The following is a 57,671-nucleotide window of genomic DNA, read 5'->3' as shown; positions in this document are numbered from 1 at the left end:
CTATCAATACCGTACCCGTATCATCAATATTTCTTGATTTAACAATACGAATATCAGTATTAGACTTCTTTGTTAATGACGAATTACTGTTGGTAATTTGCCTATCTCTGAATACATCAAACTGACCAAAAATCATTTTACTTGCCACATCATCAAAAAAATCATCACGATAAATCACCCAATATGGTAATTTTTCATCAAAAATATAGTTTTTAGGTTGTAATTTTTCTATATTTTCTATCAGAGAATGTACTTTAACAAAATTAGTTTTATCTACTTTTGAAATCAAAATATTGATTGTTTCAATCAATACACCTTTAAATCCTTTTTCGCCAATATCTAAAATTTTTAATATGGAATATTGACTCAATAATTGCCGTGTTAAAGCATATTCAGGTGTATTGAGTAGATTTTTGGGCATAACAAATGACACATAATCTGCCATTGTTAGAGCTTTTTCTAAAAAAAACTCTGCTAGATTGGTCGCTTGCTTGTTGTAGTTACTGGTTAAATAAGTGGTAATTGTTTGAGTGCTTAACTTGATAAAAGGAGGATTACCAATAATTAAATCTATAGTTTTATCAGTTGTAAAATCCATAAAGTCTTGACAAACAAACTCAATAGACACATTACTTGGTAAGTATTTTTTATCATACAAAACCTTTAACACATCTATCATTTCACTATCAATATCAATCACAATCAGATTGATTTTTTTGACATTTTGTTGACATCCTCCCCGCCCTAAAGGACGGGGATTCCTACTAGTGCCCATTGCAAGCAATGGGCTACTCTCGGTGGGTTCTTGTTGCTGACTTCTAATGAAGTTCACTTCACAAGCTCTACGGGCATGTCCTGCCCTGACATTTTATTACGCGTGGACGATAGCTCGCCCACGCCCCAATACATTTAACGCTCCAACCACATCGGCATTTTCTGTATAGCCACATTCTACACACTCAAAATTAGCCTGTGTTTGGCGATTTTCTTTTGCTACATGACCACAACAAGGGCAAGTTCGACTGGTATTTTGCGGTGGCACTGCCACTAAAAATCCACCTTGCCATTGCGTTTTGTAATCCAACTGACGGCGAAACTCAAACCAAGATTGATCTAATATCGCTTGGTTCAAGCCTGATTTTGCAGCAACATTTTTGCCTGGTGCTTCCGCCGTACCTTTGGCTGATTTTGACATATTTGACACCTGCAAATCTTCAATATAGATCATGGCGTGGTTTTTGCTGATTTTGCTTGAAGTCTGATGCAAGAAGTCTTTGCGACAATTGGCAATTTTATGGTGCAGTTTGGCGATTTTCGCCTTTAATTTCTGCCAGTTTTGACTAAATTTAACCTTATTCTTAAGTTGGCGTTGGAGTTTTGCCAATTTGCCTTTGTAGGTTTTAAAGGCGTTTAATGGTTCAAAAAATTCACCGCTTGAAAGCGTGGCAAAACGTGCAACGCCCATATCAATACCGATTTCACCGCCTTTATGTGTCGGGATTTCGTACTCAAATTCAGTTTGAATACTGACAAAATAGTGACCGCACTTTTGGCTGACGGTAACATTTTTGATTTCACCAACGATACCTCGGCTGTTGCGATAGCGAACCCAGCCAATCTTTGGCAGATACAAGCGGTTATTTTGTTGCTCTAATTTGCAACCTTGTGGAAAGCGAAAACTCTCTTTTAAACCTTTTTTCTTAAATTTTGGGAACTCTGCTCGCTGTTGAAAGAAATTTTTAAACGCACTTTCTAGGTCTTTTAAAGACTGTTGAAGCACTTGAGAATGGCATTCTTTTAGCCAAACTAATTCTTTTTTCCATTGTGGAAGCAAGTTGGCGATTTTGGTGTAACTGAACTTAAAGCTGTTATCTTGCTCGTATTGTTCATTTTGCCAAGCCAATGCCCGATTGAACACAAAACGAGAGCAACCACAGAACTGTTTAATTCTGCGGATTTGGTTGCCGTTTGGCATTATCTTGAACTTAAAGGCTTTGCGTAGTTGCATTGACAAGGTTTAGAATGTAAATTTTCAACATTTTACACTTGGTCTATGCAAAAAGAAACAGAAATTAGACATGGTAGACATTGTGTTTTTAATATGCATGTTCACTTAGTCTTTGTAACAAAATATCGCCGTGATGTTTTTACGAAAGCTATTTTAGACGAACTCAAATTGATTTTTGAAAGCGTCTGCAATGATTTTAAAGCAAAATTAGTTGAATTTGACGGCGAAGACGATCACGTTCATTTACTTGTGGAATACCCGCCGAAAGTGGCTGTATCTACACTTGTGAACAGTTTAAAAGGCGTATCAAGCCGAATGATTAGGAAGAAAAACTATCCGAATATTCGCAAAAAACTTTGGGGTAATCAGCTTTGGTCTCCGTCTTATTTTGCAGGGAGTTGTGGTGGCGCTCCAATTTCCATTATTCGCCAATACATTGAGCAACAACAAACACCTGATTAGTTAGGTTTGAAACGGCTTACGCCGTTTGTGCCTTATATCTCCGCCCTGAAGGACGGAGTTTTACGGCACATAATCTGATAAAAAAGCGTGGTTGAATATGCTTAACCATCGATACACTTTGCACGATTAAACTATTACGGTTTAAATCTTTGTCGTTTTTCTTATGATTAGCAACACTCATACCTTGACAAGGTGGCGTTGCAATCACAACATCAACCCTATCATTACCCAATTTGTGCCATTTATCCATTTCTTGATAAATAGCTTGCTTGGTTGTTTGGTCTTGAATATCGCCTTGAATATAGCCTGTTTCAAAACGGCATTTTTGATTAATTTTTTGGATGTTTAATCGTCTAAACTCAATTTCATTGGTTGCAATACAAGCAAAACCAGCTTGTTTAAAGCCAAAACAGCCAACTCCTGCGGATGAAAATAGGCTAATATAAGTTAATTGCTGACCTATCATGAAGAATTCCTAAGATAAATTTATAACTAAACAATTTTATTGTATTTTCAAATTCAATTAAATTTGATATAAGCGAATATTTCGAATTTTTAGTCTAAAAACATATTTACTCTCTCATTTCACTTATCATAGGTGCGGTGGAAAAATAATATTTCTAAAATTCACCGTTTTTAACCGCACTTTTATATTTTGGCCTGCTATGTTTTAGCCTACCGCAGGGGGTAAATAGCCAAGTTGGATGAAGAACGGAATCAGCATAATAATCACGCCTGCAATGAGTGCGATGATTAGTGCGCTGTTGCCGCCAATTACGCGGTATGGCAGGTTAGGGTGTTGCTTACGCGCTTTCCAAGCTAAGCCGATAGGGAGTAGCATTCCGTAGAAAGCGAAGAGCAAGCCTGCGTAACCGAGAGCGATGATAAAGCCGTTTGGATAGAAAAGGGCGAATAAAATTGGCGGCACAAAGGTAATGAGTGCGAGCCAAGTACGGTTTGCAGGCAAGCGAACGCGTTTGAGTAGGTCATTGGCGCATTCAAAGATACCCATCGCGACCCCTAAGAATGACGTGATCAGAGCAAGAACGGAGAATAAACGCACCATTTCGCCTAAAATACTGCTGCCAGTAATTTGGGTTGTGGCGGTGACCAATCCGTTCAAGGTTGGATCTTGTTTTAAAATCGCAGTAAATTCCCCTTGGCTTAAAACGCCGTGGGTGGCGAGTTGCCATAGTAAATAAGCAATCAGAGGAATGGCGGTGCCGATATAAATCGCGATACGAATTTTGCGAATATCTGCGTCTAAATAAGTGTTAATACTCGCCATAATCACGTGGAAGCCGAAAGCGGTGAAGAAAATTGGAATGGCTGAAATTACCATTAAATTATCCAAAGGCACTGCGGTGAGATTCGCCAATTGCGCTTTTGGCAACATCATGACTAACACGGCGATGAAGACGATGATTTTTCCGATAAATAATAAACGAGTGAGCCCATCGACAGATTGGATGCCGACAACAACAAAAGCGCCGAGAATAACGGTAAAAATGAGAATGCTGATTTTTAAGGTGGTATCGGGGCTGCCTAATTCAGGCATAATCCCTGCCAGCAATGAGCCGCCGCCAGTGATATAAGCGGAAAGTAATGCATAAAGCAAAATCAGTAAACTGAGGGTGGCAGAAATGCGCCCGCCCATACCAAAATATTGTTCTGCCAAACTGGCGACGCCCACATCTTGGCGCGGCGCGGTTTGATACACTTCCATAAACAGCAAGCCTGTGTAGGCAAGTAGCGCCCAAAGTGCGATTAATAATAATGCAGTTGCAGCAAAGCCCATTCCCGCAGAGGTTAATGGCATCGCAAGCATGCCTGCGCCAATCGTTGTACCAGCGATCATCAGTGCGCTGCCTAAGATTTTATTTTTCATTGTAGCTATTGAGATAAAAAGTGGAAAAGGTTTTTAATTCTAACCAAAGTTTAGTAGAGAAGATAGGGGCAATTTAAAGTGCGGTCTAAAAAATGCAAATTTTATTGTGATCATAGGCATATTTTATTGGAAAATCATTATAGAGAAATTAAAAATAATGGATTTTTTGACCGCACTTATCAGGTAAAAAACAATAGAAAAGGCGACCGATGTCGCCCTTATTTTTACTCGTATTTGAACTAGATTTTACAAGCACCGCCTGCACAACCATCGTCCATATCGGTTTGTTCGTCGTCTGCACCGTCACGGGTATTTTGGTAGTAAAGGGTTTTTAAACCAAATTTATAGGCGGTGAGCAAGTCTTTAAGCAACACTTTCATTGGCACTTTACCGTCTTCAAAACGCTGTGGATCGTAGTTAGTATTGGCTGAAATAGCTTGGTCAACGAATTTTTGCATAATCCCCACAAGGTGCAAATAGCCGTCCATATTTGGCATATCCCATAACAATTCATAGTTTTCGCCTAAGGTTTCGTAATCAGGCACAACCTGTTTTAAGATACCGTCTTTTGATGCTTTCACACTAATATGCCCGCGCGGTGGTTCAATACCGTTAGTGGCGTTAGAAATTTGTGAAGAGGTTTCTGACGGCATTAACGCGGTTAATGTTGAGTTACGCAAACCGTGGGTTTTGATTTCTTCGCGTAAGGTTTCCCAATCATAATGCAAAGGTTCGCTAGTGATACTATCAATATCTTGTTTATAGTGATCGATAGGCAAAATACCTTGCGCATAACGGGTTTCAGCAAATAATTCACACGGACCTAATTCTTTTGCCAAATTCATTGAGGCTTTCAATAAATAATATTGAATGGCTTCAAAGGTGCGGTGAGTGAGATTATTGGCACTGCCATTTGAATAACGCACATTATTTTTCGCTAGGTAATAAGCATAGTTGATCACGCCAATCCCTAATGAACGGCGACCTAATGAGCTACGGCGAGCAGCTGCAACAGGGTAGTCTTGGTAATCAAGCAGAGCATCTAAGGCACGGACTGCAAGATCGGCAAGATCTTCTAGTTCATCAAGGTTTTCAATTTTGCCTAAGTTAAATGCTGATAAAGTACAAAGCGCAATTTCACCATTTTCATCGTGGAAATGTTGTAATGGCTTGGTTGGCAAGGCAATTTCTAAACATAAGTTTGATTGACGCACTGGCGCAACAAGCGGATTAAACGGTGAATGCGTATTACAGTGATCCACATTCTGAACATAGATACGCCCTGTTGACGCACGTTCTTGCATTAACAATGAGAATAAATCCACGGCTTTAACGGTGCGTTTGCGAATATCGGGATCTTGCTCATATTGGAGATAAAGCTGCTCAAATTTATCTTGATCCGCAAAGAAAGCTTCGTAGAGCCCCGGCACATCTGATGGACTAAATAATGTAATATTTCCGCCTTTGATTAAGCGTTGATACATCAATTTGTTTAACTGAACACCGTAATCCATATGACGGACACGGTTATCTTCCACGCCGCGGTTATTTTTTAGCACAAGCAAACTTTCCACTTCTAAATGCCAAAGTGGATAGTAAACCGTTGCCGCACCGCCACGCACACCGCCTTGAGAACAAGATTTTACCGCGGTTTGGAAATATTTATAGAATGGAATACAGCCTGTATGGAACGCTTCGCCACCACGAATTGGGCTACCCAAAGCACGAATTGCCCCTGCATTCACCCCAATACCTGCACGTTGCGATACATATTTTACAATCGCCGATGCGGTTGCATTGATTGAGTCTAAGCTATCGCCACACTCAATTAATACACAAGAGCTAAATTGGCGTGTTGGTGTTCGCACGCCAGCCATAATAGGGGTCGGTAGTGAGATTTTGAATGTTGAAGTCGCATCATAGAAACGGCGAATATAATCCAAACGGGTTTCTTTTGGATATTTTGAGAACAAACTCGCGGCAACTAATAAATACAAGAATTGCGCAGACTCATAAATTTCGCCTGTTACACGGTTTTGTACTAAATATTTTCCTTCAAGCTGTTTTACAGCGGCATAAGAGAAGGTCATATCACGCCAGTGGTCAAGGAAATGATCCATTTCATCCCATTCTTCACGGGTGTAATCCACTAAAAGTGATTGATCATATTTGCCCATTCTCACTAATTTTTTAACTTGTTCATACAAGCGAGGTGGCTCGAATTGACCATAGGCTTTTTTGCGTAAATGGAATATAGCCAAACGCGCAGCTAAATATTGATAGTCTGGCGCATCTTTGCTAATTAAATCTGCCGCAGCTTTAATGATGGTCTCGTGAATGTCTGACGTGCGGATGCCTTCATAAAACTGGATATGTGAACGCAATTCAACTTGCGAAACTGAGACATTTTCCAAGCCTTCCGCCGCCCAGGTGATCACGCGGTGGATCTTATCTAAATCAATGGGCTCAAGTTTCCCGTCACGCTTTGTGACCATCAATGATTTATTCATATTTCTGCCTATGTATTCCTTAATTAAAACACTATATATAGGGATTATCCTAAAAACCGACACAAGATACGGTGAAATTAGCAAAAGATCAAGTGCAAATTTTTCATTCAGATTATTGACAGAAAATAACTAATTATCATTAAAGGAATTTTTGTTTGTATAAAAATTTTCCACTGCACGGCACATTAAAGTGCGGTCAAAATTTGATAAATTTTGTGATCTGTCTCGCATATTTTTATTTTCCTTATGGAGTGAAATAAAGAGGGTGCTATACTCGTTTCAGCAAAATAATGATTAAAGGATTAGCCATGAAATTAGAAGAACTTGCAAAACTTGCTGGCGTTTCTCGCACCACAGCAAGTTATGTTGTAAATGGAAAAGCGAAGAAATATCGCGTGAGCGATCGCACAATAGAGCGTGTGCAAGCGTTAATAAAAGAATATGATTTTAAACCCAATGCAATGGCGGCGGGCTTGCGAGCAGGGAAAACCCATACAATCGGTATGATCATTCCCGATTTTGAAAATGTTAGTTATGCGAAAATTGCCAATTTATTGGAAAATCGTTGCCGTGAAAAAGGCTATCAGCTGCTGCTCACCTGTTCAAACGACAACGCGAATAATGAAATGGATTGTGCCAAACATTTATTTCAACGTCAGGTTGATGCCTTAATTGTGTCCACCAGCTTGCCCGCCAATAGCCAGTTTTATCGTCAATATCCCACCGTTCCCGTGATTGGTTTTGACAGACGTATTGATTGTGAAAATATCCAAAATGTATTGACGAATGATGTTAGCGATGCGCGCCATCTCGCCCTAAATTTACTTGAACGAAAAGAGTATCAGCGGATTTTATTCTTTGGGGCATTGCCAGATTTAACCATGAGCCAACAACGTGAAGCAGGATTTAGAGAAGCGTTAAAAGATGAGATTGAAAAAGCCAGTTTTCTTTATTCGCCAGAGTTTAAAAAGGACATCGCGGCGGAACAGTTTGCCCATTGGTTGTCGCAAAATCCATTGCCCGATGCCATTTACACCACATCATTAACCTTGTTACAAGGTGTGTTGGAGGTATTATTACAACAACAAAAACGCATTCCCGAAGATCTCGTTTTTGCAACATTTGGCGAAAGTGAATTAGTGGAATTGCTTGCCAACCCCGTGGTATGTAGCGTGCAGGATCACAACGCCATTGTGCAAACTTTACTTGAATTAGCGATCCCGAGTAAAGACAAAAAAATTCCCGTCACTACTGAAAAAGTGATTCGGCGCATTCGCCATCATCATTGGTAAAATCCATTTGAGATAAAAACATCTAAGTGCGGTCAAAAATTTAGCAGTTTTTGACCGCACTTTGTTATTCTAAACGTGCTAACAAAGTGGCATCATCGAGTTTTTGGATTTTACGCATGCGCGAGATTAACAAAATCGCGGCAGCGGTGAGTGAAAGCACAAATCCCCACCAAAACCCCATTGCGCCTAAATGGGGGACGATGAAATCGGTCATTGCCAATGTGTAACCCACAGGCATACCAATCACCCAATAGCAGAAAATCGTGATGTATAAGATTGCTTTTGTGTCTTTATATCCGCGTAATACCCCGCCAGACACCACTTGGATCGTGTCAGAAAATTGATAGAGCGCGGCGATTAATAATAAATTGCTCGCAATAACGATAACATTGCTGTCTTTTACAAAGATAGCTGCAATGTTTTCACGGAATACCACGGTGATGAACGCGGTGATAATCGTAATATTTAAGCCCACAATAAGGGCAGCATAGGAGACTTTTTTCGCATTTTCGGGCGAACCTTCCCCTAAGCGTTGCCCAACTAAAATAGTCGCTGCCATACCCAAAGACATCGGTAACATAAAAATAAAGGAACTGGTATTTAAGGCGATTTGGTGGCTTGCGACCATATCGGAGCCGAGCGGCGATAAAAATAGTGAAGTCAGCGCAAACAATGCCACTTCACACCATAACGCCACGGCAATAGGAAAGCCTAAACGTAAGAGTTTTTTTAAGGTGGCAAGGTTGGGTTTTTCAATGATTTTTTCAAAAACTTTAAGATCTCGTTGGTTCGAGGCTTGTTTACTGTATCCGATCATCATTATGCACATTGCCCAGTTCACGATTGTTGTGGCGATCCCACAACCCACCGCGCCAAAAGCAGGAAGACCAAAGGCGCCATAAATGAAGGTGTAGTTCAGTGGAATATTTAAAAGCAGCCCGAAAAAGGTAATAACCATCGCAGGTTTGGTTTTGGCGATACCATCATTCAGGCAGCGGAAATTCACCAGCAATAAATAAGTGGGCAAGCCAAATAATAGGGCGTGTAAATAACCAATGGTGATTTCTGCGAGCTTAGACTCCATACCCATGTGATAAATAATGAAATCACTGTGATAAATTAATAAGCCAATAGGAATTGCCACTAGAATAACGATCCATATTCCTTGTCGAACTTGATGCGCAATGCGCTCCCGTTTGCCCGAACCATTGAGATAAGAAATCGTTGGCGGCAACGCAAGCAATAAACCATGGCCGAATAAAATCAGCGGAAACCAAATAGACGCGCCCACAGAAATGGCGGCCATATCCGCAGAACTTACCCGCCCAGCCATAATCGTATCCACTAAGCCCATTGAATTTTGCGCTAATTGCGCTAGCAAAATAGGAAACGCCAATTGGATTAAGCGTTTAGCTTGTTCGTGGTAAGTGGTGAAATTAAACAATTTTTTCATATTCGGTATTCAGGTATAATGCGGAAAATTTTTAGGAGAATAATTATGTTTACAGGTATCGTGCAAGGCATTGCACAAATTCACTCAATTATCGAAAAAGAGAATTTTAGAACACATACCGTGAAAATGCCACAGGATTTGCTGGTGGATTTAGAACTTGGGGCTTCTGTGGCGCATAATGGGGTGTGCTTAACGGTCACCCAAATTGATGGTGATCTGGTGAGCTTCGATTTAATGGTAGAAACATTGCGGGTCACGAATCTCGGGCATTTAAAGCCGGGGGATTTTGTGAATATTGAACGCGCAATGAAATATGGCGCAGAAATTGGCGGACATATTTTATCGGGGCATGTGTATTGTATGGCAACTGTCAGCAAACGCATACTCAGCGAAAATAACCTGCAAATTTGGTTTGAATTACCGACAGCTGATGTGATGAAGTATATTCTACATAAAGGCTTTATCGCCATTGATGGTATCAGTTTAACGATTGGTGAAGTCAAAGATCAGCAGTTTTGTGTGAATTTAATTCCAGAAACCATTGAGCGCACATTAATTGCGACACGCGAAGTCGGGGAGTTCGTGAATATTGAAATTGATCCGCAAACCCAAGCCATTGTGGATACGGTAGAGAATTATTTAGCGAGTAAAATAGCGTCAATCTAACTTTTCATCAGCCGATGAACTAGAAGATAAAGTACGGTCAAAAATCTCACAATTTTTAACCGCACTTTTATCTTTAATTTTTCATAGATTGAACAGGGGCAGGGATACGTCCGCCACGGTTGACAAATACTTCGCATGACCCTTCTTTGACAGGCATAATCGGCGCATAGCCGAGTAAACCGCCAAATTCAACGCTTTCTCCCACGTCTTTCCCCGTTACGGGAATAATGCGCACGGCGGTGGTTTTGCTGTTGATCATACCAATTGCGGCTTCATCAGCGATAATGCCAGAAATGGTATGTGCGGGCGTTTTTCCCGGCACTGCAATCATATCTAATCCCACCGAACAAACGGCTGTCATCGCTTCTAGTTTATCCAAGGTTAAGATTCCACTTTCTGCGGCGGCGATCATGCCTTCATCTTCTGAAACAGGAATAAATGCACCGCTTAAACCGCCTACTGCGCTTGATGCCATCATTCCCCCTTTTTTTACAGCATCATTTAACAATGCCAAAGCAGCTGTTGTGCCGTGAGTACCGCATACGCTTAAGCCCATTGCTTCTAAAATACGAGCGACAGAGTCCCCAATAGCTGGGGTTGGGGCAAGCGATAAGTCTAAAATACCAAAAGGAATGTTCAACATTTTTGAGGCTTCTTGCCCGATTAATTCGCCGACACGGGTGATTTTGAAAGCCGTTTTCTTTACCACTTCCGCCACTTCGGTGAGCGTGGTGGCGTTGGAATTTTCTAATGTTTCTTTTGCAACGCCAGGGCCAGAAACGCCTACATTAATAATTGCATCGGCTTCGCCTGAACCGTGAAATGCGCCAGCCATAAAAGGATTATCTTCCACAGCATTGCAGAAGACGACAATTTTGGCGCAGCCACAGCCTTCTGGCGTGATGTCAGCGGTGCGTTTAATGGTTTCCCCAGCGAGTTTTACCGCGTCCATATTAATGCCTGCACGGGTTGAGCCAATATTAATCGAACTACACACGATGTCTGTGGTTTTCATCGCTTCTGGAATGGAACGGATAAGCACTTCATCTGAGGGGGACATTCCTTTTTGTACCAACGCAGAAAAACCGCCAATGAAAGAGACACCAATGGCTTTTGCCGCGCGATCGAGGGTTTGCGCGATAGAAACGTAAGAATCCGCTTTGGTTGCCGCGGCAATTTGCGCGATGGGGGTAACAGAAATACGCTGATTGACAATAGGTACGCCGTATTTAGCGGAAAGAATTTGGGCTGTTTCGACCAGATCTTTGCCGATTGTGGTAATTTTGCGGTAAATATTTTGGTTTAATTCATTAATATCCGCGCTGATACAGTCGTGTAAATCGATACCGATGGTAATGGTGCGCACATCAAAATTTTGGTCGGCGACCATTTTAATGGTTTCTAAAATTTCATTAGATTGAATAGCCATTTTTACGCTCTCTAAATACGGTGCATTGCATTAAAAATTTGTTCATTTTGTAAACGAATATCAAGGGCAAGATTTTTACTTTCTTGTTGGAAAAGTGCGGCTAATTCGGGGAAAGATTTTGTACATTTTGCGGTATCCACCAGAATAATCATAGTGAAATACTCATCCATTAATTGTTGGCTAATGTTAAGAATATTAATTTGATTTTCGGCTAAAATTTTTGCCACATCATACACAATACCCACGCGATCTTTGCCGATCACTGAGATAACTGAGTTTGTCATATTTGCTTCCTTTTTCAGAATAAAAATAATCGAGATAAAAAAGAGTATAGCAGTTTTTTCTGGCGTTTTTCTATCAGAAATATCAGCCAATTAGCGTGAAAGTGCGGTCAAAATTTGACATATTTTTAACTCGACCTTAATCACATTTATGCGTATAATATGCGCCAGTTTTTTGTCTTGTGTTGGTTTTGTTGAAACGCGAGATAAAATTAAGCAAATTATATTAAACAATTATGACGGAGTAATTAATGTCTAGAAGATTAAGAAGAACCAAAATCGTATGTACTATGGGTCCTGCGACAGATAAAGGGAATAACCTTGAAAAAATCATTGCCGCTGGCGCAAACGTAGTGCGTATGAACTTCTCTCACGGTTCACCTGAAGATCATATCGCGCGTGCTGAAAAAGTGCGCGAAATTGCAAAAAAATTAGGTAAACACGTTGCAATCTTAGGTGACTTACAAGGCCCTAAAATCCGCGTTTCTACCTTTAAAGAAGGGAAAGTTTTCTTAACTGTTGGCGATAAATTTATTTTAGATGCAGAATTACCAAAAGGTGAGGGCGGTCAAGAATCTGTTGGTTTAGACTATAAAACATTGCCACAAGATGTTGTGCCTGGTGATATTTTATTGTTAGACGATGGTCGCGTACAATTAAAAGTATTAGCCACTGAAGGCGCTAAAGTTTTCACTGAAGTGGCTGTGGGCGGGCCTTTATCAAATAATAAAGGGATTAACAAATTAGGCGGTGGTTTATCTGCTGATGCATTAACTGAAAAAGATAAAGCCGATATTATTACGGCAGCACGTATTGGCGTTGATTATTTAGCGGTTTCATTCCCACGTTCAGGGGCGGATTTAAATTATGCGCGTGAATTAGCTGAAGCTGCAGGTTTAAATGCGAAAATCGTAGCTAAAGTTGAACGTGCTGAAGCCGTCGCAACTGATGAAGCAATGGATGATATCATCAAAGCATCAGATGTGATCATGGTGGCTCGTGGTGACTTAGGTGTGGAAATTGGTGATCCAGAATTAGTTGGTGTTCAGAAAAAATTAATCCGCCGTTCACGTCAGTTAAACCGTGTGGTTATCACTGCGACTCAAATGATGGAATCAATGATCAGCAATCCAATGCCAACTCGTGCAGAAGTGATGGACGTGGCAAATGCGGTATTAGACGGTACTGATGCGGTCATGCTTTCTGCTGAAACAGCGGCGGGGCAATATCCTGCTGAAACTGTTGCGGCAATGGCTAAAGTGGCACTCGGTGCAGAAAAAATGCCAAGCATTAACGTTTCTAAACACCGTATGGATGTTGAATTCACTACAATCGAAGAATCTGTTGCGATGTCTGCAATGTATGCCGCAAACCATATGAAAGGGGTAGCTGCAATTATTGCATTAACAAGCAGTGGCCGTACAGCGCGTTTAATGTCACGTATTAGCTCAGGTTTACCAATCTTTGCATTATCACGCAATGAAGGCACATTAAATCTTTGCTCATTATATCGTGGGGTAACACCAATTCTATTTGAAGGTGTGAATACTTCTTCAACAGAAACTGCACAAGCGGCTGTTCAATTATTGAAAGATAAAGGCTTCTTAGTTTCTGGTGATTTAGTGTTATTAACTCACGGTGATGTGAATAAAGGCTTTTCAAATACTTGCCGTACATTAGTGGTTGAGTAATTGATGAATCATAACTAATGAACGTTTGTGTTCATTATTGATTGAGTATAAAACGGTGGAGTGATAAAACTTCGCCGTTTTTATTTTCATCATAAAAAATAGTGCGTAAGAAATTAGTGATTTATGCCGCAGCAAAAGAAAAATCCTCGCTATATCATGACTAAATAAAGTCAAATATAGGAGGATAAATTTGTGAATGGTTAGTGATAAAATTGAATTAGATGTAATTCACTTCAACGATCTCGAATTCTACCTTGCCACCAGGGGTAACGATATTAACCTGATCGTCAACTTCTTTGCCGACTAAGCCGCGTGCAATCGGGGAATTGACCGAAATAAGCCCCGCTTTAATATCCGCTTCATCATCTCCAACAATGCGATAAGTCACTTCTTCTTCGGTATCCACGTTAAGCAATACCACCGTTGAACCGAAGATAACTTTGCCGTTATTAGGGATTTTGGTCACGTCAATAATTTGGCTGTTTGATAATTTCCCTTCAATTTCTTGAATACGCCCTTCACAGAAACCTTGTTGTTCCCGTGCAGCATGATATTCGGCATTTTCTTTTAAATCACCATGTTCACGCGCCTCTGCAATGGCTTTAATAATTTCTGGACGGCGAGTGTTTTTTAAAAAATCAAGTTCTTCGCGCAATTGTTCTGCGCCACGAACGGTCATTGGAATTTGTTTCATTTTCACCTTTCTCTTTTTTTAGTAAAAATAAAACCACGGCATTGGTCGCAATGTCGTAGTATTCATAAATTTTCGGATTATGAGCAAAAATAAATTTACTCAAAAGGGTTCGGGGTCTATTATTGTTCGTCTAAAAAAAAATAGCAATAACCAACCGCACTTTACTATGCTAAATACGATAAATCTCACTAAAAAATTTCTTTTCTCAACCCTTTTCATCAGTTCAGTTGCTTTTGCCCAAGTTGATGTGCAAGCGCTTAGCCAAGAATTGCCACAGGGGGCAAGCCTTGCTTTTGTGGCAAAAAATTTGAGTAATGATCAAATCGTTGCCGATTACAATCCCTCTACTTTTATGCTGCCCGCGAGCACCCAAAAAGTGTTTACCGCATTAGCATCTAAATTAGTGCTAGGAGATCAATTTCAATTTGAAACCAGTGTATTAACTAATGGAACGGTTCAAAATGGCGTCTTAAACGGTGATTTGATCGTGAAATTTACGGGCGATCCTGATCTTACTAGCGGACAGCTATATAATTTGCTTGCTCAAGTCAAAAAGCAAAATATTAATCAAATCAATGGCAATTTAATTTTGGATACATCCATTTTTGCGAGCCATGATCGAGGCATTGGTTGGATTTGGAATGATTTAACCATGTGTTTTAATGCACCACCTTCCGCCGCGAATATAGATGGTAACTGCTTTTCCGTGAATTTAGATGCCAATCAGCCTGTTGGTGCAGATGTAAAATTTAATATCCCTTCACAATTTCCTATTCAAGTTTTTGGTTCGGTGAAAGTGGTGGGCAGCGATGAAGCGCCTTATTGCCAGTTAGATGTTATTGTTCATGACAATAATCGTTATCAAATCAAAGGTTGTATGGCGCCTCAAAGTCAACCATTTGGCTTGAGTTTTGCCGTTCAAGATCCCGATGCTTATGCTGCAGCCATTGTGCAACGACAATTAAATCGATTAGGAATTCAGTTCAATGGGCAAGTACAAATTCCGCATCAACCACAGAACGGCACGGTTTTAGCGCAACATTTATCTAAACCTTTGCCCGATTTATTGAAAAAAATGATGAAAAAATCCGATAACCAAATTGCGGATAGCCTATTTAGAACAGTTGCTTACCATACTTATAATCGCCCCGCCTCTTTTCAACTTGGCGCAATGGCATTAAAACGTGTGTTATCAACCCAAGCGGGCGTTAAATTTGGGCATACTATTGTGGCTGATGGCTCTGGTTTATCTCGTCATAACTTAATTGATCCAAACACGATGCTACAAGCGTTGGAATATATAGCGAAAAATGAAAGTACCTTACATTTAATGGAAACCTTTCCGATAGCGGGTGTCGATGGCACCATCAGCGGGCGTGGTGGATTAATTCAACCTCCTTTGGTAAAAAATGTGTTAGCCAAAACGGGCTCTTTAAAAGGCGTGTATAATTTGGCAGGTTTTATGACGAATGCTCGTGGCGAAAAAGTAGCATTTGTTCAATTTATCAATGGCTATTCCACAGGCGAGCTAGAAAATAAAACAAAACGCGCCCCGTTAGTGAACTTTGAAAGTAAATTATATAATGCGATTTATGCGCAATAGTTACTGAAGTGGTAAAACAGCGAAAAAGTGCGGTCAAATTTCATAAAATTTAGCGCAATTGTTTAGCCGATAAATTACAGTTAAGAAATTAATACCCTAGACTACTTTTTAGCCTAGGGTATTTTATATTATCTAACAATAAGTGAATTATATTAATGAGATTTGCATATTTAAAGAAATTATCTAAAAATACCAAATTAAACTTATGAAAATGGATTAGCAAAGATTATAGCTAAAGAAAATGGATCTAAGTGAATATATTTAAGAATTGATTTAAATGGTGCCCGAGGCCAGACTTGAACTGGCACGCCCCGAAAGGCGAGGGATTTTAAATCCCTTGCGTCTACCGATTCCGCCACTCGGGCATATCCATAAAAAATGGAGAGGGAAACGAGGCTCGAACTCGCGACCCCGACCTTGGCAAGGTCGTGCTCTACCAACTGAGCTATTCCCGCATTTGAGTGATTGCTGCGTATTGCTAGCAACGGAGCGTATTCTACGGATTTCTATTTTGCTGTCAAACAGAAAATGCTAAAAAAAGTTTACTTGTCTAAAAACAAATCAATTTGATGATTTTCTATCTGCGCTTATGATTGAAATTCCCTAATTACAACACTTGCAATTTAGCGTATAATGCGCACGAATTTTACTGGCTTTTAAAGTGCGGTTAAAAATAACAAAATTTTGACCGCACTTTGATAAAAATAGGAAAGAAAATGACCTTATCAACCAAACAAAAACAATATTTAAAAGGCTTAGCCCATCATTTAAACCCTGTCGTGATGCTTGGTGGCAACGGATTAACGGAAGGTGTGCTGGCAGAAATTGATAATGCATTATCGCATCACGAATTAATTAAAGTGAAAGTAGCAGGCGCTGATCGCGACACCAAACAGTTAATTATTGATGCGATTGTGCGAGAAACAAAAGCGCAAGCAGTGCAAACCATTGGCCACATTGTCGTGTTATATCGCGAGAGCGAAGAGAAGAAAATTTCACTGCCACGCAAATAATTTTAAAACAGAAAGCTCACGTTTGCCGTGGGCTTTTTACATTTAAAATCAGAACAAAAATGCAACAAAACGAACAAACTCATACATTAGAAGACATCATTTCAATTTTTAATCGTTGTTTTGAAAAAGAATTTAATACGCGCTTGCTGAAAGGGGGCGATGAGCCTATTTATATTCCTGCCCATCATCATACAGAAGGGGATGCAATATTGCCTTATCACGCTATTTATTTTGCACGGGGATTTTATAGCAGTGCCTTGCATGAAATTTCCCATTGGTTAGTTGCAGGCTCGGAACGGCGAAAGTTGGAAGATTTTGGTTATTGGTATGAACCCGATGGGCGTTCAGAAGAACGTCAGCGAGATTTTGAGAAAGTTGAGGTTAAACCTCAAGCGATTGAATGGGTGCTTGCCACAGCCGCTGGTTTTCGTTATTTTGCTAGTGCTGATAATCTGAATGGCAATCCTGGCGATAGCACAGCTTTTAAGCAAGCGGTTTATGCGCAAGTAAAAGAATATGCAGAACGAGGATATTTGCCCAAACGTGCAGAAACGTTTCGTAAAGCATTAGCCGAATTTTATGGCACAGACGATTTTATTGATTTAAGCAAATTTGATATAACGAAAATTTAAGCAATTTAAAAGGAACAGAAGATGAAAAAATCAACGTTGGCGCTTGCTGGAATTATTGGTTTAGGCGCTATTTGGACGGGCGGAGCCTATTATACAGGGCAAAAAGCGGAAAGCGAATTACAGAATTTTATTAAACGCAGCAATATTGAAATGGCGAAAGTGCTGCCAATTTCCATTGAAAATGCAAAGTTTGAGCGCGGAATATTTAGCTCAAAAACATCTTATGATGTGGTGGTTGTGAATGAAAACAACGAAAAAACGGTGTTGCCATTTGAGGGCACGTTCTATCATGGACCTTTCCCACTTAATTTAGTGAAAAAACTAAATTTTATGCCCGCGATGTTTTCATTTACGGATAACTTAGTGAAAAATTCAGAGACAGAATCCTTTTTTGCCAATGGCAATGAACCGTTTTCAGGCGAAGCCATATTGACTTATGGCAAACACTGGAAAGGGTCTATTAAATCAATATTAAATGATGTGGTTTATAAAAAATTAAAACTCAGTGGCGATTTTACGAGCGAGTATGATTTTGCTCAAGACGGTATAAAGGGCAAAACATCACTTATTGCGAAAACCTTGAAAATTGAGAATGTTGATAGCCAAAATGCGCCATTTTCTGTGTTGATGAATGATGTTCAACTTGATATGAAAGCGAATAGCTCGAGTGCGTTCAAATATGTGTACGATAGCGATCTTGTGCTTAAACTGGGCAATGTGAAACTTCATACTATTGATGGCGAAGGTAAAAATCTTAATTTAGACGCACAAAATAGTACCCTCCATTATACCTCAACCATAAAAGACAAGTTCGTTGATTATGGTCTCAGCTATCAGCTAGATAATGTCTTGTTTAATGGGATAAACGTTGGCAAATTGCAAAGTGACGTTGCGTTAAATCATCTTGATGCGCAATCGGTAGAGGCGTTAAGTTCTGGATATTATGACGAAAAGCTTTCCCCATCTATGGCGCAATTCATTGCCGCGGCTATACTCGCTAATAAACCTCAATTGAAAGAGAATGGTTTTAAGGTTGAGAATGACAGCGGCAAATTTGCGGCAGATTTAGATATTCATTTGGCAAAGTTTGATGCGGCTAAAATTAATCCAAACAAATTATTAACATTATTTAAAGCCTTTATGGTGAATGCAAGGTTAGATAAATCCTTGTTCTTGAATTTTGTGTCAGAACTCGCACAACGAGATGATGGATTAAGCAAAGAAGATGCGGATAAAAAAGCGCAAGATGTGTTAAACATTTTTGTGGCTGAGAGTAAGAAGAATAACTGGCTGATTGATGATGGCGATGTGTTGAAACTAAACGCTCATATTGACGGCGACAACCTTGATTTCAACGGGAGAAAATATTCAAACCAAGAATTACAAGGTTTGTTGATCATGTTAATGATGAGCGGTGGATTCTAATCTTTTTTCATCTAGCTGTGTTCAAAAAGTGCGGTCAAAATAACAAAAATTTTTGGGGATGTGTTAGACAACAAGTCTAAACATCCCTTAATTTATTGTTTTAAATGAGAATTTGAGCTTTGAATTACTTATCGCTTTTCTCATTTTTTATTCGGCAAATATAAGGATAATTTTGAGGAATAGGCCGTTACGCCTTTACGCAATAAGTTATTTTTGGCTCGTGTTGAACGTCCACATAGCCATTCTATCCAGCGTTGATAAAAAGGTTGATCGTGTAATGATGCTTGGGCAAAAGGTAAATCAGGGTATTGTTGGTGCTGAAAAATTGCGATGATTTCTTGTGTTGCTTTTGTCCCAATAATTCTTAAATTAATTGCTGGAATAGAAATATCATAATCTTGTTGTTCTATCGCTAAAGGTAATTCTTTCGCTTGCCAAAAATCAATTTGTTGGCTTGCGTAGAGTAATAAAATAAATGGGCGTAATGACCAAAGCCCGCTAGCAGCACCACTATAAGGGTCGAGAAGGCGTCTATCTGCTTGGAATAATCCTTGCGTTACATTTCCTTTTTTTATTGCTTGTTGTTGAATAAGAAAATGGGTGAGCGTTGATAAAATGCGTTTTCCACGTCCATCTGTGTGGCCTTGTTGTATCATTGTGCTAATTAAGGCAGTGGGGGCAGCAAAACGATAAGGAATACTTCGCCCAAAAAAGGAAAAACCTTGTGTAGCAAAGAGATAATGAAATTTTTCGCTAAATTCTATCGCACTTTGTTGAATAAAAGTGCGGTCAAAATTGGGGTTAATTTGATCTAGCCAAAATAAACCATAGTGGAATCCCCAAGAATTATAGTAATCAAAATTCCCCTTTTCGCCGTCTCTGAACCAACCTTCACCAACATAAAATTCTTTAATTCGTTGATAGCGTTCAAGGCAAATTTCATCAATACCGCTGAGATCTTTAATCACAAATTGCACCAATAAAATAAAAAGATGCCAGTTATTATCTACCGTCTGAACTTGGTTAATTTGTCGTAGCCACGTTAAAATTTGTTGTTGCTGTGAGGGGCTATAATTTACCCAAATATGATGTTTACTTAACCATAGAGAGAGTGCAAAATCTGCACTTTCACAGATAGTTTGCTTAAAGTCTGTGAGCTTTCCCCAATAGCCATCGTGTGTTGGATTGGTTGCATTAAGAAAGCCTTGTGAAAGCGTTTCTTTAATTTGAATGAAAATCGGGTGGCGAGTATTTGTTTGATAATGTAAATAAGCGGCAAGTAATGGGTAATTGCGAGCAGCACCCTCAATAGAATCAGAAACCATTCCTTGCTCTGAGGGATAACCGTAGTAATCTACGCGTGTAAAATCGTCATTAGCATAGTGAAAAAAGGAGTGGATAAAATAATTTACCAATAATTCAAACTTTTCTTGTGAAAAGGTTTCATTTTGAGTAAATGCTTGTTGAAGCGCTTGATCCAGTAAAGGATCACTTTTGCCTAAATGCTTACTTCGTTTGTATGAACGTTGCAATCTTTCCTTAAAAGCTCGCAGATAATCATTCAACATAGGATGTTCGTGTGCTAAATGAGGTCGTTCTGTAAAACGAATATTAGGTTTAGGCATTTATCGGCTCCTGTCATTATTTAATGATTCTTTCAAATAAAAATGTAATATTGGCTAATGTTTTTTCTGGGCCTACTGGTTGATCGCAATTTACTGCAAAGGTGATGCCCGCCAATGTTAAAGAGGCATACATATGCCCTTGATATTCTAAATCAATGTTCTCTTCTAAAGGTGATTTTTTTAAGGTTTCGATATAGCTATCTTTAATTAAATGGTACATATCTTGCTTTAAATGCACCTTATTTGTTTCGATTTTCCACAATAAACGTATTTTGTCTTTATTTTCAAAAAATAGTGGAGCAGTGTCTTTCAGTACATCAAGTGATGATTCACAAAAACGGCGTGTGAGCAATGGGGAGAAAATACTCTGTTTAAAATCTTCCACTAAAGATTTTGCCAATGCATACTTACTGGCGTAATGTTTATAGAAAGTCGTTCGGTTGATTTGGGCTGCGTCTAAAATATCTTGCACGGTAATCTCTTGAAAGTCTTTTTGCTCTAAAAGAGTGAAAAAAGCGTGATGAATGCTTTTTTGTGTTTTGATTACTCGTATATCGTTCTTATTTAGCATTGAGCGTCCCTATCACTTATCTTATATAAAATGAAGTTATTTCCGTATGGATTTCTTTAATTTATATCTTCATTTTTGTGGGTTGGCATAGTATCTAACCTACCTCAGCCCCAAACATTTTTATTCGCCTTAACAAAGTACCACTCTCCACCTTAATAAAGCAACAAAAATCATCATTTGTATCGTTAAGCAACATTTTATTGTTTTTTGATGATTGAGCGATAAAAGCAAATTTCTTACACTTGCATTGTATTTAGCTGTTTTAGGCTGAGTGTTGAGAACTTAGACAATACAAGAGGATTTTATGAAAAAATCGATACTGTTCTTCGTGGCAATCGTCCTTGCTGGAGGAGTGCTATGTTGGAAAATGTTTCAAAGTGAAAATAGCCTACCTACAGGTATTGCAGGGGTGAATGGGCGTATCACCTTGGAACGCATTGATGTAGCAAGTCTGTATTCAGGTAAAGTGGAAGAAGTCTATGTGAAAGAAGGGGATAATGTTCAAAAAGATCAGGTTCTAGTACGCCTTTCTTCAACCCAAGCGCAAAGTCAAGTAGATGCAATGCAGGCGCAAATTGAGCAAGCCAAAGCACAGAAACAGCAGGCGTTAGATAATGTCATCAAAGCACAAAGCGATGTTACCGCTAAACAACAACAGTTTTCTATTGCGAAATTAGAGCTAGATAATGCGAAAAAATTACGCCGCGCTAATTTAATTTCAGCCACAGAATTAGAGCAACGCCAAACTAGTTTTGCTGCTGCACAAGCTTCTTTAACGGCAAGTAAAGCCAGTGTAACACAAGCACAATCTGCCGTAGAGCAAGCAGAAGCCTTAATTGCACAAGCGCAAGCCAGTTATCAACAAGCCAAATCACATCAAGATGATTTATTGATCCGTTCGCCAATTGATGGACGGGTGGAATATAAATTAGTGAATGTAGGGAATGTTGTTGGCATTGGTGGCAGGGTAATCAGTATATTAGATTTACAGGATACCTATATCAATATTTTCTTACCTTCTCAGCAATCTAATCAGCTAAAAATAGGCAGTGAAGGACGCATTGTCATTGACGGTGTTGATGCAGTATTTCCCGCCAAAGTTACTTTTATTGCCAGCAATGCTCAGTTCACACCAAAATCTGTCGAAACAGCAGAAGAACGAGCAAAATTAATGTTTAAAGTGAAATTGCAAATTCCTGAAGAGGTGATTGCACAGCACCCTGATTTCTTTAAAGGGGGAATGATGGCAATGGGCTATGTGAAATATGATGATAATGCCCAATGGCCAGCAGATTTAGCGGTAAAATTACCACAATAACACGGTGTATGTGATGAAAAATAATGCCACCAATATCGCTATTGATATTACAGGATTAAATCATTTTTACGGTAAACAACAGGCGTTATCCGATATCCAGTTGCGTATTCCCAAAGGAACAACGGTGGGCTTAGTTGGGCCTGATGGTGTGGGTAAATCAACTTTGCTTTCACTGATTGCGGGCGTAAAAGTGTTACAACAAGGTCGTATTAATGTTTTTGGCTTAGATATTGCCAATGTGCAATCTCGTGATGAATTGGCGCATAAAATTGCTTTTATGCCACAAGGTTTAGGTAAAAATTTATACCCAACACTGTCGATTTTTGAAAATATTGATTTTCACGCACGTCTATATGGTTTACCTGCTAAGGCAAGAAAACAACGAATTCAACGTTTACTGAATGCTACTGGGTTATCGCCTTTTACAGATCGTCCTGCGGGGAAATTATCTGGTGGTATGAAGCAAAAATTAAGCCTTTGTTGTGCTTTGGTACATAATCCCGATTTATTAATTTTAGATGAGCCTACCACAGGGGTAGATCCACTTTCTCGCCGTCAATTTTGGGAATTAGTTGAAAGCTTACGCCAAGAAGAACAAGGAATGACGGTTATTGTTGCTACCGCTTATATTGATGAAGCGGAACGCTTTGAACATTTATTAGCTATGACTGACGGCAAACTTATCGCCAATGAGCCTACTCGCCAAGTGATGGCGGATACCCAAAGCAAAAGCTTAGAAGAAGCCTATATTAAGCTGTTACCTAAAGAGAAACGTGGTGCAGAGAATGGTTTAGTTGTTCCGCCGTTTCACGCTGATGAAAATGAGATCCCTGCAATGGAAGCGGAAGGGCTCACTAAACGTTTTGGCGATTTTGTTGCAGTCGATCACGTTAGCTTTCGTATTCCCAAAGGGGAAATTTTTGGATTCTTAGGCTCGAATGGTTGTGGTAAATCTACCACAATGAAAATGCTTACTGGCTTGCTGGATGCTACAGAAGGCTCAGCAAAGTTATTAGGAAAATCACTTGATGCCAACAATATGGATACCCGAAAACAAGTAGGCTATATGTCGCAGGCATTCTCTTTGTATGAAGAATTAACAGTTCAGCAAAATTTACTACTACACGCTAAATTGTACCAAATTGATAAATCCCAATGGGATCACTATGTGCAAAATGTCGTTGAGCAATTTGATTTAAGTAATGTATTAGACAAAACGCCAGCCTCTTTGCCACTTGGTATTCGCCAGCGTTTACAACTCGCTGCCGCCTGCCTACATAAGCCACAAGTATTGATTTTAGATGAGCCAACTTCAGGGGTTGACCCAGCTGCTCGAGATATGTTTTGGCAATATCTGATCAAACTGTCACGTGAAGATAAGATTACTATCTTTGTCAGCACCCATTTTATGAACGAAGCAGCTCGCTGCGATCGTATTTCCTTTATGCATCGTGGGCGAGTATTGGCAGTTGGTACGCCAGATGAATTACAATCAAGTAAAAAAGCTGAAACATTAGAAGAGGCCTTTATTCTCTATCTTGAAGAGGAAGCTGATGATATAACTTCCCCACAACAAGCGGTCAATTCTGAGCAAAAATCAGCAAAAAATGAACCGCTTTCTTCAACAAAATCGCTCTTTTCTTTGTCGTTATTGCACTGGTTTGCCCTCGTATGGACTTTCGCTATTCGTGAAGGCAAAGAATTATTACGGGATAAAATTCGCCTAATGTTCGCTATTGGCGGGCCTGCAGTAATGTTATTGGCAATGGGATCGAGCATCTCTTTTGATATTAATCCAACAAAATTTACGGTGCTTGATGATGATAGAAGCTCTGAAAGCCAAGCTTTAATTGAATATTTCACTGGTTCACCTTACTTTATCGCTGAGCCTGCGTTGCAATCACGTGATGAGATAAACACAGTGCTACAACGTGGAAATGTGAAATTGGTGATAGAAATTCCAAATAACTTTGGGCAAAAATTATTGCGTAATGAGCAACCTGAAATAGGGCTGTTTATTGATGGTGCATTTCCCTTCACCGCAGAAAGTTTAGCCAGTTCTGCCTCTGGGGTGCTTTCTCAATATGTGCAAGAACATATCCGTAAGATTGATCAATCAGCGACAACGGACATCATTATTCCACGCTTTATGTATAACCAAGATATGAAGAGTATTTTTGCGATGACGCCCGGCATTATTATGTTAGCAATGATGATGGTTCCTGCGATGATGACCGCACTAGGTATTGTGCGGGAAAAAGAAAGCGGGTCAATTATGAACTTATACGGTTCGCCTGCGAGCAAATTACAATTTCTGCTAGGAAAGCAGCTTCCTTATATTACTTTAGCGTTTATGAGTTATTTGTTGTTAATCTGGATTGCTGTCGTGGTCTTTAGCGTTCCTATTAAAGGTTCAGCCTTTGCAATGTTGTTTGGCGGTTTATTAGCGGTGATTGCTTCAACAGGCTTTGGACTTGTGGTTTCTTGCTTTGTTAAATCGCAAATCGCTGCGCTATTTGCGAGTGCGATAATGATGATGGTGCCAACCCTTAATTTTTCTGGAATGATGTATCCCGCATCCACCTTGCCAACGCCAACCTATATCTTGGCTCACGCTTTTCCTAGTGTTTGGTTTCAGCTTATTAGTTTAGGTGGATTTACCAAAGGGCTTGGCTTCAATGATTTTCTACAAAATTATCTTGCATTGATCGTTATATATATGGTGTATCTCTTGTTGGCTACGCATTCTTTGAAAAAACAGGAAGAATAGTATGACACGTTGGTTAAAAAATGTAGGGTATTTATCCCTAAAAGAACTGCGGAGCTTATTTTCCGATCCTATTTTATTGGTGCTGATCGCTTATATGTTCAGCGCGGCACTTTACATCATTTCAAATATGCCGACAACAGAACTTAAAAATGCGATGGTTGCCGTAGTAGATCACGACCGTTCTACGCTTTCCTATCATTTACGCGATAGCCTATTGCCCCCGCAATTTAAATCGGTAACGGAAGTGGATCCCAAAAATGTAGAACGTGATATGGATACAGGGCAATACACTTTTGTGTTAGAAATCCCCGCTAATTATGAACGGGATGTGCTAAAAGGCGAAAACCCACATATTCAACTTTCAATTGATGCCACCGCAATGACGCAATCTAGTATAGGTAGTGCTTATATTGCCAATATTTTTAGCCGTGAATTAGCGATTTTCACTGGCAAAACACAAGTGGAAAGTCCGATAAATCCTGTTATTCGCGTGTTGTATAACCCGAATTTTTCCAATAAATGGTTTATGGGCACAATGCAACTTGTAGGAAATTTAAACTTATTGATCTTGCTGTTGGTAGGAAGTGCGGTGATTCGTGAACGAGAACGTGGCACTATTGAGCATTTATTGGTTATGCCTGTGAGTGCGAGCGAAATTGCCGTAGCAAAAATCATTGCCAATGGCGGTGTGTTATTGGCTGTTGTTGTGGCTTCGCTTACTTTTATGGTAAGAGAAGCATTAGGTGTACCGATTCTTTTTAGCCAATATCCGATCTTTATTTTAGGCACGATTGTGTTCATCTTTTCTATTGCTTCATTGGGTATTTTGCTCGCCATTATCGCTCCAACAATGCCCCAATTTGGGCTGCTGTGTATCCCAACCTATATTGTGATGTATATGCTTTCTGGTTCCAATTCTCCAGTGGAAAATATGCCAGAACTTGCTCAGCAGATTACACAATTTTCGCCTACAACCGTATTCTCTTCCTATGTGCGAGATGTGCTATTTCGCAATGCAGGAATTGACATTGTATGGGAACAATTACTCAAAATGGTCGTAATGGGAACGGTGTTTCTCACCATCGCACTGATTCAGTTTAAATCAATGCTTTCTCGCCAAGGCTAAATAGAAAAGGATAATAAAATGAACGCATTTAAATTAACAAATTTTGCAATTCTGGTCGCTATTTTGACCGCTTGTAGCACAACCAATATCAACTCTCAATCGCAGGTCAATCTTCCTAGCCAGTTTGAATATGCTCAAGGCAATACTACGGCTGCCGAGCTTAAAAAATGGTGGGATGAGTGGCAAGATCTCCAGCTCACTCAGCTTATTGAACAAGGGCTATCGCATAATTTAGATATTGCTCTCGCTAAAGCTCGCCTACAAGAAGCGATGGCAAATAGCGATTATGCAGATTCAGACAGAGGGATAAACATTGGAGCAAATGCCAACCTCGGTGGTAGTGTATCGAAAGTAAATACAGATATCATCAATACTAGCACAACGCGTGCAGGCACTGGTAGTGTGGGCTTTCGTGCCAGCTGGGAGCCCGATTTCTTTGGGCAAAAGCGTAGTGATGCCGATGCCGCCAAAGCCATTGCATTAAGCCAACAGCAACAAGTTTATGCGACCCAATTGCTGATCTCTAGCCAAATTACAGATAATTATTTACGCATTTTCGCTATTGAACAACAGAGAAAAATTGTTGCCAATACTCTTACTCAGCTTAAACAGTTACAGCAATACATTAATGGGCGTTTCCAATCTGGACAAGCGAGCGCTTATGAAGTCAACGAAATTAATAGCCAAATCAGTGGATTAGATGCAAAACAAGCCACGCTAAAAGCACAAAGAGATCGTTTCCAACGAAATATTGCGGTATTAATTGGGCAAACGCCACAGGGATTTAAAATCAACATCGCCCAAAATAATCCATTGTTACACATTCCCCAAGCACCAAAAGGTTTATATCCAAGCGATCTGATTAGCAACCGCCCAGATATTCAGGCTCACGCCGAACAAGTAAAAGCTTACAGTGCTAAACTTGCCAGTGCCAAAGCCGATCTTTATCCAAGATTTGACATCAACTTCTTAGGGCAAGCAGGGCGAATTGAAGTGAATAATGATCTATCCCATCTTTCGGGGTTAGGCGGTTTGATCAGTGCGGGAGTGCAATTACCGATCTTCACCAACGGGCGAATTCAAGCCAATATTGATGCCAGTGATGCCCGCTTGAAAGGGGCATTGATTGAATATGATAAATCACTTCTCAACGCACTCGCAGAAGTGGACACTGCCTACCAAATGCAATACAGCCTCTCACAACAAACACGCTTATTGCAGAAGGCTTATGCTCAATCTAACCAACGAGCCAAAGATGCGGAAACCTTATTCAAATATGGAAAACAAACCTTAGATACCGCCTTGCGTGCGAAGATATCTGCATTAGACTATCAACAACAACTTGTGCAATCTCAATTGGAACAAGCCCAAAATCTTGTGGGATTATATAAAGCATTAGGGGCAGGGTGGCAGAAGTAAGCGTGTAAATAATAACGACATAATCATTGGGGTTGTCTAAACAACCCCAAAATTTTTAAAATTTTGACCGCACTTTTGTCTATAATTTTTCTTTCCAGAAACCAATCCATTCTTTTAATAACTGCATATTGGCATTCAATGCCCCAGCTTGCGGAATGAAATGCATATAATTTAGCGCATAAGTACTAGGAGTGATGCCATTGCCCACGCTTGCTGGGTACACGGTGAAACCTTGTTTTTCAAATAACATCTTGGCACGTTGCATATGCCATTGATTGGTGACTAAGATTATGCGTGTAATGCCTTCTCGTTCTAACATTTCTTTCGTATAAAGCGCATTTTCTTTGGTATTGGTAGAACGCTCTTCAAGCCATTTAGGTTGCACGCCAAAGAAAGTAAAAAACTCTTGTCCCATCACTTTGGCTTCAGAATTGCCATTTGGGCTTGCGCCACTAATTAAAATCGGCAATTCGGTTTCCTTGTGTAAATAGGCGGCATAACGCATACGCTCTAATACTAATCCCGGCACGGTAATATTACAATAAAGTTCTTTGCTATCTCGTAATCCGCCGCCAAGAACAACAATTGCCTGCGCCTGACGATAATCATTGATACTGAGATTGTCTTCTTTCACTAAACTATCACTCAACTTTTGCGCGGTATAAGGAATGCTGCATACATACAAGATTGCCATGCTGAAAAGTGCGGTCAAAAAAGCGAGTTTTTTGTAACGAAATAAAAACAGTAAAAAAGCTAACACCAATAAAATAAGAATATTGAAAGGGGGGAGAATCACATTGGTGATGAGTTTGGTGAGTTCAAACATAGTCGATCCTGTATCGTAAAATTGTGGCTATTATTCCGTAAAATCGTGATGAACTCAACCATTAAAAGGCTGTCAAAAGCCCTGCCGAAGTGCTATGATACGCACGTTTTTTATGTTGAAATATTTGATAAATAGGAAAGTTATGAATTCAGTTTTAGTTTCGTTAAAGCAAAAGTTAAGTGCAATAAACGAATTAATTTTAGATAAAAATGATGTGGTTTATTTTGATTATCCATTACATTTAAATGTAGGGGATTTATTAATTTATGCGGGAACTGAACAATTTTTTAAAGATTATCAAATTCAAATTAAATTACGCCGTGCATTGCAGGCTTTTGATTTAAAGGAAGCTAAAAAACATATTGGTAAAAATACCGTAATTTTATGTCATGGTGGTGGCAATTTTGGTGATTTATATCCACTCATTCAGAAAATGCGTGAAGATATTGTGCAGGCATTTCCTCATAATCGTATTATTTTATTGCCACAAACCGCACATTATTCTTGTGAGCAGGCAATGAAAAAATCCGCTGAGATCTTTTCTCAACATTCTGATTTACATTTATTTTCTCGTGATATTAAAACCTTTGAAATGATGAAAACCTATTTTTCATCTCATGTTTATTTATCACCAGATATGGCTCACCAGTTATATGGATCATTGCCACAGAAATCACAACAATTATCGCAATCTCGTAGGAGTGTTTTATATTTTTTGCGTAAAGATATTGAAAAAAGTCATATTGAAGCTGAAATTCAAGCTAAATTGTCGAATTTAGACAATGTAAAAGATTGGGATGATATTTTACTGCCGAGTGATATAAAATTTGAATTATGGTGTAGCCGTTTTTCTAAATTAGCGAATAAATTAAACTTAAGCTTTGTAAAAAATAAAATTAATAAATTATGGTATCAACATTCATTAAATATTATTTCACGCTGTCAAGATATTTTCTTAAGTTATGATGAAGTTATTACAAGCCGTTTACATGGGCATATTTTTTCTTGCTTATTAGGTTTGCCAAATCAAGTTTGTGATAATTCATACGGGAAAAATTCAGGTTATTACCGTCAATGGACTAGCGAAATTGACTATACAAAACTCTATGAAGAATAATCGCCATTTATTAACGCTTATTGCGGTCACTATTTTAAGTATGGGGCTGACCATGGTTAGCTCTTTTATCTTAGCGCACATGTTGTCAGTTGATGATCGTGGTGCTCACCAGTTATTTATTACTACCGTTTCTTATGTGGTTACTATCGCAACTGGTGGCTCTGGTTTTGCCCTTGCCCTTTCTATGCGTAATAAACAATATTGGCATTGGCGGCGTTATTTTGTTTCTTTTTTAGCGGCTGCCATTATTGTGGCATTAATTGCGATTGCATTATTTGATTTTACTGATTTTAAATTTCTATTTGTTTTAAATGTTATATTAACGGCTATTCTTACCATTACTTTAGAGAAAAGTAAAATAGATCCTAGATTAAAAATTTATAGAACATTAACATTACAACAACCTGTATTATTAGTAGCTATCTATGGTGGCGGTTATTTATTATTTGGTGAACAACCCCTAGAACAAGCAATTCAATTATTGACTTTATTTAGCTTTATACAAGGTGCGGCTTGCCTTTTTTACTTATATAAAATTGAGAAAGAATTTAAGAGAAAACAACAAAATATTACAGAAATTGACCGCACTTTCTTTTTCAAAACATGGTTTAAACAGAATTTATATCAGATTTTTGGGGCAACAACCTCGAGTATTGACAAATTCTTAATTGTTGCTTGGATAGGGCATTATTATCTTGGTCTTTATACCGTATGTATTGCTTTTGATGCCTTATTAACTAAATTTATCAATATGTTAACCGATTACTATTATTCAGGGTTGCTAAATAATTATAATCGAATTAAGTCTGTATTAACTATTATTGCAATGATGGGAATTGGTGCGGTGATATTCACACCATTATTAGCAGAGCCCATTATTAAGTTATTTTTCAGTGCGAAATATATTGAGGTTGCCCCAATTTTAATCTGGTTTATTTTAAATTCTATTATTGCGGGACTCTCTTGGTTGCTTTCACAAAATATGCTAATACAAGGTAAGCAAGTATTATTATTTACACGCCAGTTAGTTTCTATTGCTGTTTTTATCAGTTTGTTTTATTTATTAAAAGACCAACATCTCTATGGTGTTGCATGTGCATTTATTGGCGCAAGCCTAACGCGCTTGGTGATCTCAATCATTTATTATTTTAAATATCCTGTGACAAATTCAAAAGTTGAACAAAAATGAAAAAATACTTAATTTCACTTGAAAAAGATGTGCAACGTAGAGCACTATTTTTTAGTCAGCCAGACACCTCTGACTTTGAAATTTTTAATGCTATTAATACAATGGTGTTATCGGAAGAAGAATTGCGTGATAAATTTGATTTTGAACAATTTAAGTTAGCCTATCATCGAAATGTCACCAAGGGTGAAATTGGCTGCACCTTAAGTCATTTATCGGTATATCAAAAAATTGTTGATGACGAAAATATTGCTGAAAATGATTATGCATTAGTCTGTGAAGATGATGCACTCTTTGCAGAAAAATTTAATGAAAATTTGACCGCACTTTTAGCTGAAAACTTACAGGCTGATATTATCTTAGTTGGGCAATCTAAAATTCCAAGTTTTGAAGATAAAGAATTAATCATTAATTATCCCACTACATTTTCTTTTTTACAGAAAAAAATTGGCAAAACAAAGTATCGTTATGCTTATCCATATAAAAATTATTTTGCTGGCACGGTTGCCTATTTAATTAAGAAATCCGCTTGTCGTAAATTTTTATCAGAGTGTAATCAGAATTCAGTATTTTGGTTAGCTGATGATTTTATTTACTTTGAAAGAAAATTAGGGCTAGATATTTTAGTTGTACGTCCATTAATGGCAATTGAAAATCCAAAATTGACGAGCAATTTAGAAACTTTACGGGGATCGTTGAACAATAATTTGATGAAAAAATTATTAAAATTCCCATTGAAAAAATTATTGGCAATTAAGAGAAATTTATAATGTCTGCATTAGTGAGTTTATTTTATCTTTATGATCCGTGGTTTTTTCATATTCTCCGAATGAGTTTGCTAGTCGGTTTTCTGGCTGTATTATGGTTTGGTTACCAATGGTATAAGAAATCAAAAACAGATTTTATTATTCCCGTAGATAGTTTATTAGTTTGTATTGCGCTAATCGTTTTTTCCGTTATTCCTATTATGATTAATGGCACGAATGAGCTTGGCGTAATAAGTATGTATGCTAAATCCTTAATTACCTTTTGCTTTGGTATTGTGATTTACAATTTATTTTATTCTCAACATAAAAATAAAATAAAATTTGTGCAGGATTTAAAAGTCGGGATTTCAGTTCAGTCTGTTATTGGTTTTTTAGCGTTATTAGGTATTCCTTTTATTATTGCATTCGCCCTTAATACTAATTCTGTTATGGGTGGGAATTTACCAAGATTTATTGGTTCAGAACAAGAGTATCGCTTATATAATCTAACATCTTCTGCATTTTTCCCATTGAGTGCATTTTATCTTATGTTATTGCATTTTTTATTAGCACAACATAAACAATCCCAGCTATTGAATCCAATCTATTTATTTTTGTTGTTGTGTATTGGATTAATTTCTGGGCGCACATTTTTAATATTTTCAACTGTAAGTATTTTAATCTATTTTCGTTGGCAATATATTCCAGCTCTGATTTCCTTTGCCTTGTTATGTGTCGGATTAGCTCATTTTTATCCAACTAATCCTTATGTCGAACATGCTTTAGAGCCAGTCATTAATTTACTTGGTGGCAGTGAACATTTAAGTTCATCTACAGATACCTTAATAAATAAACATTTATTTATGCCAACGTTAAAACAATTATTAATCGGTGACGGTATGTATTATCAGCCCAATGGTTGGAGTTATTATGGCGGTTCTGACTCAGGTTTTATTCGTCAAGCATTATATGGCGGGGTAGGTTATATTATTATTTGTTTTTTATTTACCGCTTATTTTGTTAAACGTATTGCGGATAATTGGTTTAATGGTAGTTGGATTTTTATTTTATCCACGCTATTTTTATTAAGTGTATTAAATATTAAAGCTGATACTTATGCTTACCCAGGAATTATGTTTACGTTTCTAATGTTTGTTTCTTTATTTGGCGATAAAGGAAAATTAAAAATTTTTGAGAGAAAATAATGTTTAGTATTATTGTTCCATCTTATAATCGTAACGCTGAAGTCAATGCGCTATTATCAAGTTTAGAGCATCAAACTGTTAAAAATTTTGAAGTGATTGTGGTAGATGATTGTTCTCAAAATTTAATAAAAATTGACCGCACTTTTTCTTTTGCAGTTACCTTAATTCGCAATGAACAGAATGCAGGAGCGGCAGAAAGCCGTAATATAGGTGCGCGAGCAGCACAACATGAATGGTTGTTATTTTTAGATGATGATGATCGCTTTGCAGACAATAAATGTGAAGTATTAACGGAAAGTATTCGGGCAAATTCAGCAAGTAATTTTTTCTATCATCCTGCTAAATGCGAAATGGTGAATGAAGGTTTTAGCTATGTCACGAACCCATTTCCGCCTGAAAAACTTAGCATTGAAAATATTTTAATGGCAAATAAAATTGGCGGTATGCCAATGATGTGTATTCAAAAATCATTCTTTTTTGAATTAGGCGGATTGGCAACCGACTTAAAATCTTTAGAAGATTACGATTTCGCTTTGAAATTGGTCTCTAGCCCTAATTTGAAAGCGACATTAGTGAATCAACCATTGAGCATTTGCGGATTTCACACTAAGCGTTCCAGCGTGTCAACGAATACGAAAAATACAGAAAAAGCCATTGAAGCAATTCGCAAAAAATATGTAAAAAACCCAGAGCAAGCGCATAATTTTGCGATTAATGCGCTTTATATGTTGGCTTATCCCAACGCAATGAATTTATCTCGGAAGGCAGCCAGTTATTACTTTAAAATGTTTAAATTTAGCCATAGTTTGAAGCATTTAGTGATTGCAGTTGTTACTTTTATTTCACCTAAATTGGCAATTAATTTAAAAAGATTTGTATGAAATTTTCAGTATTGATGTCCTTATATATTAAGGAAAAACCAGCGTTTTTACGCGCAAGTTTGCAAAGTTTGCGAGATCAAACCGTGCAAGCAGATGAAATTATTTTAGTGCTTGATGGACCAATTACACCCGAATTAGAAAATGTTATTGATGCGTATCAAAGTCAATTACCGATCAAGCGAGTGCCATTAGCGCAGAATGTGGGGTTGGGCAAAGCCTTAAACGAAGGAATTAAAGCCGCAAGCAACGAGTGGTTATTCCGCATGGATACCGATGATATTTGCTTGCCAGAACGTTTTGAAAAACAAGTCAATTATATTGAGCAAAATCCTGACGTGGTTATGTTTAGCACGCAAATTGCAGAATTTGATGAAGATCCGCAGGTTATTACTGCAGAACGCCACGTGCCGACAGATTATGCTGAAATCGTGAAATTCAATCAAATGCGTTCCCCTTTTAACCATATGACGGTGGCATATCGTAAATCTTTATTAGAGGAAGTGGGGTATTATCAGCACCACTTATTTTTAGAAGATTACAACCTATGGAATCGCATTATTGCGACAGGCAAAAAAGTGGGCAATTTGCCCGATGTATTGCTGTTGGCGCGAACTGCAGGCAACGCAATGTTTAGCCGCCGACGTGGTTTGATTTATGCGAAAAGTGAATGGAAATTGTATCGTTTAAAACAGCAGCTAAAGATTCAAGGTGCATTTAATGGTTTTGTCACTTTTTTAGCCCGCACTTTGCCGCGCTTAATGCCTGTTTCAATCGTAAAATTATTGTATAAATTAATGAGAAAATAACTCTGTTTAGCGAGGGGATTGATGAACAATCACTGCTCAATTCCTGCAAACAGATTTAACCTCAAGGGGAAAATATGAAAAACTTTTTAAAATTGACCGCACTTGCTGCCTGTGTTGTACTCGCTGGCTGTTCATCGAATAGCGCAAACAATACTTCGACACTTGCACCTTTGGATAGCAATGCCGTTTATAACAAAGCACGCACACCAGTAAATTTTAATGATTACGTCCAGTTCTTAAAACGCAAAGCGGCGGGGCAAGGGGTATCGGCTAACACATTGAATGCACAGCAAAATATTCGTTACATCACGAAAGCGGTGGAATTAGATCAAAAGCAGGCTGGAAATCTTGCCCGCCGTAAAAACTTGCCACCGTTGCCACCTAATCCGAATGGCGCGACTAATTACATTACGAAGCATTTAACCCAAGCGAAGGTGGACAAAGCGGAAGAAAATTATTGGGACATTCGAGATCAATTACAAAAGGCGAGTAGCCGTTATGGCGTTCAGCAAGAGTTTATCTTAGCTTTATGGGGTATGGAAAGCAGTTTTGGCTATTATCAAGGCAGTTTTGATGTGCTTTCTGTATTGGCTACATTAGCTTTTGATGGACGCCGTGAAGGCTTGTTCAGCAAAGAATTTATTAATGCAATGAAAATGTTGGATCGCAATGATATTCAGCGGGCAAGATTGCTTGGTTCATGGGCGGGCGCAATGGGGCAAACACAATTTATGCCAACTTCTTATTTGAATTATGCCGCCGACGGCGATGGTGACGGTCGTAAAGATATTTGGACAAATGAATATGATGTTTTTGCCTCTATTGCAAATTATCTGCACACTGTGGGCTGGAATCCGAATTTGCCTTGGGGAGTGGAAGTGGAATTAACTCAGGCGATGGATTTAAGCCAATCTGGCACTGAGAAAAATAAAGCCCGTTCATTAAGTTATTGGCAAGGGCAGGGCGTTACCCTAAAAAATGCCTTTGAACAAAGTAAGTTGGATCAAATGTCGTCTGCGGATTTATGGCTGATACGCCCAGACAAAGAAGTTGGGCGCGCATTTTTGGTCACCAATAATTTCCGTACAATTTTAGATTGGAACCGTTCAAATTATTATGCTTTGAGTGTAGGAATGTTTGCCGACCGTATTAAAAGCGTAACAGGCATGTAAAATTAACTTGTCAATAAATAAAGAGTTTAGGTATGATGCTTAAACTCTTTTTTATGGGAAAAAGGTAAATTTGCCCCAATGAAAATATAATGAAGATGTGGTCTTAACTTTCTTTGATTGGATTAAATGAATTGGGTAGAATTAATTCATAACTGACTGATATTTCAGAAAATAATGCCAGTTAATGATTATTCCACAACAAGTTTATGGCGCAAAACTTGCGCCATTTTGACCGCACTTTATCTGATAAAGTATTTTCTAGCCTAAATTTTCTAAACCAAATTGGTATAAGGCGTTTTTCTTATAACCATATAGTTCAGCCACAATGGCGGCGGCTTTTTTCAGTGGCAATTCTTTGGCGATCAGTGTTAAGGCTTGAACAGCTTGAGGGCTGAATTCTTCATTTTCTGCTTTAGGTTTTCCTTCAATAATTAGCACCATTTCGCCCTTTGTTCGATTTGGATCTTCGGATAGCCATTGTCGCAAGGCGGCAACGCTGTCGCCTATAATCGTTTCCCACGTTTTAGTGATTTCACGCGCCAATACAATATAACGCTCCGCACCTAAGACATCTTCGATATCTTGCAATGTGTCTAAAATGCGGTGAGTGCTTTCATAGAAGATCAAAGTGCGGTCTTCTTCAGCCAAGTTTTGTAATTTATCTTTGCGAGCTTTGCTTTTAGCAGGTAGAAAGCCTTCAAAACAGAAACGATCAGAGGCAATGCCAGAGGCGCATAATGCGGTGATTGCCGCACAAGCACCAGGCAATGGAACCACTTTTATACCTGCTTGACGGCATTTTCGCACTAGGTGAAAGCCGGGATCGCTAATTAATGGCGTTCCCGCATCGGAAATGAGCGCAATGTTTGTGCCTTGTTGTAATTTTTCAACTAACAGATCCGCTTTTTGCTGTTCGTTGTGGTCATGCAAGGCGAAAAATGGCTTTTTGATACCATAATGGCTGAGCAATAACCCGCTATGACGAGTATCTTCGGCGGCGATTAAATCCACTTGGGCGAATGTTTCTAAGGCGCGTTGTGTAATATCTTGTAAATTGCCAATTGGCGTTGCAACAATATATAAAATACCTGTTTGGTGCATTTTGTCTCTTCTTTTAATTGCTTTTAATTGATGGGCGAAGTAAGATCCACATAATTTTGGATTATTTCAACGGAGTAATTTATGACTATTTTATTACAAGGCACTAAATTTAAGAAACGTTTAATGCCACTTTTATTTCCTGTCTTGTTGGCAGGCTGTACTAACTTGTTTGGTGATAACTTAGCAAGCACTTTAAAAAATGATGCCAATGCCAGTTCTGATTTTTATATGAACAAAATTGAGCAAACAAAAGATCAAGAAGATCAACAAACTTACAAATTGCTTGCCGCGCGTGTCATGATCACTGAAAACAAAATTCCACAGGCTGAAGCGTTATTAGGGGAATTAAAAGATTTAACCCCAGAGCAGCTATTAGATAAATCAATTATTGATGCGCATATTTCAGCCGCAAAACATAAAAATGGACAGGCAACTAGCCAATTACGCCTTATTGATTTAAACAAACTCAGCCCATCGCAAAAAGCGCGTTATTATGATGTCGTTGCGCGTGTGGCTGAAAATAAAAACGATATTATTGATGCGGTGAAAGCGCGTATCCAAATGGACGCAAATTTAACCGATGTGCAACGAAAACAAGAAAATATTGACCGCACTTGGGCATTATTGCGTTCAGCAAATCGCGGCGTTATCAATGGTGCTTCCGCAGATGGCAATGCTGCGCTAGGCGGCTGGTTGGCTTTGGCAAAAGCGTATAATGATAATGTGAGCCAACCTGCACAATTATCTCGTGCATTAGATGCGTGGAAAGCGGCTTACTCAAATCATAGTGCTGCTTATTTGTTCCCAACAGAATTAAAAAGTGTCAATAATTTCCAACAAACACAATTAAATAAAATCACGGTATTGTTGCCATTGAGTGGTGATGCGAGCGTGATCGGTTCTACTGTGCGTTCAGGCTTTAATGATGCGCGTGGCGAAGACACCACGACACAAGTGGAGTTTATAGACACGATCACCACGCCAACGCAAGATGCTGTAGCTCAAGCTAAACAAGGTGGTTCTTCTGCGATTGTTGGCCCATTGTTAAAACCTAATGTTGATACGGTGATCAATAATCCAAGCGCCATTCAAGGTATTGATGTTTTGGCATTAAATTCAACCCATAACTCACATACCGTCAATAAACTTTGCTATTTTGGTTTATCGCCAGAAGATGAATCAGAATCTGCTGCAGATAGAATGTGGAATGATAATATACGCACACCACTTGTGCTTGTGCCGCAATCTGATCTTGGCCAACGCACTGGGTCAGCATTTAATGTGCGCTGGCAACAACTTTCAGGCGTGGATGCGAATATTAAATTCTTCAATAGCACGGATGATGCCGCAGTGTTAATTCAAGACGGTTCAAGCCAATCGGCAGATGGTGTTTATGTGGTAGCGACAGCAGAAGAATTAACAGACATCAAATCGGCATTAACTAACGCAAGCTCTAATGCTCGTGTGTATGCAAGTTCTCGTAGCAATAGCTCAAATAGCACGCCAGAATACCGTTTACAAATGAATGGGGTGAGATTTAGCGATATTCCATTCTTCAAAGAAGCAGACTCTGGTCAATATCAAAAAATTAACCAAGCCACGGGTGGCGATTACAGCTTAATTCGTTTATACGCAATGGGCGCCGATGCTTGGTTATTGATCAATAAATTTAATGAATTGCGTCAAGTGCCGGGCTTCTCAGTCAGTGGTTTAACAGGGCATTTAAGCGCTGGTCCGAACTGTAACATTGAACGCAGCATGAGCTGGTTTGAATATCAAGACGGTAATGTGGTGCCATTGAATTAATGCTAAAGCCATTTTCAACAATCCGAACGTTGACAACGCGCGAAAAAGGGGCGAGCTTTGAGCATCAAGCTCGCCTTTTTTTGGAACGCCAAGGGTTAACTTTTCTCGCCGCGAATCAACATTTCAAATGTGGCGAGCTGGATTTGATTATGCAAGACGGCGAAACTATCGTATTTGTAGAAGTTCGCCAACGAAAAAATGATCATTACGGCTCTGCGGTGGAAAGTGTGGATTGGCGAAAGCAGCAGAAATGGCTCGATGCAGCAAATATGTGGTTGGCAAAACGTGATTGTAGCTTAGAAGATACCGATTGTCGTTTTGATCTCATCGCCTTTGGGCGCACTGCAAATGATATTCAATGGTTACCTAATTTTCTTGATGATTAATCTCTTTTTGTATTTATGCTAGAAAAAATAAAAGATCTTTATAACGAAGCCATTCAAACGCAAATTGCCGCCTCACATAGCTTGCCTGAACAATTGCAGAAAGCAGTGAGTTTATTGGTGGGCACATTGTTACGCGGCAATAAAATTATCGTGTGTGGACACGGGCGATCCTATGCCAATGCCCAATTTTTAGTGGCGAATTTATTAAATCGCTATGAATTAGAACGCCCTAGTTTTCCATCGGTGCTCTTGAGCCTTGATAGTGCGGTCGGTTCGGCGATAGTTTTGGATAATCATTTATCCGATTTATATCAACGCCAGTTTAACGCCATTGCCGTGCAAGGGGATGTATTGGTTGTGCTGTCTCCATTTGCGAATGAAGAGCCTATTTTAGATGTGGTAAATTGTGCGGCAGCGAAAGACGTGTCGATTATTGCGCTGACAGGGGCGAGCAATGATTATTATCAAGGCGTGTTGACGGAAAATGATTTAGAAATTCAAGCACCGAGTCAAAAAGAAAGCCGCATTTTAGAAAATCATTTATTCATTATTAATGCTTTGTGTGAATTGATAGATCATAGTTTGTTTGGACAAAAATAACGCAAAATTGACCGCACTTTGAGTTGAAAAGTGGGTGGACTGTCCCAATCTAAAGGAAACATTTAACGGAATTATTTTTATGGGAAGAAAACGTTCAGCAAGTTCGAGCCGTTGGTTAAACGAGCATTTTAAAGATCCATTTGTGCAAAAGGCACATAAACAGAAATTGCGTTCACGCGCCTATTTCAAATTAGACGAAATTCAACAATCAGATAAACTTTTTAAACCTGGAATGACCGTGGTTGATTTAGGTGCGGCCCCAGGTGGATGGTCGCAATATGCTGTTACTCAAATTGGCGGCAAAGGCCGTATCATCGCTTGTGATATTTTGGAAATGGACCCCATTGTGGGGGTTGATTTCTTACAGGGCGACTTTCGGGATGATGATGTGCTAGCCACATTATTAGAACGTGTCGGCGATGAAAAGGTTCATGTGGTGATGTCTGATATGGCGCCCAATTTCAGTGGAATGCCATCAGTGGATATTCCCCGAGCGATGTATTTAGTGGAATTAGCACTGGATATGTGCAAAAAAGTGTTAGCGCCTAAAGGTAGCTTTGTGGTGAAAGTCTTCCAAGGCGAAGGCTTTGATGAATATTTACGGGAAATTCGCTCACTATTTAGCGTGGTGAAAGTGCGGAAACCCGAGGCTTCTCGTGGGCGTTCCCGTGAAGTGTATATTGTTGCAACAGGTTATAAGAATTAATTATCGTATTGATAATTTTATTCCCAGCTTAAATTCGTGTAAGCTATAACAAATTTTTAACTCACTATATGAGGTCAAATCTTGAACGATATGGTAAAAAATCTGGTACTTTGGATTGTTGTGGCAGTTGTTATGATGGCTGCATACCAAGGTTTCAGCTCAACAGACAGCAATCGTGTTGACTACACAACCTTTATAACAGATGTGGAAAATCAGCAGATTTCACAAACAAAATTTAATGAATTAGGTGAAATTTTTGTTACCAAAAAAGACGGTAGCAAATATACCTCTGTATTGCCATCACCACTTGAAGATCGTCAAATCTTAAACGATCTATTAAAACAAAAAGTGAAAATTGATGGTGCATTGCCTGAGCAACGCAGTTTCTTAGCGCAATTATTTATTTCTTGGTTCCCAATGCTGTTTTTGGTGGGCGTTTGGTTCTTCTTTATGCGTCAAATGCAAGGCGGTGGCGGCAAAGCTATGAGCTTTGGTAAAAGCCGAGCCAAAATGCTGACGAAGGAACAGATCAAAACCACCTTTGCCGATGTTGCAGGTTGTGATGAAGCGAAAGAAGAAGTGGGCGAAATTGTCGATTTCTTGCGTGATCCTTCTAAATTCCAAAAATTAGGCGGTAAAATTCCAAAAGGTATTTTAATGGTTGGGCCTCCAGGTACAGGTAAAACCTTAATTGCTAAAGCTATTGCTGGGGAAGCCAAAGTGCCATTTTTCACGATTTCGGGTTCTGATTTCGTAGAAATGTTCGTGGGTGTTGGGGCATCTCGTGTCCGTGATATGTTCGAACAGGCGAAGAAAAATGCACCTTGCTTAATCTTTATTGATGAGATTGATGCGGTAGGCCGTCAACGTGGCGCAGGTCTTGGTGGTGGTCACGATGAACGTGAACAAACCTTAAACCAAATGTTGGTTGAAATGGATGGTTTTGAAGGTAAAGAAGGCATTATTGTCATTGCCGCAACAAACCGCCCAGACGTATTGGATCCAGCGTTAGTTCGCCCAGGTCGTTTTGACCGTCAAGTCACCGTTGGATTGCCAGATGTGCGTGGACGTGAGCAGATCTTAAAAGTGCATATGCGTAAAGTGCCTATTGGCGATGATGTTGATGCAATGACATTGGCGCGTGGTACACCGGGTTACTCAGGTGCAGATTTGGCTAACCTTGTGAATGAAGCGGCTTTATTTGCAGCTCGTAACAATAAACGTGTTGTGACTATGCTTGAGTTTGAAAAAGCGAAAGATAAAATCAACATGGGACCAGAACGTCGCACAATGATGATGACGGACAAACAAAAAGAGAGTACCGCTTATCACGAAGCAGGCCACGCCATTGTCGGCTATTTAGTGCCAGAACATGATCCTGTGCATAAAGTAACGATCATTCCGCGTGGTCGCGCGCTTGGTGTGACATTCTTCTTACCAGAAGGCGATCAAGTGAGCATTAGCCAAAAACAATTGGAAAGTAAACTTTCTACATTGTACGCAGGGCGTTTAGCGGAAGATCTTATTTATGGCGAAGAGAATATTTCCACAGGTGCGTCAAATGATATTAAAGTCGCAACCAATATTGCGCGTAATATGGTGACGCAATGGGGCTTCTCTGACAAACTTGGTCCGATTCTATATTCAGAAGATGAGGGCGAAGTGTTCTTAGGACGCTCAATGGCGAAAGCAAAACATATGTCTGATGAAACTGCGCATTTAATTGATGAAGAAGTGCGTGCGATTGTTGACCGTAATTATGCTCGAGCCCGTCAATTGTTAACGGACAATATAGATATTTTGCATGCGATGAAAGACGCATTAGTGAAATATGAAACCATTGAAGAAGAACAAATCAAACAATTGATGAACCGCGAGCCTGTAACGCCACCACCGGGTTGGGAAGATAATAGCGCAAAACGTGGTAAATCTGATGAACCAAAATCAGATAGATCTGAACACGAGAGTGCGAAATCTGACAATCAAGAGGAAAGTGTTAACCAAGATAAAAGTGATAACACAGATCAAAGTGATAATGCAGATTAAAGTGATAACGCAGATAAAAGTGCGGTAAAAAAATCGGAAGATTTATAAACGGTATAATAAAAATAAGGCGGCAGAAATGTCGCCTTTTTTATGCCTGTTTAATCGTAATAATCAGAAAATCACTAAATTTGTTATGCTAGATTTTTATTCTCTTGCAAGCTAATAATAAAAACAGTAATAAGGAAGGTAAGGAATGAGGCGCTTTAGATTATTTGATTAAAGTTTGCAAGAAAAGTGCGGTCAAAATCTTAAAAGTTTTGATCTGACCGCTAGAAATTACTGTGCCATACTGGCAACTGATTTGAGAAAGCCTTGAGCAGTGGCAAATGTATCCATTTTGCCTTGCGCTTGTAAAATCATATCCGACATTTCACGAAAGGCACCATTGCCGCCTTTCTGTTCAAGAACATAATCCGCATTGTCTTGCACATAGCTTGGCGCATCGTTGACCGCAAAAGCTAGCCCGCAGATAGCAAAAGCGGGGAGATCCACACTGTCATCACCAATATAAGCGGTTTCTTCTGGGCTAACGCCTGCTTGCGCGATGAGATCTAAACAAGCACTTTCTTTTTCTAATTTGCCGAGATATGCCATTTTAATCCCCAGATCATCAATGCGTTTTTGTAAAATCGGCGAGCTGCGTCCTGATAAAACTGCCACTTGAATGCCATTTTCTATTAGCATACGAATGCCTAAACCATCACGAACATGAAAGGTTTTAAGCGCTTCACCGTGAGCGTCATAATAGAGTTTGCCATCAGTGAGTACGCCATCAACATCGGTGATGACGAATTTAATTTTTTGTAATCTATCTTGCATTTTTATTTTCCATATTCTGTATAGCGTTTGGGAATTTTTGTTGGGGAAATCGCGATGATAAATCTGACTTATGACGAGAATTCCACCAATCCCACAACTTGTTGTTCATCATTAACCACAACCAATGAATGAATTTTGTGTTCTTTCATAAAGGCTTCAGCGGCGGAGATAAATTCATTTTGATTAATGGTTTTAGGATGATGTGTCATCAGCTCTTGGGCGGTTTTGCTCAATGTATTGGCGCCATTTTGAGTTAATGCACGGCGAATATCGCCATCGGTGATAATGCCTTTTAATGAACCATTTTCCATCACCAAGGCAACGCCCATTCTGCCTTCGTTCATCACCGTTAAACAATCCGTAAAGCTTAAATTAGGTGCGACCACAGGCAAACGGGTTTGCATTTGATCTTTCACACGGCAAAGTAAACGGCGACCAAGAGAACCGCCCGGATGGAATTTAGCGAAATCAATAGGTTTGAAATCTCGCGCATGGATAAGGGCAACGGTAAGTGCATCGCCTAAAGCAAGTGTAACCAGTGCAGAAGTTGTTGGCGCTAAATTGTTTGGACAGGCTTCACGTTCTACGGTGATGTCTAAAATAAAATCAGCATGTTTGCCAAGCGTAGAATGTGGATTGCTCGTTAATGCGATAATTTTATTGCCAAAATTTTTTAAGCTAGGAATGAGCTTATTGACTTCATCACTTTCGCCACTATAAGAAATCAAAATCACAATATCACAAGGCTTGAGCATACCAAGATCACCGTGAAAGGCTTCCGTTGGGTGCAGAAAGAAACTAGGTGTTCCCGTAGATGCAAGGCTTGCCACGATTTTTTTACCAATTAAGCCTGATTTGCCTACGCCGCTTATGGCAACGCGCCCTTGGCAATTTAGAATGAGATCTATCACGGTGTCAAATGTGCGGTCTAAATTTTGGCTTAATTTAGTCAGCGCTTGTTGTTCCGTTGCAAGGGTTTCACGGGCATTTTGTAAATAATCCATGAGCATTGTTCCTTATGAAATCAAAGTGCGGTTATTTTAACGTATGTTTTAGTTTCGCTCTAGCACAAATTCCGTTATACTAGCCGCCTGAGTTGGTCAGACAATCGCTGGTTTATTGAAGCCCTTAGTGCCGTAAGGCGAGCCTGAAATAGGTGATAAGTGGGACAAGTAAACGAGAGGAAAGTCCGGGCTACATAGGGCAGAGTGCCAGCTAACGGCTGGGCGGCGTGAGCCGACGACAAGTGCAGCAGAGAGCAAACCGCCGATGTGTGTAAGCGCAGGTAAGGGTGAAAGGGTGCGGTAAGAGCGCACCGCGTGTCTGGTAACAGTTCACGGCAGGGTAAACTCCACTCGTAGCAAGACCAAATAGGAACTCAATGGGTGTGCCCGCTCAGAGTTCGGGTAGGTTGCTTGAGCGTAGTAGCAATATTGCGCCTAGAGGAATGATTGTCCAACGACAGAACCCGGCTTATCGATCAACTCATCAAATTCTAAAATAAAGAGAGAAAAAATGGCGATCATCAAGTTCGCCATTTTTTATTGTTTATTTTGCACCGATAAATTCGGCAATGTTTTTCATATCTTGTTCGTTCAAGCGTTCTTTTGCCATATTCCCCGCGCCGACGATTTCGCCTGATTTCCGCTTTTCAAGTGCGGTCAAAATTTCATCTTTTTTTAGATTTCTAATAACCGCTGATTGCCCTAACGCTTGTTTCTCCCCTGCTTTTCCGTGGCATGTCGCGCAGTTAAGTTTAAACATACGTTCGCCCTGTTTTATATCAGGGAGATTATCCGCTTGTGCGGAAAATGAGCAAAGTGCGGTCAAAATGAGAAAAGTTTTGCTAACCGTTAAATATTTTTTGTAATTCATCTTTTGGAATCAGTCCTTCAAATTTTGCTTGAATGTTGCCGTTATCGTCGATAACAAAGCTCGTTGGTGTGCCAACCACGCCATAGCGTTCGCCTGTCATTTTGAGCTGATCTTTCAATACTGGCAAGCGAATTTTGCGTTTTTCTACAATGGCTTGGGTATTGGCATTTTCTCCATCAATATTAATGGCGATGACTTGTACCTGATCAGGGTGTGCCTGCGCCATTTTATCTAATTCATTTAATTCTGCCACGCAAACACCGCAGGTTTCCGACCAGAATGAAACCAATAATTTTTTGCCTTGCCATTGGTTAAGCTCAACTTTGTTACCTTGTAGATCAAAGGTAGCAAAATCGGGCGCAGGCTTGCCAATTTCTGCGGTTTGTTCCTTACAAGCCACTAAAATAAGCGAAAAAATGACCGCACTTATTGCGCGTTTTAGTTTATTTTGCATTGCATTCTTCCTTCAAAAATTTGCCGTGATGTAGATAAATCGTGCGATCCGTTAACGCGCCGAGTTCGGGATTGTGCGTTACCATTACAATGGTTCTGCCTTGCGCATTGAGATTTTTCAGCAACTCAAGCACGAGATGTTCATTTTGTTCATCCAAATTACCAGTGGGTTCATCAGCGAAAATAACTGGCGGTTGATTGACTAACGCGCGCGCAATACACACTCGTTGCTGCTCCCCCCCAGAAAGTTGGTTTGGACGATGATGAATACGATGCGCCAATCCGACTTGTTCTAATACGGCTTTTGCAGCTTTTTCATCAATCACACTGTGATAATGTTGCGCAAGCATCACGTTTTCAAGTGCGGTCAAATAAGGGATTAAATGGAATTGTTGGAAAACTAGCCCAATTTTTTCTGCACGAAAACGCTGACGCCCCACTTCATCTAGCTGTGCCGCATCTACGCCATCTAATATAACTTTTCCTTCAGTGGCGGTGTCTAACCCCGTGAGAATATTCATTAAAGTGGTTTTCCCAGAACCTGACGCCCCCATAATGGCGACAAATTCCTGTTCTTGAATGCGGATATTGATATCATCAAGTGCGGTCACATTGCCGAATTTTTTATAAAGATGTTGGGTTTCAATTACATATTTCATAATCTCTTTTCCTATTGAATTTAGCGATAGGGCGGAATGTTCACCGTTCGCTAAATTATTCTCCTTTTAAAACTTTTGCCATTTCAACGTTTAATGCGTGTTTGGTTGGAATAATGACCGCAATAAATGCCACAATTAAAGATAAAATCACCGTGATTGGGATAACAGGCAAACGCATATCAATACTGGCTTTAAACACTGTTAAGCCCAAGATTTGAGCGAGAACATAGCCGATCAATAATCCCATAATAATAGCCATACAGGCGATAATTAAGGTTTCGGTGCCAATTTGCAGAATAATATCTCGGCGTTTAGCGCCCAGTGCTTTTTGTAAGGCAAATTCTTTGGCGCGCTCGCCGACAATCGCAATGAGCGTTGTATTAACGCAAAGCGTTGCCAACACTAAAATAACGACAGAAATTAACCCCATTAATCCCTTGATTTTATCCAAGATCTGCCCTTCAGACGCAGAAACTTTGCGGATCGGACGAATATCTAAATCTGGAAAATCCCTTTGTAGCTGATGGGCAAATTGTTCTACTTGTCCTTGATCATTTTTCACCACGAATAGGGCATTGCTAGCTAAGCCGTCTTTTTCTAGCCAATTTTGAGCAAATTCCAAATTGACGATCAGCATATTGTCTGTGACATCACCGCTCTCCACAATGCCTTTGATTTTAAAGCTATGTTTTTCCACGGCATTTTTGCTGAGTGTAATGTTATCTCCGACTTTTAAATGTAAGCGTTCAGCCAACGTTTTGCCAATCATCGCATTGCGATCGTCAAAATTAACACCAATACTAGCCCCCGTGATTTGCCAATAGGGCGCGAGTTTTTGCAGATCTTCAAACCATACGCCCATAATCACAATTTTTTCTAATTCACTGCGCGCGATGCCATATAAATAAGGGCTTGCCGCTTGGACTAGATTTTTAGGCGCTTGCTGTAAAATGCGTTGGACTTGGCTTTCTTCGATTAATCCAGAATTATTGGCGCCGATATAAAAGTTTGCGCCAAAGGTGCGTAACTCTTGCGACATTTTGGTATTAATATCGAAATAAACCGCTGACATTGCCGTCACAATACTTGCCCCGACAGTGAGCGCGGCGAAGATAATCATCACGCGGTTTAAACGCAATCGCAATGCTTGCAGAACTAAACGCCAAAACATGGATTTTTGTTTATTCACCATTATTATCTCCCATACAACATTTCTACAGGATAGAGCTTGGCAATGCGATGGGCAGGGAACCAAGTGCCAACCAGCGCAATAATGATGGCAAGAACCAATACGCAAGGCACAACGATCCAAGCGAAATCAAGGGGAACGCCAAATAATGTTGCGCCAATAAATTTGGCTAAGCCCCAGCCCGCTAAGCAACCTAAGATTCCCCCGAAAATGCCGCTGATGATCGCTTCACAATAAAAGAGCAGGGTGATTTGCCATTGATAAGCGCCGAGTGCTTTCATTAAACCAATTTCTTTACTGCGCTCAATGATATTTGTGGTCATTAAAGAGGCAATCCCCATTGCGGCAGCAATGAGCGCGGCAACGGTAACCACGGCAAGTAAGAGTTGAATTTTTTCGATTACCACGCCTTCAGAGGCGGCGACCTGCCAAATTGGGCGCACAACAACGCCAGAAATCGCTTCTTCTAATTGGTGCGAGATAGAAGAGACATAAGCGGTACAATACCAACGGTCATATTCTTCGGCATCTAATTGATCCACATTGGCGCGCGCTTTGCGTGAAAGTTCGTTTTCAGGCACGGTGAGCGCAGAGACTTTAATAGATTGCACCTTGCCTTCTAAATTGAGCAAATTTTGCACCGCACTTAATGGCAAAATCAGTTGATTTTCTTCGTTTCCGCCTGTGGAAACGGTGCCTTTAATTTCAACTTCAAGCTGATTTTGAATATCTTGCGTTTGGTAGTGAATGGTGACCCGATCACCAATTTTCCATTTCATGGATTTAGCCAGCTGTTCGCCCAATAGTGCAGGCACGGGAACAGCGTATTGTTCTTGGCTATCGTCCACCCATTCGCCTGTTACTTTCCAATAGGGACTGATAATTTTTTGTCCTGTGTGGTAATCATCTTCATCTGGCACAGCAATGGGGTGATCAAAAAAAGTGCCGAGAATCGAAATATTTTCGCCATTGACTTGCACATTGGCGCTGAGTTGTGGCGCAAAACCTACGATATTATTGCGCCAGAAAATATCTTTGATATTAGGCAATTCTTTTTCATCAATAAAATCTTGCGTTGCAAGCGAACTATTGATAGACGACACTTCGGGCAAAATTGCCGAACTGGCAGGCTCAATGAGAATATTGGCGCCATAAGATTTCAATTCTTTCGACATTTTATCGCCAATATCAATGGACACAGCAAGCAGAGCAGAAACCAAGCCTGAGGCAAGAAAAATGGTAATGACAGCCAGTAATTTACGTTTAATTCCATGTTTCCACGATTGGAAAAGCATACGCGCTAACATTATTCTTCCCCTTTCATATGAATATAATTTTCAGGATGATCGCGGAATAAATTCAGATTTTTTTCTGATGCAAAGAAATAGGTTTTGTTATCTAGCACATATTTAAACTCTGTTTTGGTATTTTTGAGTTTGCTGCCATCCACAGGATCAACCACATCAATTTCTAATACCGTAGAGAATAAATTTAGCCCCATTTCAAGGGAAGTGCGGTCAATAATGACATCATTTTGATCTTGTTTCCAATCTTCAATCGGCACGGGGTTACAGCCACCCGCTTTGCCAATCGACGGAATAAACATACGCACGCCACAACCAATGCAAGTGACTTGCCCATCTTGCATAATATAGCCTTGGTCGCCGCAGAGTAAGCAAGCATCAAAAACCACGCCGAGATTAACTTTTGTTTGGCTACGATTGATGATGAAAAAACGCACTGCTTTACCGTCATCGGCAACCCAAACGAAACGGTGTAATTGCCCGTCTTTCACTTGTTCGATTGGAATACGGACTTGATTATTTTGATCTAATTTAACGGGCAATGCTTCTGATAATTGCGGAGGGCGCGATGCCACTTTATCCCAATAAAGTTGGGAGCCTGCGATAAATAGAATACAGATTGCACCCCATAATAACGTGCGCCGAGAACCTTGCCATAAGGCAATTTTTTTTCGTTTTTCGATAGGGTGTTGTTCCGCCTGCATAGCGGCTTTGCGTGATAAATGTACTTTGGCGGCAAATCGCGCGCAGAGAAGCACTAAAATTGCGGCGCTGATATAGTTAAATAAGGTGATAATATTGCTTGATTTAGCCACAAAACTGAGTTTATTTTTCGTTAACTCGAGCACTTGTAATTTCATCAAACTTAATAGAATTTGACCAATCAGTGGCGTGATAATTAACAAGCTAAAAACGGTTAATAAACACCAGTAAAGTGCGGTCGATTTTGACGCAGTTTTATATTGTTGCAGAAGAATGTAAAGCCAAGCGGCAATAAAAAGACAGAAAATTACGCCAAAAATGACCGCACTTAGATGTAAGATAAAATCTGTATTGACGACATCGGTGTTGGTAATGGCGGTAACGTTTGGATCTTTTAACCAAAAAATTGTCGCAAAAATAAGCAGTAGAATGTGCCACAATTGGTTGAGTATTTCTTTTCGCAAGAACTGACTAAAATAGCAAAATAAGACAACGGCAAGAACAAGAATATTAAGGCTTAAATTCGCCACTTGATTGTTTGGCAAAAAGGCTGAAATCCCCATACCAAGGGCAATGGACAAAAGTGCGAGCCAAATTAATTTTTTGAAATTAATTTGAGAGAATGCCGACCAAATACAACCCAGTAACAGCGCTGTTGGCAGTAAGGTTTGGAGTACGGAAATAAAAAAATACGTCATGACACATTCCGTAGAAAAAATGATTCATAAGCACGCGCCGAAATGACGCGCGCTATCGTTAGTGGTTGATTATTTTTCAATACCAGCGTATTTGAATTCATAAGACACATCAAATGGTTTCCACCAGCGGCCCACGCCAGTTTCTCCGTCTGTGTGGCGATGCATGCCTGCTTTTGATGGCGGTTCAATGTGGTAAGTTAATTTATAGTTACCCACGCCCATCATTTTTACATTTGCGCCGTAGTGTGGACCATCGCTGGCAACCATTGGCATAAATGAACCTTCTTGTTTTTCATTAGTATCAGTGTTCACAAGGGTATAACTAATCGTTAAAAATGGCATCCATTCGCCTTCGCCAAAACCATTTTTATTGCCTTTGGTGGCGTGGATATCTGCTTCTAAGTGAATGTCAGATTTTGCCGCTGGCAAACCCATTCCACGAGGTTCCATATCAATGGGTTGCAAATAAACTGCCGCGATTTCCATTTCATTCATCGTTTGTGCTTCGCCAATTGGATACTCTTTAAAGGCATTCGCTGAACCTGCAGCGAGTAAACCTGCTAGAGCTGTTGCAATGAGTGCTTTTTTCATTTGTTATTTCCTTACTAGGGTGTTGATAAAATCATTTTAATTTATGGGCTTTAAAGTGCGGTCAAAATTAAAGAAATTTATGAAAATTTGACCGCACTTTCACGTTATTTAGACGCTATTTAGGCATTTTTGCGAGCTTGGATTTTCATATATACCCAAGCAAAAATCGCAGCGATCACTAATATAATTTGTGGAACTAAGGTTTCCACATAAGGATAAATGCCCAGCCAGCTAATTTCTGGCACGCCGTGGAGCAATGTTGGCTCAAATAATTTGCCTTCAATCAATTCAAGCACACTTTTACCTGCGAATACCAACGCCATTAAATACATAAAGCTACCGGTGAACATAAAGAATGGTTTAAGTGGCAATTTCACTACAGTATAACGCATCACGAGATAACAGATGGCAAGAATGATGACGCCGACCACAAAGCCCGCTAAAAGATAGAAATAACTGCTGGCATTTTGTGCATCACCAATGAGCGCATAATAGAAGAGTACGGTTTCAGCCCCTTCACGATAGACGGCTAAGAAACTGGTAAACCATAAACCTGCCAATGAACCTGCGGTGAGCGCGGTGCTCAGTTTGCCCTCAAGATAGCGTTTCCAGTTTTGTGCTTCGACTTTCGACAATAGCCAATAACTCATCATAAACAGCATTACCACGGCGATAATCATCGTGAAACCTTCGAGCAATTCACGGCTTTGCCCCGAATTTTCAAAAATGAGCTGGAATAGGAAAGCGGTCACCACGCTCGCACCTAAGGCGACATACACGGAATTACGAATGGTTGGCAATTTGTCTTGATGATTATTTTTCACCATATATGCCACGATAGCGGCAACGATTAACAAGGCTTCTAAGCCCTCGCGCACGATAATCAGCAAGCTGTAAAGGAACATCGACCAATCGCTTTGGCTTTCGCCTTGTAACATTGTTACCCCTTGGGCGAGCGCTTGGCTTAAGCCTTGCGCTTGGGCTTGTAATTTGTCCGCGCTTTCGTTGGCTTTCATTAAACTCACGATACGGGTGAAATAACCTTCGATTTGGGTTTTGAAATTGGCATCGCGCGAGCCAATTTTATTTTCCATTCCTGTGGCTTCAAACACATCAAAATAGGTGTCTTGCACCGCAAGGATTGCTTTTTTACCCTCGCCATTTTGATAATTTTGCATCGCTTGTTGAATACGCGTGTTTATATCTTGGCTGATTTTTGCCCAATTTTGTGAATTTTGCGCATTTTCGACCGCACTTTGCGCATTATCCGTTACTTTTTGATCTTCACGAGTCGCTGGTAAGTTGAGCAATTGTTCTTCAATGGTTTGCAATAATTGAGTGATTTGATAACCCAATGCGTTGAGTTGGTCAGGCTGATCGCTGATTTTAATTAAATTGTAAAATTGTTGATTGATGTCAGCTGAAATAGCAGCGGAACGATTGTTGCGAATGGACATTTCCATTTCAGAATTTTTGAAGCCGTCAAATTGCGCTTGCTGTACAAGCTGTTTCGCTTTCGCAAGATCGCCTGTTTGATAGGTTTCAATGGCGGCTGCAAGCAGGTCATCAATGGTTTTGAAACTTTGTTGCCAATAAGGAAGAATATCTTGATTTTCGTAGGCATTGTGCTGGGTTTCAGCATTGAGCTGATGACCGTCAACTAAAGACGGGATCACGTTATCTAATTCGCTTTTTAGCCAATTAATCCGCTCTTGCACTTCGCTAAGCGATTTCCCATCACCAATCATTTTACGAATTTCGCCAAAAGCCGCTTCCATTTGATAACTTTTTTGCGCAGAGAAATTGATACGGATCGGGCCTTCCAAATTCTCAAAAATTTCAAAATAAGCCATTTGTACTTCGGTTTTGGCATCATCAATTTGGTTTTGTTGATAGAGAAGTGCGGTCTTATCTAACCGAGATTTAATGTCGTCAGCCCAAGATTGGTAATCGGCGGAATGTGCCAAGACGGAAAACATTGAGCAGAAAAGAATAAACAGAAATTTAAAATAACGCATAAGGGAAATGCCAACCTGAATAAAACTAATTATCAATTGGCGAAAATTATGCGACTGTCAAAATCGGAAATCAAGCGGTAAATAATGAAAGTATGATATAGCGCAAAAAATTAGCAATTTATTGAAAATTTTGTGCGTTACGTCACAAAAATGAATATTGCCGTTTGCCAAGGGAAAAATAATTTTATATTCTCCAGCCCGTGAAATATGAGAACTATAAAAACAAGTCATCTTAAATTTGCTTTCCGAGTAGCGCCTTAGTCCAAGGCGCTTTTTTTTATGGAAAATATTTGGGGAGAGTAGCTAGTGATTGGAAATTGGGAATACTCAAATTCTTGTGGCGTTAAAGTGCGGTCAAAATTCCCACCATTTCATTAATCGCCGTGCAAAGCAAATCACGGTCATGGCGATAGATCACATCATCAGCATTGAGCTTGCGCCCTAGCACTTGCAACTCTAAATCTTTCACTTGCTCGGCAAATTCTGGCGGAGTAATAATCCCATCAACGCATTTTTTGCCGATAACGCGATGAATCCAATGTATGCGGTCGGCCAAAGACAAACTCGCCGCGGGGCTGTGTTCGATACCTAAATTATCAATGAAAATGATTTTGGCACGGCTGCGTTTTACTGCTTTGATCATTTCAGGCAGTAATAAGGTAGGCATAATGCTGGTTAAAAAGCTTCCTGGTCCCAATAAAATAACATCGGCATTTTGAATCGCTTCCACCGCTTCGGGCGTGGCTTTCACTATTGGATCTAAAAATAAATCCGTAGGCACTTCATTGAGATTATCTATTGCCACTTCGCCTAAAATACGCTCATCACCATGAAGAACCGCCCCTAAATCCACGGGCTGTTCTGACATTGGAATCAGAAAGGATTTCACTTTCAAAAAGTTACGAATCAAATTAATGGCTTCGGTGGGACGAATGTGCATATCTTCTAAGGCTTTCAAAATTAAGTTGCCAAGGTTATGCCCAGCTAATTCGCCATTGCCACCAAAACGATATTCGAATACTGCAGAAGCAGTTGTGGGTTTGGCAATGATCTGATTGAGGCAGTTGCGCAAATCTCCCCAAGCAATGCCACCGTGATGATCACGAATGCGCCCCGTTGAGCCACCGTTGTCCGTCGTGGTAACAATGCCTGTTAGGCGTTCTTTCATAAAACTTAACGATGACATCACACGCCCTAAGCCGTGGCCGCCACCTATCGCAACGATTTGGTTCAGTTGTTCTAAATTTTTTTTCTTCGCGTATGCCATTGTGAAACTATCATTAAAATACGGTTAAATTTTGCAATCTTTCTTTATCATACAGTAAAAAGAAAAAAATGCGACCGAAAGCCATTATTTACTTATTGAACGCATTGGTAATGGATAAATAAAATGCATTTTAGCCACGCTTCAAAAGTGCGGTCAAAATCAGAAAAATTTTCGTTATAAAATTATTTATATAATTGATTATAAAAGAATATTTCTTCTACCTAAAATGTCGTAAATTGTCATTTTTCCTTGTTCTTTCTTGTTTAGGCTTTTACAATACAGGAAAATTTTTATCTGATTACCGAGCTTGTGTGCCTACGTTATTTTGCGAAATAATAGGGTAGCAATGCCAGCAATGTATTTTCATTGCTCAGGGATCCGTTGGAAACGGCTGGTCCTTCCTTATTTGAAAAGGTATCTATGCAATCAATTCCAATTAAACAGGTTGGTCAGCGCCTAGTGGACGCTTTCCTGCGCGAATATTATTATCTGCGTTTGTCTATTACAGATGTATGCAATTTTCGTTGCAACTATTGTTTACCCAATGGCTATCAAGCGCAGCCAGAACGCCAATCTTTTCTCACTGTTGATGAGATCCGCCGTGTGGGTCAAGCCTTTGCGGCAATGGGAACACGCAAAATTCGCTTAACTGGCGGCGAGCCTACCTTACGCAAAGATTTCGTTGAAATTGTTGAAAATCTCACCGCACTTGAGGGGATTGAACAGCTTGCCTTGACAACCAATGGTTATCGTATGGCAAAAGATGTGGAACGCTGGAAACAGGCGGGGATCACGTCTATTAATGTCAGCGTTGATAGCCTAGATCCGCGCATGTTTCAGCAAATTACTGGCGAAAACAAGTTCGCCGATGTGATGCAAGGTATTGAACGTGCGTTTGAAGTGGGGTATCGCAAGGTCAAAGTCAATGCGGTCTTAATGAAAGATCTGAATGCAACGGAATTTCATCAATTCTTAGCTTGGGTGAAAAATCGCCCAATTCAAATGCGCTTTATTGAGCTAATGCAAACGGGCGAAATGGACAGTTTTTTCCAACAGCATCATCTTTCTGGACAGCGTTTAGCAGAACAGCTTGTGCGTGAAGGCTGGCAATTACAGCAAAAATCCTTAACCGATGGCCCCGCAAAAGTGTTTAAACATCCTGATTATCTCGGGGAAATTGGTTTAATTATGCCTTACGAAAAGAATTTCTGCGCAAGTTGTAATCGCCTTCGTGTTTCTGCGAAAGGGAAATTGCATCTATGTTTGTTTGGTGAAGAAGGTATCGAATTGCGCGATTTGTTACAATCCGATGACAGCCAAATGCTTTTACAATCTCGTTTATATTCTGCGTTACAGGGTAAGCGAGAACATCATTATTTACACCAAGGCGACAGTGGCATTCGTGCAAACTTAGCGACAATTGGTGGTTAATTTATTTTAATTTTATGACAAATTTCACACATATTAATCAAAATGGCGAAGCCAATATGGTGGACGTTTCTGCCAAGCAAGAAACGGTTCGAGAAGCGCGCGCTGAGGCTTTTGTGACGATGAATGCACAAACCTTGCAGATGATTATGTCGGGCAATCATCACAAAGGGGATGTATTTGCTACCGCGCGCATTGCCGGCATTCAAGCAGCAAAACGCACGTGGGAATTGATCCCATTGTGCCATCCTTTATTGCTTTCCAAAGTTGAAGTAAATTTGACCGCACTTCCAGAACGCAACCAAGTGCGCATTGAAAGTTTATGCAAACTCACGGGGAAAACTGGGGTTGAAATGGAAGCCTTGACGGCAGCCAGCGTTGCCGCATTGACCATTTATGATATGTGCAAAGCGGTGCAAAAAGATATGGTGATTTCCGCTGTGCGCTTGCTTGAAAAGTGCGGTGGAAAATCAGGACATTTTAAAGTTGATTATAAATGATGTTAAAGATTTTATTTTTTGCTCAAACTCGAGAATTAGTGGGTGTTGAGCAGCTAGAACTAGAAGGCGATTTTTCGACAGCAGAATCGGTGCGTGAACATTTAGCCATGCAAGGTGGCAAGTGGGCATTGGCATTGGCGAAGGGCAAATTGCTGGTGGCAATCAACCAAACTTTATGCCCGCTTGAAAGTGCGGTCAAATCTGGCGATGAAATTGCCTTTTTCCCACCAGTGACAGGGGGCTAAATGACAGAGATCCGAATTGCCGTGCAAGAAAATGAATTCGATCAAAATGCGGAATATCGTTGGCTATCAGCAAAACATTCTGTCGGCGCCACCACGATTTTCGTGGGCAAGGTGCGCGAAATGAATTTGGGCGATGAAGTTTCTAGCCTTTATTTAGAGCATTATCCCGCAATGACAGAAAAAGCATTGCGCGAAATTGTGGATGAAGCAAAACAACGTTGGGATATTCAACGCGTTTCTGTGATTCATCGTGTCGGGTTGCTGCAGACAGGCGATGAAATTGTGTTGGTCGGCGTGAGTTCAGCGCATCGTGGCGATGCCTATGCGGCGAATGAATTTATTATGGATTATCTCAAAACCCGTGCGCCATTTTGGAAAAAAGAACAAACGCAGCAAGGCGAACGCTGGATCGAAAGTCGTGACAGCGATCATCACGCTGCACAGAAATGGTCTTAAAATATTGTCAATTTTGACCGCACTTTTTGTAATAGAATAATAAAGAGTGCGATCGTTTCCTATTTTACTATTCATAAAAATTTTCCCATTCATACTAATCTTTATCGCTCATTTTTGAAAGCTTAAACAACATGAATTTCAATTCGGTCGAATCCGACCGAATTAAATCGGAAGCTGGATATAATTCCTTTACACTGTCCCCGAAGAAATGGGTAGAAAAAATAGACGCAATCGGAATTATCTCAAAAGGCGGAAGATATGCTGGTGCATTTGCACATACAGATATTGCTTTTGAGTTGCTTCGTGGATTTATGCTGAATTTAAGATGTATGTAATTCAGTCTTACAAAAGACTTAAGTCAGATGAAAACTCTAAGCTATCGCTAGGATGGAATCTTAATCGAGAAATTTCAAAGATTAACTATAAAATTATACAGATGCAATCAAAGAGTATCTCTTAAAAGATCTTATCAGTGAACAGTTATCTTACAAGTATGCAAGTGAAGCAGATATGCTAAATGTTGCCTTATTTAACAAAAGAGCAAAACAGTGGCGTGAAGAAAATCCAGATTTAAAGGGTAATATGAGAGATTATACAAGTTTGAATGAGTTACTGGTGCTTGCAAATATGGAAAGCTATAATGCAGTTCTTATTGGTAAAGGTATAGAATAAAAGGAAAGAATGATAGAACTTAGAAAGCTCGTCAGAACTCAGCTGATATCAATTGAAAAGTTGAACGATACAGGTATTAAGAGTTTAGAGAATAGGTCAAAGGAATAGAGAGGTATGTTATGAGATGGGCATTGAAAATTATCTTATTTCCAATAATATTGCTCTTGTCGATACTAATTGCTTTTCTAAAATTTAGGGGCTGACGTAGATTAGGTACTATGCTAATCTACAAAAATGAATATAACTCATTGTAAACTAAAGAAATCTATACAGAGAAAATTACTTGAATTTTTTGTGCTAGAAGTCACGGCTCGCTCAGCTGCAGATTTACTTGG

General features: G+C 39.7%; 53 protein-coding genes, 2 tRNA genes, 1 other RNA gene, 1 pseudogene and 1 riboswitch (1 of these 58 running past the window's edge). Of the genes and pseudogenes, 31 read left to right on the top strand and 26 right to left on the bottom strand.

All coding sequences use genetic code 11. The annotated features are described in order from the left end of the window. On the bottom strand, positions 1-832 hold the 5' portion of the coding sequence (locus C8D76_RS03170; RefSeq protein ID WP_207774993.1) for an Eco57I restriction-modification methylase domain-containing protein. 323 nt of this gene lie to the left of the window's left edge; 832 of the gene's 1,155 nt are visible here — the first part of the coding sequence; it begins with the start codon at positions 830-832; the stop codon falls past the left edge of the window. Positions 833-871: 39 nt separating this feature from the next. Next, positions 872-2,008: an RNA-guided endonuclease InsQ/TnpB family protein gene (locus tag C8D76_RS03165; RefSeq protein ID WP_116631362.1), complete on the bottom strand. Its 1,137-nt coding sequence runs from the start codon at positions 2,006-2,008 to the stop codon at positions 872-874. Positions 2,009-2,053: 45 nt separating this feature from the next. Between C8D76_RS03165 and tnpA the strand changes: the two genes are divergently transcribed. After that, positions 2,054-2,470, top strand: coding sequence for an IS200/IS605 family transposase (gene tnpA / locus C8D76_RS03160; RefSeq protein WP_039083471.1), 417 nt, complete (start codon positions 2,054-2,056; stop codon positions 2,468-2,470). A gap of 16 nt (positions 2,471-2,486) precedes the next feature. On the opposite strand, the gene C8D76_RS03155 is transcribed toward tnpA, so the two are convergent. The 3 genes from C8D76_RS03155 to nrdA form a co-directional block, all read right to left on the bottom strand. Continuing rightward, positions 2,487-2,936 carry a DNA cytosine methyltransferase gene (locus C8D76_RS03155; RefSeq protein ID WP_207774992.1) on the bottom strand — a complete coding sequence of 150 codons (450 nt, stop codon included), beginning with the start codon at positions 2,934-2,936 and terminating at the stop codon, positions 2,487-2,489. Positions 2,937-3,140: 204 nt separating this feature from the next. After that, positions 3,141-4,358: an aromatic amino acid transport family protein gene (locus C8D76_RS03150; protein WP_116631361.1), complete on the bottom strand. Its 1,218-nt coding sequence runs from the start codon at positions 4,356-4,358 to the stop codon at positions 3,141-3,143. A gap of 239 nt (positions 4,359-4,597) precedes the next feature. Next, a complete protein-coding gene (nrdA, locus tag C8D76_RS03145; RefSeq protein ID WP_116631360.1) occupies positions 4,598-6,868 on the bottom strand; it encodes a class 1a ribonucleoside-diphosphate reductase subunit alpha in 2,271 nt (756 codons plus the stop codon). Between the two features lie 308 nt (positions 6,869-7,176). On the opposite strand from nrdA, the gene cra reads away from it, so the two are divergent. Beyond that, positions 7,177-8,160 carry a catabolite repressor/activator gene (gene cra, locus C8D76_RS03140; RefSeq protein WP_116631359.1) on the top strand — a complete coding sequence of 328 codons (984 nt, stop codon included), beginning with the start codon at positions 7,177-7,179 and terminating at the stop codon, positions 8,158-8,160. Between the two features lie 64 nt (positions 8,161-8,224). Here cra and C8D76_RS03135 read toward each other — a convergent pair whose 3' ends face one another. After that, on the bottom strand, positions 8,225-9,613 hold the full coding sequence (locus C8D76_RS03135) for an MATE family efflux transporter (protein ID WP_116631358.1): 1,389 nt from the start codon (positions 9,611-9,613) through the stop codon (positions 8,225-8,227). A gap of 45 nt (positions 9,614-9,658) precedes the next feature. Here C8D76_RS03135 and C8D76_RS03130 point away from each other — a divergent pair, with 45 nt between their 5' ends. Then, positions 9,659-10,279 carry a riboflavin synthase subunit alpha gene (locus C8D76_RS03130; protein ID WP_116631357.1) on the top strand — a complete coding sequence of 207 codons (621 nt, stop codon included), beginning with the start codon at positions 9,659-9,661 and terminating at the stop codon, positions 10,277-10,279. A gap of 73 nt (positions 10,280-10,352) precedes the next feature. Here C8D76_RS03130 and C8D76_RS03125 read toward each other — a convergent pair whose 3' ends face one another. After that, positions 10,353-11,708 carry a PFL family protein gene (locus tag C8D76_RS03125; protein ID WP_116631356.1) on the bottom strand — a complete coding sequence of 452 codons (1,356 nt, stop codon included), beginning with the start codon at positions 11,706-11,708 and terminating at the stop codon, positions 10,353-10,355. 11 nt (positions 11,709-11,719) lie between these two features. Further along, a complete protein-coding gene (locus C8D76_RS03120) occupies positions 11,720-11,992 on the bottom strand; it encodes an ACT domain-containing protein (RefSeq protein WP_116631355.1) in 273 nt (90 codons plus the stop codon). Positions 11,993-12,240: 248 nt separating this feature from the next. On the opposite strand from C8D76_RS03120, the gene pyk reads away from it, so the two are divergent. After that, positions 12,241-13,680, top strand: coding sequence for a pyruvate kinase (pyk, locus tag C8D76_RS03115; RefSeq protein WP_116631354.1), 1,440 nt, complete (start codon positions 12,241-12,243; stop codon positions 13,678-13,680). A 217-nt stretch (positions 13,681-13,897) separates the two neighbouring features. Here the strand turns inward: pyk and greA are convergent, their stop codons facing one another. Then, the gene (gene greA, locus C8D76_RS03110; protein ID WP_116631353.1) at positions 13,898-14,374 is read right to left on the bottom strand and encodes a transcription elongation factor GreA; all 477 of its coding nucleotides are present in this window, start codon (positions 14,372-14,374) and stop codon (positions 13,898-13,900) included. A 166-nt stretch (positions 14,375-14,540) separates the two neighbouring features. Here greA and dacB point away from each other — a divergent pair, with 166 nt between their 5' ends. Beyond that, entirely contained in the window at positions 14,541-15,977 is a 1,437-nt protein-coding gene (gene dacB, locus C8D76_RS03105; protein ID WP_116631506.1) for a serine-type D-Ala-D-Ala carboxypeptidase, read from the top strand. Between the two features lie 278 nt (positions 15,978-16,255). On the opposite strand, the gene C8D76_RS03100 is transcribed toward dacB, so the two are convergent. Both C8D76_RS03100 and C8D76_RS03095 read right to left on the bottom strand, forming a co-directional pair. Continuing rightward, a tRNA-Leu gene (locus tag C8D76_RS03100) sits at positions 16,256-16,342 on the bottom strand. 14 nt (positions 16,343-16,356) lie between these two features. After that, positions 16,357-16,432: transfer RNA gene (locus tag C8D76_RS03095), tRNA-Gly, on the bottom strand. A gap of 261 nt (positions 16,433-16,693) precedes the next feature. On the opposite strand from C8D76_RS03095, the gene yhbY reads away from it, so the two are divergent. The 3 genes from yhbY to C8D76_RS03080 are packed head-to-tail and all read left to right on the top strand — an operon-like array spanning position 16,694 to position 19,047. Next, positions 16,694-16,990 carry a ribosome assembly RNA-binding protein YhbY gene (gene yhbY, locus C8D76_RS03090; RefSeq protein ID WP_116631352.1) on the top strand — a complete coding sequence of 99 codons (297 nt, stop codon included), beginning with the start codon at positions 16,694-16,696 and terminating at the stop codon, positions 16,988-16,990. A 59-nt stretch (positions 16,991-17,049) separates the two neighbouring features. Further along, complete coding sequence (locus tag C8D76_RS03085; protein ID WP_116631351.1) at positions 17,050-17,622, top strand: elongation factor P hydroxylase; 573 nt, start codon at positions 17,050-17,052, stop codon at positions 17,620-17,622. A 21-nt stretch (positions 17,623-17,643) separates the two neighbouring features. Beyond that, positions 17,644-19,047, top strand: a complete 1,404-nt coding sequence (locus C8D76_RS03080; protein WP_116631350.1) for a YdgA family protein — start codon at positions 17,644-17,646, stop codon at positions 19,045-19,047. A 140-nt stretch (positions 19,048-19,187) separates the two neighbouring features. On the opposite strand, the gene C8D76_RS03075 is transcribed toward C8D76_RS03080, so the two are convergent. Both C8D76_RS03075 and C8D76_RS03070 read right to left on the bottom strand, forming a co-directional pair. Next, positions 19,188-20,672 (bottom strand): DUF2264 domain-containing protein, encoded by a 1,485-nt coding sequence (locus C8D76_RS03075; RefSeq protein ID WP_243405795.1) that lies wholly within the window; start codon positions 20,670-20,672, stop codon positions 19,188-19,190. Between the two features lie 16 nt (positions 20,673-20,688). Beyond that, positions 20,689-21,243 carry a TetR/AcrR family transcriptional regulator gene (locus C8D76_RS03070; RefSeq protein WP_116631349.1) on the bottom strand — a complete coding sequence of 185 codons (555 nt, stop codon included), beginning with the start codon at positions 21,241-21,243 and terminating at the stop codon, positions 20,689-20,691. 304 nt (positions 21,244-21,547) lie between these two features. Here C8D76_RS03070 and C8D76_RS03065 point away from each other — a divergent pair, with 304 nt between their 5' ends. Genes C8D76_RS03065 through C8D76_RS03050 form a run of 4 tightly spaced genes read left to right on the top strand, consistent with a single transcriptional unit; the run spans position 21,548 to position 27,876 of the window. After that, positions 21,548-22,561 carry an HlyD family secretion protein gene (locus C8D76_RS03065; RefSeq protein ID WP_116631348.1) on the top strand — a complete coding sequence of 338 codons (1,014 nt, stop codon included), beginning with the start codon at positions 21,548-21,550 and terminating at the stop codon, positions 22,559-22,561. A gap of 13 nt (positions 22,562-22,574) precedes the next feature. Beyond that, the gene (gene rbbA, locus C8D76_RS03060) at positions 22,575-25,331 is read left to right on the top strand and encodes a ribosome-associated ATPase/putative transporter RbbA (RefSeq protein ID WP_116631347.1); all 2,757 of its coding nucleotides are present in this window, start codon (positions 22,575-22,577) and stop codon (positions 25,329-25,331) included. A gap of 1 nt (position 25,332) precedes the next feature. Next, on the top strand, positions 25,333-26,457 hold the full coding sequence (locus C8D76_RS03055) for an ABC transporter permease (RefSeq protein WP_116631346.1): 1,125 nt from the start codon (positions 25,333-25,335) through the stop codon (positions 26,455-26,457). Between the two features lie 18 nt (positions 26,458-26,475). Beyond that, positions 26,476-27,876: an efflux transporter outer membrane subunit gene (locus tag C8D76_RS03050; protein WP_116631345.1), complete on the top strand. Its 1,401-nt coding sequence runs from the start codon at positions 26,476-26,478 to the stop codon at positions 27,874-27,876. Positions 27,877-27,955: 79 nt separating this feature from the next. On the opposite strand, the gene C8D76_RS03045 is transcribed toward C8D76_RS03050, so the two are convergent. After that, complete coding sequence (locus C8D76_RS03045) at positions 27,956-28,702, bottom strand: YdcF family protein (RefSeq protein WP_116631344.1); 747 nt, start codon at positions 28,700-28,702, stop codon at positions 27,956-27,958. Positions 28,703-28,844: 142 nt separating this feature from the next. Here C8D76_RS03045 and C8D76_RS03040 point away from each other — a divergent pair, with 142 nt between their 5' ends. From C8D76_RS03040 to C8D76_RS03010, 7 genes are all read left to right on the top strand, one after another. Continuing rightward, positions 28,845-29,819, top strand: a complete 975-nt coding sequence (locus C8D76_RS03040) for a polysaccharide pyruvyl transferase family protein (RefSeq protein WP_116631343.1) — start codon at positions 28,845-28,847, stop codon at positions 29,817-29,819. Next, the gene (locus C8D76_RS03035) at positions 29,797-31,008 is read left to right on the top strand and encodes a lipopolysaccharide biosynthesis protein (protein ID WP_207774998.1); all 1,212 of its coding nucleotides are present in this window, start codon (positions 29,797-29,799) and stop codon (positions 31,006-31,008) included. The genes C8D76_RS03040 and C8D76_RS03035 overlap by 23 nt, the downstream gene beginning before the upstream one ends. Further along, a complete protein-coding gene (locus C8D76_RS03030) occupies positions 31,005-31,775 on the top strand; it encodes a glycosyltransferase family 25 protein (protein ID WP_116631341.1) in 771 nt (256 codons plus the stop codon). Before C8D76_RS03035 ends, C8D76_RS03030 begins: the two co-directional genes overlap by 4 nt. Beyond that, entirely contained in the window at positions 31,775-32,956 is a 1,182-nt protein-coding gene (locus C8D76_RS03025) for a hypothetical protein (protein ID WP_116631340.1), read from the top strand. Before C8D76_RS03030 ends, C8D76_RS03025 begins: the two co-directional genes overlap by 1 nt. Further along, positions 32,956-33,837: a glycosyltransferase family 2 protein gene (locus C8D76_RS03020; RefSeq protein ID WP_116631339.1), complete on the top strand. Its 882-nt coding sequence runs from the start codon at positions 32,956-32,958 to the stop codon at positions 33,835-33,837. The genes C8D76_RS03025 and C8D76_RS03020 overlap by 1 nt, the downstream gene beginning before the upstream one ends. Further along, positions 33,834-34,643, top strand: a complete 810-nt coding sequence (locus tag C8D76_RS03015; RefSeq protein ID WP_116631338.1) for a glycosyltransferase — start codon at positions 33,834-33,836, stop codon at positions 34,641-34,643. Before C8D76_RS03020 ends, C8D76_RS03015 begins: the two co-directional genes overlap by 4 nt. Positions 34,644-34,717: 74 nt before the next feature. Further along, positions 34,718-35,815, top strand: a complete 1,098-nt coding sequence (locus C8D76_RS03010; protein ID WP_116631337.1) for a lytic murein transglycosylase — start codon at positions 34,718-34,720, stop codon at positions 35,813-35,815. A gap of 258 nt (positions 35,816-36,073) precedes the next feature. Here the strand turns inward: C8D76_RS03010 and rsmI are convergent, their stop codons facing one another. Further along, complete coding sequence (rsmI, locus tag C8D76_RS03005) at positions 36,074-36,916, bottom strand: 16S rRNA (cytidine(1402)-2'-O)-methyltransferase (protein WP_116631336.1); 843 nt, start codon at positions 36,914-36,916, stop codon at positions 36,074-36,076. 81 nt (positions 36,917-36,997) lie between these two features. On the opposite strand from rsmI, the gene C8D76_RS03000 reads away from it, so the two are divergent. The 5 genes from C8D76_RS03000 to ftsH all read left to right on the top strand — a co-directional run bounded on the left by C8D76_RS03000 (position 36,998) and on the right by ftsH (position 42,460). Further along, on the top strand, positions 36,998-38,722 hold the full coding sequence (locus tag C8D76_RS03000) for a penicillin-binding protein activator (RefSeq protein WP_116631335.1): 1,725 nt from the start codon (positions 36,998-37,000) through the stop codon (positions 38,720-38,722). Continuing rightward, positions 38,722-39,108, top strand: coding sequence for a YraN family protein (locus tag C8D76_RS02995; RefSeq protein WP_116631334.1), 387 nt, complete (start codon positions 38,722-38,724; stop codon positions 39,106-39,108). Before C8D76_RS03000 ends, C8D76_RS02995 begins: the two co-directional genes overlap by 1 nt. Before the next feature lie 15 nt (positions 39,109-39,123). Continuing rightward, positions 39,124-39,708 carry a D-sedoheptulose-7-phosphate isomerase gene (locus C8D76_RS02990; protein ID WP_116631333.1) on the top strand — a complete coding sequence of 195 codons (585 nt, stop codon included), beginning with the start codon at positions 39,124-39,126 and terminating at the stop codon, positions 39,706-39,708. 79 nt (positions 39,709-39,787) lie between these two features. Beyond that, positions 39,788-40,414: a 23S rRNA (uridine(2552)-2'-O)-methyltransferase RlmE gene (rlmE, locus tag C8D76_RS02985; RefSeq protein WP_116631332.1), complete on the top strand. Its 627-nt coding sequence runs from the start codon at positions 39,788-39,790 to the stop codon at positions 40,412-40,414. Positions 40,415-40,504: 90 nt separating this feature from the next. Continuing rightward, positions 40,505-42,460 (top strand): ATP-dependent zinc metalloprotease FtsH, encoded by a 1,956-nt coding sequence (gene ftsH, locus C8D76_RS02980; RefSeq protein WP_116631331.1) that lies wholly within the window; start codon positions 40,505-40,507, stop codon positions 42,458-42,460. Positions 42,461-42,736: 276 nt separating this feature from the next. Here ftsH and C8D76_RS02975 read toward each other — a convergent pair whose 3' ends face one another. Together C8D76_RS02975 and C8D76_RS02970 are read right to left on the bottom strand one after the other, a co-directional pair. Further along, positions 42,737-43,279 carry a KdsC family phosphatase gene (locus C8D76_RS02975; RefSeq protein WP_116631330.1) on the bottom strand — a complete coding sequence of 181 codons (543 nt, stop codon included), beginning with the start codon at positions 43,277-43,279 and terminating at the stop codon, positions 42,737-42,739. Between the two features lie 68 nt (positions 43,280-43,347). After that, positions 43,348-44,283, bottom strand: coding sequence for a KpsF/GutQ family sugar isomerase (locus C8D76_RS02970; RefSeq protein ID WP_116631329.1), 936 nt, complete (start codon positions 44,281-44,283; stop codon positions 43,348-43,350). An 88-nt stretch (positions 44,284-44,371) separates the two neighbouring features. On the opposite strand from C8D76_RS02970, the gene rnpB reads away from it, so the two are divergent. Continuing rightward, positions 44,372-44,771: RNase P RNA component class A (gene rnpB, locus C8D76_RS02965), an RNA gene on the top strand. Between the two features lie 56 nt (positions 44,772-44,827). Here rnpB and C8D76_RS02960 read toward each other — a convergent pair. From C8D76_RS02960 to C8D76_RS02920, 9 genes are all read right to left on the bottom strand, one after another. Next, the gene (locus C8D76_RS02960) at positions 44,828-45,154 is read right to left on the bottom strand and encodes a c-type cytochrome (protein WP_116631328.1); all 327 of its coding nucleotides are present in this window, start codon (positions 45,152-45,154) and stop codon (positions 44,828-44,830) included. Next, positions 45,126-45,608, bottom strand: coding sequence for a TlpA family protein disulfide reductase (locus C8D76_RS02955; RefSeq protein WP_116631327.1), 483 nt, complete (start codon positions 45,606-45,608; stop codon positions 45,126-45,128). Before C8D76_RS02955 ends, C8D76_RS02960 begins: the two co-directional genes overlap by 29 nt. Next, complete coding sequence (locus C8D76_RS02950) at positions 45,598-46,269, bottom strand: ABC transporter ATP-binding protein (protein ID WP_116631326.1); 672 nt, start codon at positions 46,267-46,269, stop codon at positions 45,598-45,600. The genes C8D76_RS02955 and C8D76_RS02950 overlap by 11 nt, the downstream gene beginning before the upstream one ends. Positions 46,270-46,321: 52 nt before the next feature. Beyond that, positions 46,322-47,437 carry an ABC transporter permease gene (locus tag C8D76_RS02945; RefSeq protein ID WP_116631504.1) on the bottom strand — a complete coding sequence of 372 codons (1,116 nt, stop codon included), beginning with the start codon at positions 47,435-47,437 and terminating at the stop codon, positions 46,322-46,324. Between the two features lie 23 nt (positions 47,438-47,460). Beyond that, entirely contained in the window at positions 47,461-48,762 is a 1,302-nt protein-coding gene (locus tag C8D76_RS02940) for an ABC transporter permease (RefSeq protein WP_116631325.1), read from the bottom strand. Continuing rightward, entirely contained in the window at positions 48,762-50,159 is a 1,398-nt protein-coding gene (locus C8D76_RS02935; RefSeq protein WP_116631324.1) for a Fe-S-containing protein, read from the bottom strand. The genes C8D76_RS02940 and C8D76_RS02935 overlap by 1 nt, the downstream gene beginning before the upstream one ends. A 69-nt stretch (positions 50,160-50,228) precedes the next feature. Next, on the bottom strand, positions 50,229-50,750 hold the full coding sequence (locus C8D76_RS02930; RefSeq protein ID WP_116631323.1) for an iron transporter: 522 nt from the start codon (positions 50,748-50,750) through the stop codon (positions 50,229-50,231). A 119-nt stretch (positions 50,751-50,869) separates the two neighbouring features. Then, positions 50,870-52,729, bottom strand: a complete 1,860-nt coding sequence (locus tag C8D76_RS02925; RefSeq protein WP_423802744.1) for an FTR1 family iron permease — start codon at positions 52,727-52,729, stop codon at positions 50,870-50,872. Positions 52,730-53,111: 382 nt separating this feature from the next. Further along, positions 53,112-54,035 carry a gluconeogenesis factor YvcK family protein gene (locus tag C8D76_RS02920; protein WP_116631321.1) on the bottom strand — a complete coding sequence of 308 codons (924 nt, stop codon included), beginning with the start codon at positions 54,033-54,035 and terminating at the stop codon, positions 53,112-53,114. 287 nt (positions 54,036-54,322) lie between these two features. Beyond that, positions 54,323-54,468, top strand: a riboswitch (molybdenum cofactor riboswitch). On the opposite strand from C8D76_RS02920, the gene moaA reads away from it, so the two are divergent. From moaA to C8D76_RS02890, 6 genes and pseudogenes are all read left to right on the top strand, one after another. Next, the gene (gene moaA / locus C8D76_RS02915; RefSeq protein ID WP_116631320.1) at positions 54,456-55,466 is read left to right on the top strand and encodes a GTP 3',8-cyclase MoaA; all 1,011 of its coding nucleotides are present in this window, start codon (positions 54,456-54,458) and stop codon (positions 55,464-55,466) included. It overlaps the preceding riboswitch by 13 nt. 14 nt (positions 55,467-55,480) lie before the next feature. Next, positions 55,481-55,963 (top strand): cyclic pyranopterin monophosphate synthase MoaC, encoded by a 483-nt coding sequence (gene moaC, locus C8D76_RS02910; RefSeq protein ID WP_116631319.1) that lies wholly within the window; start codon positions 55,481-55,483, stop codon positions 55,961-55,963. After that, complete coding sequence (moaD, locus tag C8D76_RS02905) at positions 55,963-56,208, top strand: molybdopterin synthase sulfur carrier subunit (RefSeq protein WP_116631318.1); 246 nt, start codon at positions 55,963-55,965, stop codon at positions 56,206-56,208. Before moaC ends, moaD begins: the two co-directional genes overlap by 1 nt. Further along, complete coding sequence (gene moaE, locus C8D76_RS02900; RefSeq protein WP_116631317.1) at positions 56,209-56,664, top strand: molybdopterin synthase catalytic subunit MoaE; 456 nt, start codon at positions 56,209-56,211, stop codon at positions 56,662-56,664. Positions 56,665-57,174: 510 nt separating this feature from the next. Then, positions 57,175-57,336: a hypothetical protein gene (locus C8D76_RS09965; protein ID WP_207774991.1), complete on the top strand. Its 162-nt coding sequence runs from the start codon at positions 57,175-57,177 to the stop codon at positions 57,334-57,336. A gap of 234 nt (positions 57,337-57,570) precedes the next feature. Beyond that, positions 57,571-57,671 (top strand): annotated as a pseudogene (locus tag C8D76_RS02890) (IS1595 family transposase); the annotation flags it as partial.

The organism is Alitibacter langaaensis DSM 22999, assembly GCF_003096995.1.
Classification (GTDB): Bacteria; Pseudomonadota; Gammaproteobacteria; order Enterobacterales; family Pasteurellaceae; genus Exercitatus; species Exercitatus langaaensis.
This window is presented reverse-complemented; position numbering and strand designations above follow the sequence as displayed.

Excerpts from the sequence above, each read along its gene's own strand:
- C8D76_RS02930 (WP_116631323.1), bottom strand. The coding sequence starts at position 50,750 with ATGAAAAAAGCACTCATTGCAACAGCTCTAGCAGGTTTACTCGCTGCA.
- C8D76_RS02955 (WP_116631327.1), bottom strand. The coding sequence starts at position 45,608 with ATGCAAAATAAACTAAAACGCGCAATAAGTGCGGTCATTTTTTCGCTT.
- C8D76_RS03130 (WP_116631357.1), top strand. The coding sequence starts at position 9,659 with ATGTTTACAGGTATCGTGCAAGGCATTGCACAAATTCACTCAATTATC.
- C8D76_RS03065 (WP_116631348.1), top strand. The coding sequence starts at position 21,548 with ATGAAAAAATCGATACTGTTCTTCGTGGCAATCGTCCTTGCTGGAGGA.
- C8D76_RS03040 (WP_116631343.1), top strand. The coding sequence starts at position 28,845 with ATGAATTCAGTTTTAGTTTCGTTAAAGCAAAAGTTAAGTGCAATAAAC.
- rsmI (WP_116631336.1), bottom strand. The coding sequence starts at position 36,916 with ATGCACCAAACAGGTATTTTATATATTGTTGCAACGCCAATTGGCAAT.
- C8D76_RS02960 (WP_116631328.1), bottom strand. The coding sequence starts at position 45,154 with ATGAATTACAAAAAATATTTAACGGTTAGCAAAACTTTTCTCATTTTG.
- C8D76_RS03055 (WP_116631346.1), top strand. The coding sequence starts at position 25,333 with ATGACACGTTGGTTAAAAAATGTAGGGTATTTATCCCTAAAAGAACTG.
- C8D76_RS03085 (WP_116631351.1), top strand. The coding sequence starts at position 17,050 with ATGCAACAAAACGAACAAACTCATACATTAGAAGACATCATTTCAATT.
- C8D76_RS03045 (WP_116631344.1), bottom strand. The coding sequence starts at position 28,702 with ATGTTTGAACTCACCAAACTCATCACCAATGTGATTCTCCCCCCTTTC.
- nrdA (WP_116631360.1), bottom strand. The coding sequence starts at position 6,868 with ATGAATAAATCATTGATGGTCACAAAGCGTGACGGGAAACTTGAGCCC.
- greA (WP_116631353.1), bottom strand. The coding sequence starts at position 14,374 with ATGAAACAAATTCCAATGACCGTTCGTGGCGCAGAACAATTGCGCGAA.
- C8D76_RS02995 (WP_116631334.1), top strand. The coding sequence starts at position 38,722 with ATGCTAAAGCCATTTTCAACAATCCGAACGTTGACAACGCGCGAAAAA.
- C8D76_RS02935 (WP_116631324.1), bottom strand. The coding sequence starts at position 50,159 with ATGACGTATTTTTTTATTTCCGTACTCCAAACCTTACTGCCAACAGCG.
- cra (WP_116631359.1), top strand. The coding sequence starts at position 7,177 with ATGAAATTAGAAGAACTTGCAAAACTTGCTGGCGTTTCTCGCACCACA.
- C8D76_RS02945 (WP_116631504.1), bottom strand. The coding sequence starts at position 47,437 with ATGTTTTGGCGTTTAGTTCTGCAAGCATTGCGATTGCGTTTAAACCGC.
- rlmE (WP_116631332.1), top strand. The coding sequence starts at position 39,788 with ATGGGAAGAAAACGTTCAGCAAGTTCGAGCCGTTGGTTAAACGAGCAT.
- dacB (WP_116631506.1), top strand. The coding sequence starts at position 14,541 with ATGCTAAATACGATAAATCTCACTAAAAAATTTCTTTTCTCAACCCTT.
- C8D76_RS03075 (WP_243405795.1), bottom strand. The coding sequence starts at position 20,672 with ATGCCTAAACCTAATATTCGTTTTACAGAACGACCTCATTTAGCACAC.
- moaE (WP_116631317.1), top strand. The coding sequence starts at position 56,209 with ATGACAGAGATCCGAATTGCCGTGCAAGAAAATGAATTCGATCAAAAT.
- pyk (WP_116631354.1), top strand. The coding sequence starts at position 12,241 with ATGTCTAGAAGATTAAGAAGAACCAAAATCGTATGTACTATGGGTCCT.
- tnpA (WP_039083471.1), top strand. The coding sequence starts at position 2,054 with ATGCAAAAAGAAACAGAAATTAGACATGGTAGACATTGTGTTTTTAAT.
- C8D76_RS03155 (WP_207774992.1), bottom strand. The coding sequence starts at position 2,936 with ATGATAGGTCAGCAATTAACTTATATTAGCCTATTTTCATCCGCAGGA.
- C8D76_RS03020 (WP_116631339.1), top strand. The coding sequence starts at position 32,956 with ATGTTTAGTATTATTGTTCCATCTTATAATCGTAACGCTGAAGTCAAT.
- C8D76_RS03030 (WP_116631341.1), top strand. The coding sequence starts at position 31,005 with ATGAAAAAATACTTAATTTCACTTGAAAAAGATGTGCAACGTAGAGCA.
- ftsH (WP_116631331.1), top strand. The coding sequence starts at position 40,505 with ATGGTAAAAAATCTGGTACTTTGGATTGTTGTGGCAGTTGTTATGATG.
- C8D76_RS02975 (WP_116631330.1), bottom strand. The coding sequence starts at position 43,279 with ATGCAAGATAGATTACAAAAAATTAAATTCGTCATCACCGATGTTGAT.
- yhbY (WP_116631352.1), top strand. The coding sequence starts at position 16,694 with ATGACCTTATCAACCAAACAAAAACAATATTTAAAAGGCTTAGCCCAT.
- C8D76_RS03150 (WP_116631361.1), bottom strand. The coding sequence starts at position 4,358 with ATGAAAAATAAAATCTTAGGCAGCGCACTGATGATCGCTGGTACAACG.
- C8D76_RS03015 (WP_116631338.1), top strand. The coding sequence starts at position 33,834 with ATGAAATTTTCAGTATTGATGTCCTTATATATTAAGGAAAAACCAGCG.
- C8D76_RS03080 (WP_116631350.1), top strand. The coding sequence starts at position 17,644 with ATGAAAAAATCAACGTTGGCGCTTGCTGGAATTATTGGTTTAGGCGCT.
- C8D76_RS02925 (WP_423802744.1), bottom strand. The coding sequence starts at position 52,729 with ATGTTTTCCGTCTTGGCACATTCCGCCGATTACCAATCTTGGGCTGAC.
- C8D76_RS03025 (WP_116631340.1), top strand. The coding sequence starts at position 31,775 with ATGTCTGCATTAGTGAGTTTATTTTATCTTTATGATCCGTGGTTTTTT.
- C8D76_RS02940 (WP_116631325.1), bottom strand. The coding sequence starts at position 48,762 with ATGTTAGCGCGTATGCTTTTCCAATCGTGGAAACATGGAATTAAACGT.
- C8D76_RS03000 (WP_116631335.1), top strand. The coding sequence starts at position 36,998 with ATGACTATTTTATTACAAGGCACTAAATTTAAGAAACGTTTAATGCCA.
- rbbA (WP_116631347.1), top strand. The coding sequence starts at position 22,575 with ATGAAAAATAATGCCACCAATATCGCTATTGATATTACAGGATTAAAT.
- C8D76_RS02970 (WP_116631329.1), bottom strand. The coding sequence starts at position 44,283 with ATGGATTATTTACAAAATGCCCGTGAAACCCTTGCAACGGAACAACAA.
- C8D76_RS03010 (WP_116631337.1), top strand. The coding sequence starts at position 34,718 with ATGAAAAACTTTTTAAAATTGACCGCACTTGCTGCCTGTGTTGTACTC.
- C8D76_RS03050 (WP_116631345.1), top strand. The coding sequence starts at position 26,476 with ATGAACGCATTTAAATTAACAAATTTTGCAATTCTGGTCGCTATTTTG.
- C8D76_RS09965 (WP_207774991.1), top strand. The coding sequence starts at position 57,175 with ATGCTAAATGTTGCCTTATTTAACAAAAGAGCAAAACAGTGGCGTGAA.
- C8D76_RS02920 (WP_116631321.1), bottom strand. The coding sequence starts at position 54,035 with ATGGCATACGCGAAGAAAAAAAATTTAGAACAACTGAACCAAATCGTT.
- moaC (WP_116631319.1), top strand. The coding sequence starts at position 55,481 with ATGACAAATTTCACACATATTAATCAAAATGGCGAAGCCAATATGGTG.
- C8D76_RS03125 (WP_116631356.1), bottom strand. The coding sequence starts at position 11,708 with ATGGCTATTCAATCTAATGAAATTTTAGAAACCATTAAAATGGTCGCC.
- C8D76_RS03165 (WP_116631362.1), bottom strand. The coding sequence starts at position 2,008 with ATGCAACTACGCAAAGCCTTTAAGTTCAAGATAATGCCAAACGGCAAC.
- moaA (WP_116631320.1), top strand. The coding sequence starts at position 54,456 with ATGCAATCAATTCCAATTAAACAGGTTGGTCAGCGCCTAGTGGACGCT.
- C8D76_RS02990 (WP_116631333.1), top strand. The coding sequence starts at position 39,124 with ATGCTAGAAAAAATAAAAGATCTTTATAACGAAGCCATTCAAACGCAA.
- moaD (WP_116631318.1), top strand. The coding sequence starts at position 55,963 with ATGTTAAAGATTTTATTTTTTGCTCAAACTCGAGAATTAGTGGGTGTT.
- C8D76_RS03135 (WP_116631358.1), bottom strand. The coding sequence starts at position 9,613 with ATGAAAAAATTGTTTAATTTCACCACTTACCACGAACAAGCTAAACGC.
- C8D76_RS03070 (WP_116631349.1), bottom strand. The coding sequence starts at position 21,243 with ATGCTAAATAAGAACGATATACGAGTAATCAAAACACAAAAAAGCATT.
- C8D76_RS03120 (WP_116631355.1), bottom strand. The coding sequence starts at position 11,992 with ATGACAAACTCAGTTATCTCAGTGATCGGCAAAGATCGCGTGGGTATT.